Source organism: Clostridium sp. NSJ-49 (genome assembly GCF_014287725.1).
GTDB lineage: Bacteria > Bacillota > Clostridia > Clostridiales > Clostridiaceae > Clostridium > Clostridium disporicum_B.
This window is the reverse complement of the sequence record NZ_JACOOP010000006.1, coordinates 57,672-111,286: the sequence shown is the minus strand read 5'-3', so window position 1 is coordinate 111,286 and position 53,615 is coordinate 57,672. Positions and strand designations below refer to the sequence as shown.

The 53,615-nt window shown below is 32.5% G+C and carries 66 protein-coding genes, 3 tRNA genes, 2 rRNA genes and 2 other annotated features (1 of these 73 only partly in view); of the genes, 65 read left to right on the top strand and 6 right to left on the bottom strand.

Annotated elements, in window-relative coordinates:
• The 4 genes from H8S10_RS03655 to H8S10_RS03640 all read left to right on the top strand — a co-directional run.
• Positions 1-113: ribosomal RNA gene (locus H8S10_RS03655) — 23S ribosomal RNA — on the top strand; the annotation flags it as partial.
• Positions 114-203: 90 nt separating this feature from the next.
• A 5S ribosomal RNA gene (gene rrf, locus H8S10_RS03650) occupies positions 204-320 on the top strand.
• 5 nt (positions 321-325) lie between these two features.
• A tRNA-Phe gene (locus H8S10_RS03645) sits at positions 326-401 on the top strand.
• 5 nt (positions 402-406) lie between these two features.
• A tRNA-Cys gene (locus H8S10_RS03640) sits at positions 407-481 on the top strand.
• Positions 482-629: 148 nt separating this feature from the next.
• Here the strand turns inward: H8S10_RS03640 and H8S10_RS03635 are convergent.
• Complete coding sequence (locus tag H8S10_RS03635; protein WP_055266964.1) at positions 630-1,577, bottom strand: magnesium transporter CorA family protein; 948 nt, start codon at positions 1,575-1,577, stop codon at positions 630-632.
• Positions 1,578-1,804: 227 nt separating this feature from the next.
• Here H8S10_RS03635 and H8S10_RS03630 point away from each other — a divergent pair, with 227 nt between their 5' ends.
• The gene (locus tag H8S10_RS03630; RefSeq protein ID WP_055266966.1) at positions 1,805-2,308 is read left to right on the top strand and encodes a hypothetical protein; all 504 of its coding nucleotides are present in this window, start codon (positions 1,805-1,807) and stop codon (positions 2,306-2,308) included.
• Between the two features lie 13 nt (positions 2,309-2,321).
• On the opposite strand, the gene H8S10_RS03625 is transcribed toward H8S10_RS03630, so the two are convergent.
• Positions 2,322-3,476 (bottom strand): M20 family peptidase, encoded by a 1,155-nt coding sequence (locus tag H8S10_RS03625; protein ID WP_186837942.1) that lies wholly within the window; start codon positions 3,474-3,476, stop codon positions 2,322-2,324.
• A gap of 133 nt (positions 3,477-3,609) precedes the next feature.
• On the opposite strand from H8S10_RS03625, the gene H8S10_RS03620 reads away from it, so the two are divergent.
• The 7 genes from H8S10_RS03620 to H8S10_RS03590 all read left to right on the top strand — a co-directional run bounded on the left by H8S10_RS03620 (position 3,610) and on the right by H8S10_RS03590 (position 7,347).
• On the top strand, positions 3,610-3,801 hold the full coding sequence (locus H8S10_RS03620) for a sigma factor G inhibitor Gin (RefSeq protein WP_055266970.1): 192 nt from the start codon (positions 3,610-3,612) through the stop codon (positions 3,799-3,801).
• A 44-nt stretch (positions 3,802-3,845) separates the two neighbouring features.
• Positions 3,846-4,523, top strand: a complete 678-nt coding sequence (locus H8S10_RS03615; RefSeq protein WP_055266972.1) for a deoxynucleoside kinase — start codon at positions 3,846-3,848, stop codon at positions 4,521-4,523.
• Between the two features lie 141 nt (positions 4,524-4,664).
• Positions 4,665-4,994 carry a cyclic-di-AMP receptor gene (locus H8S10_RS03610; RefSeq protein ID WP_055266974.1) on the top strand — a complete coding sequence of 110 codons (330 nt, stop codon included), beginning with the start codon at positions 4,665-4,667 and terminating at the stop codon, positions 4,992-4,994.
• Between the two features lie 26 nt (positions 4,995-5,020).
• Positions 5,021-5,953, top strand: coding sequence for a DNA polymerase III subunit delta' (locus H8S10_RS03605; protein WP_055266976.1), 933 nt, complete (start codon positions 5,021-5,023; stop codon positions 5,951-5,953).
• 4 nt (positions 5,954-5,957) lie between these two features.
• The gene (locus tag H8S10_RS03600) at positions 5,958-6,863 is read left to right on the top strand and encodes a stage 0 sporulation family protein (protein WP_055266979.1); all 906 of its coding nucleotides are present in this window, start codon (positions 5,958-5,960) and stop codon (positions 6,861-6,863) included.
• Between the two features lie 10 nt (positions 6,864-6,873).
• Positions 6,874-7,080, top strand: a complete 207-nt coding sequence (locus H8S10_RS03595) for a hypothetical protein (RefSeq protein ID WP_055266981.1) — start codon at positions 6,874-6,876, stop codon at positions 7,078-7,080.
• A gap of 96 nt (positions 7,081-7,176) precedes the next feature.
• A complete protein-coding gene (locus H8S10_RS03590; protein WP_032116987.1) occupies positions 7,177-7,347 on the top strand; it encodes a 4Fe-4S binding protein in 171 nt (56 codons plus the stop codon).
• Between the two features lie 36 nt (positions 7,348-7,383).
• Here H8S10_RS03590 and H8S10_RS03585 read toward each other — a convergent pair whose 3' ends face one another.
• A complete protein-coding gene (locus tag H8S10_RS03585; protein ID WP_055266983.1) occupies positions 7,384-8,013 on the bottom strand; it encodes an MBL fold metallo-hydrolase in 630 nt (209 codons plus the stop codon).
• Positions 8,014-8,199: 186 nt separating this feature from the next.
• Between H8S10_RS03585 and H8S10_RS03580 the strand changes: the two genes are divergently transcribed.
• From H8S10_RS03580 to H8S10_RS03570, 3 genes are all read left to right on the top strand, one after another.
• Positions 8,200-8,655 (top strand): CtsR family transcriptional regulator, encoded by a 456-nt coding sequence (locus tag H8S10_RS03580; RefSeq protein ID WP_055266987.1) that lies wholly within the window; start codon positions 8,200-8,202, stop codon positions 8,653-8,655.
• 76 nt (positions 8,656-8,731) lie between these two features.
• The gene (locus tag H8S10_RS03575) at positions 8,732-11,170 is read left to right on the top strand and encodes an ATP-dependent Clp protease ATP-binding subunit (RefSeq protein ID WP_186837941.1); all 2,439 of its coding nucleotides are present in this window, start codon (positions 8,732-8,734) and stop codon (positions 11,168-11,170) included.
• Between the two features lie 136 nt (positions 11,171-11,306).
• Positions 11,307-12,773, top strand: a complete 1,467-nt coding sequence (locus H8S10_RS03570; RefSeq protein WP_186837940.1) for an NADP-dependent glyceraldehyde-3-phosphate dehydrogenase — start codon at positions 11,307-11,309, stop codon at positions 12,771-12,773.
• Between the two features lie 93 nt (positions 12,774-12,866).
• Here H8S10_RS03570 and H8S10_RS03565 read toward each other — a convergent pair whose 3' ends face one another.
• Both H8S10_RS03565 and H8S10_RS03560 read right to left on the bottom strand, forming a co-directional pair.
• The gene (locus H8S10_RS03565) at positions 12,867-13,094 is read right to left on the bottom strand and encodes a glutaredoxin family protein (RefSeq protein WP_055266995.1); all 228 of its coding nucleotides are present in this window, start codon (positions 13,092-13,094) and stop codon (positions 12,867-12,869) included.
• Between the two features lie 62 nt (positions 13,095-13,156).
• On the bottom strand, positions 13,157-13,318 hold the full coding sequence (locus H8S10_RS03560) for a hypothetical protein (protein WP_156334267.1): 162 nt from the start codon (positions 13,316-13,318) through the stop codon (positions 13,157-13,159).
• 125 nt (positions 13,319-13,443) lie between these two features.
• Here H8S10_RS03560 and H8S10_RS03555 point away from each other — a divergent pair, with 125 nt between their 5' ends.
• The 4 genes from H8S10_RS03555 (at position 13,444) to disA (ending at position 17,540) form a co-directional block, all read left to right on the top strand.
• The gene (locus H8S10_RS03555; protein WP_186837939.1) at positions 13,444-14,166 is read left to right on the top strand and encodes a GntR family transcriptional regulator; all 723 of its coding nucleotides are present in this window, start codon (positions 13,444-13,446) and stop codon (positions 14,164-14,166) included.
• The gene (gene nagB, locus H8S10_RS03550; protein ID WP_055267001.1) at positions 14,163-14,891 is read left to right on the top strand and encodes a glucosamine-6-phosphate deaminase; all 729 of its coding nucleotides are present in this window, start codon (positions 14,163-14,165) and stop codon (positions 14,889-14,891) included. The genes H8S10_RS03555 and nagB overlap by 4 nt, the downstream gene beginning before the upstream one ends.
• Before the next feature lie 147 nt (positions 14,892-15,038).
• Positions 15,039-16,424, top strand: a complete 1,386-nt coding sequence (gene radA, locus H8S10_RS03545) for a DNA repair protein RadA (protein ID WP_055267004.1) — start codon at positions 15,039-15,041, stop codon at positions 16,422-16,424.
• A gap of 51 nt (positions 16,425-16,475) precedes the next feature.
• On the top strand, positions 16,476-17,540 hold the full coding sequence (disA, locus tag H8S10_RS03540; protein ID WP_055267006.1) for a DNA integrity scanning diadenylate cyclase DisA: 1,065 nt from the start codon (positions 16,476-16,478) through the stop codon (positions 17,538-17,540).
• Between the two features lie 34 nt (positions 17,541-17,574).
• Here the strand turns inward: disA and H8S10_RS03535 are convergent, their stop codons facing one another.
• Complete coding sequence (locus tag H8S10_RS03535; protein ID WP_055267008.1) at positions 17,575-17,973, bottom strand: hypothetical protein; 399 nt, start codon at positions 17,971-17,973, stop codon at positions 17,575-17,577.
• Between the two features lie 282 nt (positions 17,974-18,255).
• Between H8S10_RS03535 and H8S10_RS03530 the strand changes: the two genes are divergently transcribed.
• From H8S10_RS03530 to secY, 46 genes are all read left to right on the top strand, one after another.
• Positions 18,256-19,347 carry a PIN/TRAM domain-containing protein gene (locus H8S10_RS03530; protein WP_186837938.1) on the top strand — a complete coding sequence of 364 codons (1,092 nt, stop codon included), beginning with the start codon at positions 18,256-18,258 and terminating at the stop codon, positions 19,345-19,347.
• A 9-nt stretch (positions 19,348-19,356) separates the two neighbouring features.
• Positions 19,357-20,025 carry a 2-C-methyl-D-erythritol 4-phosphate cytidylyltransferase gene (gene ispD, locus H8S10_RS03525; RefSeq protein ID WP_055267013.1) on the top strand — a complete coding sequence of 223 codons (669 nt, stop codon included), beginning with the start codon at positions 19,357-19,359 and terminating at the stop codon, positions 20,023-20,025.
• 63 nt (positions 20,026-20,088) lie between these two features.
• Positions 20,089-20,270 (top strand) — a binding site (T-box leader).
• 108 nt (positions 20,271-20,378) lie between these two features.
• Entirely contained in the window at positions 20,379-22,088 is a 1,710-nt protein-coding gene (locus tag H8S10_RS03520) for a proline--tRNA ligase (protein ID WP_186837937.1), read from the top strand.
• 74 nt (positions 22,089-22,162) lie between these two features.
• Positions 22,163-23,563: a cysteine--tRNA ligase gene (gene cysS / locus H8S10_RS03515; RefSeq protein WP_055267019.1), complete on the top strand. Its 1,401-nt coding sequence runs from the start codon at positions 22,163-22,165 to the stop codon at positions 23,561-23,563.
• Between the two features lie 149 nt (positions 23,564-23,712).
• The gene (locus tag H8S10_RS03510; protein WP_055267021.1) at positions 23,713-24,135 is read left to right on the top strand and encodes a ribonuclease III domain-containing protein; all 423 of its coding nucleotides are present in this window, start codon (positions 23,713-23,715) and stop codon (positions 24,133-24,135) included.
• Between the two features lie 13 nt (positions 24,136-24,148).
• Positions 24,149-25,024, top strand: coding sequence for a 23S rRNA (guanosine(2251)-2'-O)-methyltransferase RlmB (gene rlmB, locus H8S10_RS03505; RefSeq protein ID WP_186837936.1), 876 nt, complete (start codon positions 24,149-24,151; stop codon positions 25,022-25,024).
• Between the two features lie 22 nt (positions 25,025-25,046).
• Positions 25,047-25,556, top strand: a complete 510-nt coding sequence (locus tag H8S10_RS03500; RefSeq protein ID WP_186837935.1) for an NYN domain-containing protein — start codon at positions 25,047-25,049, stop codon at positions 25,554-25,556.
• 28 nt (positions 25,557-25,584) lie between these two features.
• A complete protein-coding gene (sigH, locus tag H8S10_RS03495; RefSeq protein WP_055267027.1) occupies positions 25,585-26,229 on the top strand; it encodes an RNA polymerase sporulation sigma factor SigH in 645 nt (214 codons plus the stop codon).
• Between the two features lie 79 nt (positions 26,230-26,308).
• Positions 26,309-26,384, top strand: a tRNA-Thr gene (locus H8S10_RS03490).
• A gap of 66 nt (positions 26,385-26,450) precedes the next feature.
• Complete coding sequence (gene tuf, locus H8S10_RS03485) at positions 26,451-27,644, top strand: elongation factor Tu (protein ID WP_186837932.1); 1,194 nt, start codon at positions 26,451-26,453, stop codon at positions 27,642-27,644.
• 161 nt (positions 27,645-27,805) lie between these two features.
• A complete protein-coding gene (gene rpmG / locus H8S10_RS03480) occupies positions 27,806-27,955 on the top strand; it encodes a 50S ribosomal protein L33 (RefSeq protein ID WP_055268369.1) in 150 nt (49 codons plus the stop codon).
• A 52-nt stretch (positions 27,956-28,007) separates the two neighbouring features.
• Entirely contained in the window at positions 28,008-28,238 is a 231-nt protein-coding gene (gene secE / locus H8S10_RS03475; protein ID WP_055268367.1) for a preprotein translocase subunit SecE, read from the top strand.
• Positions 28,239-28,274: 36 nt separating this feature from the next.
• On the top strand, positions 28,275-28,796 hold the full coding sequence (nusG, locus tag H8S10_RS03470; RefSeq protein WP_186837934.1) for a transcription termination/antitermination protein NusG: 522 nt from the start codon (positions 28,275-28,277) through the stop codon (positions 28,794-28,796).
• Between the two features lie 83 nt (positions 28,797-28,879).
• Positions 28,880-29,305 (top strand): 50S ribosomal protein L11, encoded by a 426-nt coding sequence (gene rplK, locus H8S10_RS03465; RefSeq protein ID WP_055268363.1) that lies wholly within the window; start codon positions 28,880-28,882, stop codon positions 29,303-29,305.
• Positions 29,306-29,360: 55 nt separating this feature from the next.
• Positions 29,361-30,050 carry a 50S ribosomal protein L1 gene (gene rplA / locus H8S10_RS03460; protein WP_055268360.1) on the top strand — a complete coding sequence of 230 codons (690 nt, stop codon included), beginning with the start codon at positions 29,361-29,363 and terminating at the stop codon, positions 30,048-30,050.
• A 45-nt stretch (positions 30,051-30,095) separates the two neighbouring features.
• Positions 30,096-30,227 (top strand) — a sequence feature (ribosomal protein L10 leader region).
• A gap of 37 nt (positions 30,228-30,264) precedes the next feature.
• On the top strand, positions 30,265-30,768 hold the full coding sequence (gene rplJ, locus H8S10_RS03455; protein WP_055268358.1) for a 50S ribosomal protein L10: 504 nt from the start codon (positions 30,265-30,267) through the stop codon (positions 30,766-30,768).
• Positions 30,769-30,812: 44 nt separating this feature from the next.
• Entirely contained in the window at positions 30,813-31,178 is a 366-nt protein-coding gene (gene rplL / locus H8S10_RS03450; protein WP_055268356.1) for a 50S ribosomal protein L7/L12, read from the top strand.
• A 262-nt stretch (positions 31,179-31,440) separates the two neighbouring features.
• Positions 31,441-35,154 (top strand): DNA-directed RNA polymerase subunit beta, encoded by a 3,714-nt coding sequence (gene rpoB / locus H8S10_RS03445; RefSeq protein WP_186837933.1) that lies wholly within the window; start codon positions 31,441-31,443, stop codon positions 35,152-35,154.
• A 21-nt stretch (positions 35,155-35,175) separates the two neighbouring features.
• Positions 35,176-38,709 carry a DNA-directed RNA polymerase subunit beta' gene (rpoC, locus tag H8S10_RS03440; protein WP_055268353.1) on the top strand — a complete coding sequence of 1,178 codons (3,534 nt, stop codon included), beginning with the start codon at positions 35,176-35,178 and terminating at the stop codon, positions 38,707-38,709.
• A 148-nt stretch (positions 38,710-38,857) separates the two neighbouring features.
• Positions 38,858-39,094, top strand: a complete 237-nt coding sequence (locus H8S10_RS03435) for a ribosomal L7Ae/L30e/S12e/Gadd45 family protein (RefSeq protein ID WP_055268350.1) — start codon at positions 38,858-38,860, stop codon at positions 39,092-39,094.
• Positions 39,095-39,145: 51 nt separating this feature from the next.
• Positions 39,146-39,523, top strand: a complete 378-nt coding sequence (rpsL, locus tag H8S10_RS03430) for a 30S ribosomal protein S12 (RefSeq protein WP_032117018.1) — start codon at positions 39,146-39,148, stop codon at positions 39,521-39,523.
• A 163-nt stretch (positions 39,524-39,686) separates the two neighbouring features.
• On the top strand, positions 39,687-40,157 hold the full coding sequence (gene rpsG / locus H8S10_RS03425) for a 30S ribosomal protein S7 (protein ID WP_032117019.1): 471 nt from the start codon (positions 39,687-39,689) through the stop codon (positions 40,155-40,157).
• 74 nt (positions 40,158-40,231) lie between these two features.
• Positions 40,232-42,298: an elongation factor G gene (gene fusA, locus H8S10_RS03420; protein WP_055268348.1), complete on the top strand. Its 2,067-nt coding sequence runs from the start codon at positions 40,232-40,234 to the stop codon at positions 42,296-42,298.
• A gap of 169 nt (positions 42,299-42,467) precedes the next feature.
• The gene (gene tuf, locus H8S10_RS03415) at positions 42,468-43,661 is read left to right on the top strand and encodes an elongation factor Tu (RefSeq protein ID WP_186837932.1); all 1,194 of its coding nucleotides are present in this window, start codon (positions 42,468-42,470) and stop codon (positions 43,659-43,661) included.
• A gap of 561 nt (positions 43,662-44,222) precedes the next feature.
• The gene (gene rpsJ, locus H8S10_RS03410; RefSeq protein WP_032117023.1) at positions 44,223-44,531 is read left to right on the top strand and encodes a 30S ribosomal protein S10; all 309 of its coding nucleotides are present in this window, start codon (positions 44,223-44,225) and stop codon (positions 44,529-44,531) included.
• A gap of 74 nt (positions 44,532-44,605) precedes the next feature.
• On the top strand, positions 44,606-45,235 hold the full coding sequence (gene rplC / locus H8S10_RS03405) for a 50S ribosomal protein L3 (protein ID WP_055267033.1): 630 nt from the start codon (positions 44,606-44,608) through the stop codon (positions 45,233-45,235).
• 23 nt (positions 45,236-45,258) lie between these two features.
• Entirely contained in the window at positions 45,259-45,879 is a 621-nt protein-coding gene (gene rplD, locus H8S10_RS03400) for a 50S ribosomal protein L4 (RefSeq protein WP_055267034.1), read from the top strand.
• Complete coding sequence (gene rplW / locus H8S10_RS03395; protein ID WP_032117026.1) at positions 45,879-46,175, top strand: 50S ribosomal protein L23; 297 nt, start codon at positions 45,879-45,881, stop codon at positions 46,173-46,175. The genes rplD and rplW overlap by 1 nt, the downstream gene beginning before the upstream one ends.
• Before the next feature lie 61 nt (positions 46,176-46,236).
• Positions 46,237-47,070, top strand: coding sequence for a 50S ribosomal protein L2 (gene rplB, locus H8S10_RS03390; RefSeq protein WP_055267036.1), 834 nt, complete (start codon positions 46,237-46,239; stop codon positions 47,068-47,070).
• Between the two features lie 66 nt (positions 47,071-47,136).
• The gene (rpsS, locus tag H8S10_RS03385; protein WP_032117028.1) at positions 47,137-47,421 is read left to right on the top strand and encodes a 30S ribosomal protein S19; all 285 of its coding nucleotides are present in this window, start codon (positions 47,137-47,139) and stop codon (positions 47,419-47,421) included.
• A 21-nt stretch (positions 47,422-47,442) separates the two neighbouring features.
• On the top strand, positions 47,443-47,778 hold the full coding sequence (gene rplV / locus H8S10_RS03380; protein ID WP_055267038.1) for a 50S ribosomal protein L22: 336 nt from the start codon (positions 47,443-47,445) through the stop codon (positions 47,776-47,778).
• 21 nt (positions 47,779-47,799) lie between these two features.
• Positions 47,800-48,468: a 30S ribosomal protein S3 gene (gene rpsC / locus H8S10_RS03375; RefSeq protein WP_055267040.1), complete on the top strand. Its 669-nt coding sequence runs from the start codon at positions 47,800-47,802 to the stop codon at positions 48,466-48,468.
• 17 nt (positions 48,469-48,485) lie between these two features.
• Positions 48,486-48,920: a 50S ribosomal protein L16 gene (gene rplP / locus H8S10_RS03370; protein ID WP_040419026.1), complete on the top strand. Its 435-nt coding sequence runs from the start codon at positions 48,486-48,488 to the stop codon at positions 48,918-48,920.
• Complete coding sequence (gene rpmC / locus H8S10_RS03365; RefSeq protein ID WP_032117032.1) at positions 48,920-49,132, top strand: 50S ribosomal protein L29; 213 nt, start codon at positions 48,920-48,922, stop codon at positions 49,130-49,132. Before rplP ends, rpmC begins: the two co-directional genes overlap by 1 nt.
• 22 nt (positions 49,133-49,154) lie before the next feature.
• The gene (gene rpsQ, locus H8S10_RS03360) at positions 49,155-49,409 is read left to right on the top strand and encodes a 30S ribosomal protein S17 (protein WP_055267042.1); all 255 of its coding nucleotides are present in this window, start codon (positions 49,155-49,157) and stop codon (positions 49,407-49,409) included.
• Between the two features lie 31 nt (positions 49,410-49,440).
• Positions 49,441-49,809, top strand: coding sequence for a 50S ribosomal protein L14 (gene rplN, locus H8S10_RS03355; RefSeq protein WP_021876949.1), 369 nt, complete (start codon positions 49,441-49,443; stop codon positions 49,807-49,809).
• A 16-nt stretch (positions 49,810-49,825) separates the two neighbouring features.
• Positions 49,826-50,140, top strand: a complete 315-nt coding sequence (gene rplX, locus H8S10_RS03350; protein ID WP_055267043.1) for a 50S ribosomal protein L24 — start codon at positions 49,826-49,828, stop codon at positions 50,138-50,140.
• A gap of 22 nt (positions 50,141-50,162) precedes the next feature.
• Positions 50,163-50,708 (top strand): 50S ribosomal protein L5, encoded by a 546-nt coding sequence (gene rplE, locus H8S10_RS03345; protein ID WP_055267044.1) that lies wholly within the window; start codon positions 50,163-50,165, stop codon positions 50,706-50,708.
• Between the two features lie 12 nt (positions 50,709-50,720).
• Positions 50,721-50,906: a type Z 30S ribosomal protein S14 gene (locus tag H8S10_RS03340; RefSeq protein WP_032117036.1), complete on the top strand. Its 186-nt coding sequence runs from the start codon at positions 50,721-50,723 to the stop codon at positions 50,904-50,906.
• 29 nt (positions 50,907-50,935) lie between these two features.
• Positions 50,936-51,334: a 30S ribosomal protein S8 gene (gene rpsH / locus H8S10_RS03335; protein ID WP_055267047.1), complete on the top strand. Its 399-nt coding sequence runs from the start codon at positions 50,936-50,938 to the stop codon at positions 51,332-51,334.
• Positions 51,335-51,404: 70 nt separating this feature from the next.
• Positions 51,405-51,947, top strand: coding sequence for a 50S ribosomal protein L6 (gene rplF / locus H8S10_RS03330; protein ID WP_055267048.1), 543 nt, complete (start codon positions 51,405-51,407; stop codon positions 51,945-51,947).
• Positions 51,948-51,965: 18 nt separating this feature from the next.
• Positions 51,966-52,328 carry a 50S ribosomal protein L18 gene (gene rplR, locus H8S10_RS03325; RefSeq protein WP_186837931.1) on the top strand — a complete coding sequence of 121 codons (363 nt, stop codon included), beginning with the start codon at positions 51,966-51,968 and terminating at the stop codon, positions 52,326-52,328.
• 20 nt (positions 52,329-52,348) lie between these two features.
• Positions 52,349-52,846 (top strand): 30S ribosomal protein S5, encoded by a 498-nt coding sequence (gene rpsE, locus H8S10_RS03320; RefSeq protein WP_032117040.1) that lies wholly within the window; start codon positions 52,349-52,351, stop codon positions 52,844-52,846.
• A 12-nt stretch (positions 52,847-52,858) separates the two neighbouring features.
• On the top strand, positions 52,859-53,038 hold the full coding sequence (gene rpmD / locus H8S10_RS03315; RefSeq protein WP_005212077.1) for a 50S ribosomal protein L30: 180 nt from the start codon (positions 52,859-52,861) through the stop codon (positions 53,036-53,038).
• 22 nt (positions 53,039-53,060) lie between these two features.
• Positions 53,061-53,501, top strand: coding sequence for a 50S ribosomal protein L15 (rplO, locus tag H8S10_RS03310; RefSeq protein WP_055267050.1), 441 nt, complete (start codon positions 53,061-53,063; stop codon positions 53,499-53,501).
• Position 53,502: 1 nt separating this feature from the next.
• Positions 53,503-53,615, top strand: partial view of a preprotein translocase subunit SecY gene (gene secY, locus H8S10_RS03305; RefSeq protein ID WP_186837930.1) — the 5' portion only. The gene runs 1,165 nt beyond the window's last position; 113 of the gene's 1,278 nt are visible here — the first part of the coding sequence; its start codon is at positions 53,503-53,505; its stop codon lies off the right edge, out of view.

Below are 53,615 nucleotides of genomic sequence, written 5' to 3'. Positions count from 1 at the left end.
CCCATAGCATAAGCTAGTAAGACCCCTTGAAGAACACAAGGTTGATAGGTCAGAGGTGTAAGTGCGGTAACGTATTTAGCTGACTGATACTAATAGGTCGAGGGCTTGACCAATAAAAATATAAAATTCATGTGCAATTTTCAGAGAACAAAATTCTTTGAAATAAGATTCTAACTAAATCGAAGATTTAGAGAATCATAGTATCAGGTGATGATGGCGTAGAGGAAACACTCCTTCCCATTCCGAACAGGAAAGTTAAGCTCTACAGCGCCAATGGTACTGCACGGGAGACTGTGTGGGAGAGTAGGACGTTGCCTGGTAATGTGGCTCGATAGCTCAGTCGGTAGAGCAGAGGACTGAAAATCCTCGTGTCCCTGGTTCGATTCCTGGTCGAGCCACCAGGTACGGCGCCATAGCCAAGTGGTAAGGCAGAGGTCTGCAAAACCTTTATTCATCAGTTCAAATCTGATTGGCGCCTCCAAAAAACCTACAAGCAATGCTTGTAGGTTTTTATTTTTTCATTTAAAGTAAATTTATATTAATTAAAAATATACACAAAAAAACAATATATCCACAGGTGAAATTATTTTGCCTGTGGATATATTTTATATTAGTGGATAACTATAAAATTAACTAAACATATCTTTCTTATATAAAAGTATTGCAACAAATCCTGTTAATAAGAGTGTAAATATCATTATTATATTAAATGCATTAGGATCATCAGGGCTAAATGGAAGTAAAACATTCATTCCAAATATACCACCAATAATAGTTGGAATAGCCATTAATATTGTAACTGATGCTAACACCTTCATAACAATATTAAGATTGTTTGAAATTACTGAAGCAAAGAAGTCCATTGTACTAGCAAGTATATTACTATATATATCAGTCATTTCAATAGCTTGTTTATTCTCAATAATAACATCTTCTAATACATCTTGATCTTCAGGATATTTTTGCATTATTTCTAGTTTAAGCATTTTTTCCAAAGTAATTTCATTTGCCTTAAGAGATGTAGAAAAATAAACAAGGGATTTTTCTAATGAATGAAGTTGTATAAGCTCTCTGTTTTTCATAGACTTATGCAATCTTTTTTCAATCATTAAACTTTTTTTATCAATCTGTCTTAAATATATTAAATAATATGTAGAAACTCTACTTAATATTTGAAGAATAAATCTAGATTTTTTGAATGAGAAGAAAGATTTAACTTTATTGTTTATAAAATCAGTTAATATTCTACTATTTTTTAAGCAGACAGTTACTATTTGTTTTTCAGAATGAATAATTGCTAATGGATATGTATCATATGTAAGAGAATTATCTTCCATTTCCGTAAAAGGAATATCTACTATTACTAGGAGATAATCATCTTCAAAATCAATACGAGAAGTTTCTTCATCATCTAAAGGTGCTCTCAAAAAATTTAAAGGAACTCCTGTCTTTTTTGAAACTAATATAATCTCTTCTTCTGTAGGTGCTACCATGTTAATCCAACAACCAGGTTCAATATTATTTAAAGCTTTTAAATGAGGATTTGTTTCGCTTAAGCTTTTGTATATTTTAATCATAGATACCTCCAATTAAGTGAGTAATATTATTATATTTATCAGTATATCACAATAAAATTAGTAATAGATTTAAAACCTTAGATTAATGAAGATTTATTAAAGATTTATTAATTATTTTCATATAATCTATGAATAAGGCGAAATTTCCGAATGGAATTATACTATAATAATTAGTATAATCATAGCATTGTCAAAATTATTATATTTTATGGGGGATATATATTGTCATGCATAGAGAAGTTGTACACGGAAGGAAAATTCCTGCTATAATGATTTCATTATTAGCTATAACTATTGCTTTATATGCCGTTGAAATTGCTGAAATAGTGATAGGAAAAACTTTTCAAGTTTATAGAGTAATAGAGGTTCTGCTATTAATAATGATAGTATTTGTATTATTTAAGGAATTTAGACGCTGTAGTTTATCTTATAAATACTCAATAATTGCAGATAAGTTAATAATAAATAAATTAAATTGTAAAGGTGATAACATTTTAGAAAGCATAAGAATGCAGGATATTGTTTTCATAGGGAAAAAGGTTGAGATACCTAAAAAGCTATCAAAAATTAAATCTCATGGAAACTATTTGAGCAGCATAACTACTTCTAGAAAATGTTACTGTGTGTACAAGAGAAATGGACAACTTTTAAAGTTTTCATTTGAGCCAAGTGAAAGATTATTAAAAAGAGTATATGATAAAGTTAATATATTACAAGGTGAAGCTAATTAAATAGCTTCACCTTTTATTTTTTTTTTAAAAATTCATCTTTGATTTCATTAAGTAAAGTATTATTTGTTATTAAGTCTACAGCAGTAGCTGCTAATGATAAGGATGCTTTCATAGATTGCTCAAAGGCAAATGGTGATATTGTAGTTTCTGCAAATTCTTTGGTACCATATCTAATACTATTATCTTCAATTACCTTTATATAAGGATGTATACAAGGAACAGTTTTACTAACTATACCAATGCTTAATCCAGAGCGTACATCCCTTGGCGGACCTATATCAATTATTCCGTTTTCTTTAAGGTTATGGCTGAATAATCTATTTAAAGTTCTATTAGTGATTAACTCTTCATTAGGACATTCATATAGTGAAAAAGAGTATTGAACTCGAATAAGCTTTGAAACATAAATAGCTATTTCTCTTAATTTATTTTCTGCTATTCTAGCCATATCCATCTCTTTTGCTCTTATATAAAATTGGGCTTCACTTTCTATTGGAAGTAATAATGGAGTAAAACCACCTTGAGATAATATAGAGTTAACTTCAACATCTTTAGGAAATCCTTTTAATATAGAATTTAAAATATTGAAGGTCAATAATATGCCATCTAATGAAGTATAGGTATCATTATTTAAAAAGCTTAAACCACTATTACCTAAGAATTTAATCTTTAGAGGGACTATAGCAGCAGAAGTACCACTTTCATTAGTTGTTACATCGGGATGAGCTGCTAATACAATATCTATATCATCAAAAACACCTTGCTTTACCATAATAGATTTTGTACCACCACGATACTCTCCAGGACAACCAATTACTACAGCAGTTCCACCTATTTTATCAATTACTTTTGAAAGTGCTAGAGAAGCACCTAAAGAAGTTGTGGTTAATAAGTTATGACCAGTTAAATGACCTTCTCCAGGAACAGCATCATATTCGCATAAAAAGCAAATTTTGGGGTATGTATTTCCTTTAGAGGCATAAAAAGATGTCTCTAAATCGAGAAAATTCCTTTTTACATCAAAGCCATGAGATTCTAATAGATTGCATATAGAGTCACAAGCAAAAAATTCTTTATAACTATCTTCGGGATTAGCATATAAGTCTCTATTTAGTGTACGTAATTCATCATAACATGTAGATAAATAGGAAATCATTTCTTGATTCATTTAGTGATTCCTCCAGTTTAAAGTTTTAATATTATTTTTTCCATAAAGTATTTATTTTATAGCTTTTTATATTAAAGTATAAAAATATTAATTCTTGTCCAAAATTTTAAATATGAGACAAGGAGGGGTTATAATGATTAATAATAAGGAAATAATCTTAAAAAAGAAAAGACATTGTAAAATTTGTGGGAAGGCTCGTTATGATGGTATAATGATTATAAAAAGTTTCATATGTGAAGATTGCGTAAATAGTATTACTAATGAGGAATTTGATGATAAGCAATATGAGGATATGAAAAATAGAATAAAAGATATATTATTTTAAAAGTTAAGGAAAATACCTTACATACTTGAAAGGCGGGCTTATTTATGAGTAAAGGTAAATTAATTATTATAGAGTCAGGTTCAGATGCTAGTGGAAAAGCAACTCAATCTAAAAAATTATATGAAAGACTTATTAATGAAGGATATAATTGTATGAAAATAACTTTCCCAGATTACGATAGCGAGTCTTCAGCATTAGTAAAGATGTATTTAAGAGGTGAGTTTGGAAGCAATCCTAATGATGTTAGTCCATACGTTGCATCAACTTTTTATGCTGCTGATAGATACGCATCATTTAAAACTAAATGGGAAAAGTTCTATAATGAAGGTGGGATAATTATATCCGATAGATATACTACATCAAATATGGTACATCAAGCAGCAAAAATGGATGAAGAAGAAAAAGAGAAATTCTTGAATTGGTTAAGTGACTTAGAGTTTAACTTATATGCAATACCGAAGCCAGACCAAGTTATTTTCTTAGATGTAGATCCTATGGTAAGTCAAGAATTAATGAAAAATAGATTAAATAAGATAACTGGTGAGGAAGAAAAGGATATTCATGAAAGCAATGAGGAATATTTAATAAAATCATATAATAACTCACTTAAAATTGCTGAAAAATATAATTGGAATAAAGTTAAATGCACTGAAGGTAAGTTATTAAGAACTATTGATGATATTCATGAAGAGATATATAAAAAGGTTATAGAAGTAATTTAAAAGGATATAAAACATTTATTAATTGAACTATTGTAAAATTATAGATATATTTTATGTAAAACTAACATAAAAAATATTAAAACATTTAAATAGTATGATAAAATAATATAAAAGGGAAATTTATTGAGTGGAGGTAATTTTATGAAGTTAGTAATCGCAATAGTACAAGATGATGATGCTTTAGATCTAATTGAAGAACTTAATGATAAAGGTTTTAGAGTTACAAAGTTAGCAACTACAGGCGGATTTTTAAAGTCTGGGAACACAACATTAATGATTGGAGTAGAAAAGGATAAGGTTAATGATGTAGTTAAAGTTGTTGAAGATGTTTGTAAAATGAGAAAAGAAATAATACCAACACCAACTACTATGTCTAACGGAACTGGTATGTATATGCCATATCCTATGGAAGTTGAAGTAGGAGGAGCTACGATCTTTGTATTAGATGTAGATCAATTTATTAAAGTATAGAATATAGATGAAAAAGAGGCGTGAGTATGAGAAAGTTTATTGGGTATAGAGACTTAGTTATGAATTTCAACAAGCGATGTTCAAATGGAACTCTTTCTCATGCCCACCTTATTTGTGGTGAGGATGGAATTGGAAAGAGCGTTCTAGCGCTAAATTTAGCTAAATTAATACTTAAAGGTGATTTAGATAGGGAATATGTAGATATTATAAATTATAAGACTGAAAAGGCTTCCTTCGGAGTAGATGATGTAAGAGCTATTATAGAAGAAGTTCAAAAGAAACCTTTTGAGGGAGATAAGAAAGTAGTTATTATTCATGAAGGTAATAAGCTTACTGTTCAAGCTCAAAATGCATTATTAAAAACAATAGAGGAACCACCTTTAGGAGTGTACATAATAATACTATGTGAGAGTTTAGAGTTAGTTTTAGATACTATTAAATCTAGATGTGAAATATTTAAATTGACACCATTATCAAAAGAAGAGTTATATGAGTATGCTGAAATAAAAGGTTATGATAAAAATGAACCTGAAACAAAGGCAGCAATAGCATTTAGTTCTGGAATTCCAGGAAGAATAGATAGATATATTAATGATGATAAGCTTAAAGAATTAAGATGTAAAATTGTAGAATTATTAATTAAAATAACAAAGAATGATCCTGAAGCTCTATTAGAAGAAGAAGAAGTTTTAAATTCTTATAAGGGAGATAAAGAAGAAGTTCTAAGTATAATGGGTGATTTTATAAGAGACATAATGATTCATAAGGAAATCGAAAATGAAAGCTTAATTATAAATAGTGATAAAATTGATCAGATTAAAGAGCTTACTAGGGAAATGTCTTTTAGGAAGTTAAATAACTTAATGAGTAGTATTGAAGAAGCTAGAAGAAACATTAAAAATAATGTTAATTGGGCAGTAACTATAAGAGTTATGCTTATTAGCTTTTTGGAGGTTTAAAAATATGATAAAAGTTGTAGGAGTGAGATTTAAAAAGGCTGGAAAGATATATTATTTTGATCCAACTGATTTAAAAATAGAAAAAGGTAATTATGTAGTAGTAGAAACTGCTAGAGGAATAGAATTTGGTGAATGTGTAATTGGAATAAAAGAAGTAAGAGAGGAGGATATAGTAGCACCTCTTAAAAGTGTTATAAGAATAGCATCACAAGAAGATATAGATAAGCATTTTGATAACAAAGCTAAAGAAGAAGCCGCATTTAATATATGCTTTAACAAAATTCAAGAACATAAATTAACAATGAAGCTTATTGATGTTGAATATACATTTGATAATAATAAAGTAATATTTTACTTTACAGCAGATGGTAGAGTAGACTTTAGAGAATTAGTAAAAGATTTAGCTACTATATTCAAAACACGTATTGAGTTAAGACAAATCGGAGTTAGAGACGAAGCTAAGATGTTAGGTGGATTAGGTCCATGTGGAAGACCTATGTGTTGTTCTTCGTTTTTAGGAGATTTTGCATCTGTTTCTATAAAAATGGCAAAAGAACAAAACTTATCACTTAATCCAACTAAGATATCAGGTATATGTGGACGTCTTATGTGCTGCTTAAATTATGAGCAAAGTACGTATGAAGATATTAGAAAGAGAATGCCTCAGGTTGGATCAATAGTTAAAACTGAGGAAGGTACAGGAGAAGTTATAAGTAATAATACTGTTAAGGAAACAGTAAGAGTAAAATACAAAAAAGCTGGCGAAGAAATAGTAAATGACTTTAATATAGACAATATCGAATTAATTGAAGGAAACTATGAAGACTCAATAGATGATTCAGATATTCGATTAGAGATAGATTCAGAAGAGGATAAAAAGTTTATTAAGGCGTTAATTAAAGATAACTAAGGAGGATATTATGAAAATTTCAATAAAGATTAATAATTTAAATAAATCTACTGATGTAACTACTATTAGGAATATACTTACAAATGAAGAAGGTATAGTTGCATGTGAGATAAGCAAGGCTAAAAAAGAAGTTCAAATAGTATATGATAATTTAACTATATCATCAGAGGATATTATAAATCTTATTGAAATGGCAGGGTACATGATAGAATCTTAGAAGTGAACTTTATATCACATAATAAAAACACTTTGAAAAAAATATTGACTATGATACAATATATATGAAATTTAATAAGTGAGGGGGTTTTTTTTAATGGCATACGTAATAGAAGATTCATGCGTAAACTGTGGAGCTTGTGCTGCTGAATGTCCAGTTAACGCTATCAGCCAAGGAGATACTCAATTTGTTATAGATGCAGATACTTGTATCGATTGCGGAAACTGTGCAAATGTTTGTCCAGTTGGAGCACCAGTAGCTGAATAGTTACTATAAAGAGTCACCTAAGTAGGTGGCTCTTTTTTAATGCTTTAAAAGTACTGTTAATGGAGTATTGTTAGGTAAATCATTAATATTAATTTCAGAGGAGTTTACATTATAAATATTTTTAGATTTAGATATAAAATCTAAAGGACCATCAAAATAAAAGTCATACTTATTACATTTATAGCACATAGGGATAATATATTTAGGAGTAAGTAGTTCAGATAGCTTATAACTTTCATTACCATTTAAACAAAGATTCCAACCAATAGGCAAGAATAAAATATCTACATTTTTTAGTATATTTATAATTTCTTCATTAAGAAAATGTCCTAAATATCCAAGATGGCATATTCTTAATTTATCTACTTCATAAAGATATATATAGTTTTTACCACGTTTTAATCCTGATACATTATCACTGTAGGATAAATATCCTTTAATTTTAATGCTATTTTCACAATATACTTCATCTCTAGTGATTATTTTAGCACCATACTTACTCAAATCAAAATTACTTATTTTATGAAAATCTTTGCTAAAGGTTATTATATCAAAAGTAGTATCAAAATCTAAAAGTTCTAATGGAGTAAATGGATCTATGAGAATTTTTTTGGATAAAGATGTTTTTATTAAAAATGAACTATTTCCTAACCATTTAATCTGCATTTATTATCACATCCTAGAATCTTGTTAAATATCTATATTTTAAGAGTATTGACTAAATAAAATCTAAATATTACAGAATTTAAATGAATTTTTTATATAAGGGAAAACTTTAAACATAGACACTAAAAAAATATTTGTATATAATTAAAGTCAAAGAAAGTCAAAGATGTTTAGGAAGGTGTTTTTATGGCAAGAATATCAGATGGTATAGCCGAATTTTTAAATAATATGATTGAGGAAAAAACCAGTAAGGAAATAATAATCCAGAGAAATGATTTAGCAGATAAATTTAATTGTGCTCCATCACAGATTAACTATGTATTGACTACTAGATTTAGTCACGAAAAAGGATATATTATCGAAAGCAGAAGAGGTGGTGGAGGCTATATAGTAATCAAGAAAATATCAAATGATAATAATGAAAAGATTGCTATGATGCTTAATGAAGCTATTGGTAAAAGTATAACTTACCAAGGTGCATTATCTTTAATTAATTATTTATTAGAGTTGAATCTAGTAACTGAAAGAGAATGTGATCTTATTAAAATGTCTGTAAATGATAGAATTTTAACATCTGTAGAAGATAAAAATAAGGTTAGAGCAGATATTTTAAGGGGTATGATAGCAGTTATTTTATCATAATAATTAATATAAATTTAAAATTAATGGTTAATTAATTTTATATAAACTATAACCTAGGGTATGGAGGTGTAAGAAAATGATATTTGGGAGGTTTACAGAAAGGGCACAAATAGTTTTAATAGAAGCACAGCAAGAATCTCAAAAGTTTAAGCATGGATATATAGGAACTGAACATGTACTTTTAGGGATATTAAAAGAAAATGGATACGCTAGTCAATTATTAACTACTAAAGGATTGACTATAGATAAAGTTAGAGGGCTTACAGAAGAGTATTTAGGATTTGGAGATGAAGAGATATTATCAGGAGATATACTATTAACGCCTAGAACAAAGAGATTATTTGATGATAGTTTAGAAGTGGCAAGAAAATACGGACAAAATTTTATTACACCAGAACATATTCTATTATCATTGATTAACGATGGAGAAGGTGTAGCTTATGCTATTCTTACAAGTTGTAAGGCTGATATCAATTCAATGAAAGATGATTTAGAAAAATACATTATGGGAAGCGAATTAAAAGAAGTAAAAAAGACAGCTTCAAAAGAAAAGAAAAACAATAAAACTCCTATGTTAGATCAATTTAGTAGAGATTTAACTCAATTAGCAAAAGATCAAAAATTAGATCCTGTAGTAGGAAGAGATGCTGAAACACAAAGAGTGTTAGAGATTCTATGTAGGAGAGTTAAAAATAATCCATGTTTAATTGGTGAACCAGGAGTTGGAAAAACAGCTGTAATAGAAGGATTAGCTCAAAGAATTGTACTAGGAGATATTCCAGAAAGTCTAAAAGATAAAAGAATTTTAACGTTAGATATTACTGCTATGGTTGCTGGTGCAAAATATAGAGGTGAATTTGAAGATAGATTAAAGAAAATTATGGCCGAGTTACGACAAGAAGAGGACATTATTGTATTTATAGATGAGATACACACTATAGTAGGAGCTGGAGGAGCAGAAGGAGCTATAGATGCGTCTAATATTTTAAAGCCTGCATTAGCAAGAGGAGAAATAAAATGTATTGGTGCAACTACAATAGATGAATATAGAAAGCATATAGAAAAAGATGCAGCTTTAGAAAGAAGATTTCAACCAGTAAATATTGAGGAACCATCACCAGAGGATACATTAAAGATATTATTTGGACTTAGGGATAAATATGAGTCACATCATAAAGTTAAAATAACTGATGAAGCTTTAAAAATGGCAGTTAGCTTAGGTGAAAGATATATAAATGATAGATATATGCCAGATAAGGCTATAGATTTGATTGATGAAGCTGCAGCAAAGGTAAGAATATCTAAACTAACGTTACCACCTGAAATAAAAGAAAAAGAGGTGGCTATAGAAAAGGCTATAAATGAAAAAGAAGATGCTATAAAAAATCAAGATTTTGAAAAGGCAGCTAATTTAAGAGATAAAGAAAAACGATTGAGAGATGAGTTCTATGAGATTCAGAATAGATGGAATACAAAGAATTGTTCAGAAGTTTATCTTGTAGATGAAGAAGATATTGCTAAGGTTGTATCAACCTGGACTAAGGTTCCTATATCAAGACTTACAGAAAAAGAATCAGATAGACTTTTGCATTTAGAGGATATATTAAAAAGTAAAGTTATTGGTCAAGATGAAGCTATAAGTGCTATATCTAGAGCTGTAAAAAGAGCTAGAATAGGGCTTAAAGATCCTAATAGACCTATAGGAACATTTATATTCTGTGGGCCAACAGGTGTTGGAAAAACTGAGTTATCAAAAGCATTAGCTGAAGCTATGTTTGGTAATATGAATAATCTTATAAGATTAGATATGTCTGAATACATGGAAAAGCATTCAGTTTCACGACTTATAGGATCTCCTCCAGGATATATAGGGTATGACGAAGGCGGGCAATTATCAGAAGCTGTTAGAAGAAAACCATATTCTGTAGTGTTATTAGATGAAATAGAAAAGGCTCATCCAGATATATTTAATATTTTACTTCAAATTATGGAAGATGGAAGATTAACAGATAGTAAAGGTAAGATGATTAGCTTCAAGAATACTATAATTATAATGACATCTAATGTAGGAGCTGAAAATATTAAAAAGCAAAAACAGGTCGGTTTTGCTTCAAATAAAGATACTGGTAAAGCAGAATATGAAAAGATGAAAGAAGTAATAGAAGGTGCATTGAAAAAAGCCTTTAGACCAGAATTTTTAAATAGATTAGATGAAATAATAATATTTAATCAATTAAATGAAGATAGTATATTAAAAATTGTAGATATAATGATAAACGAGACAATGGGAAGGTTAAAAGAAAAGAACATATTTATTGATTATGATAAAGATTTAAGTAAATTTATTGCTGAAAAAAATAAGGAAAAAGATTTTGGTGCACGACCTTTAAGAAGAATAATTACTCGAGAAATTGAAGATAAATTGAGTGATGAAATAATTAAAGGTGATATAGTTGATGGAGATAAACTTCTTATTCAATGTAATGAGCAAGGTATAGAGTTTGCACATAAATAAATACTAATCTATATAGTATTTTTATGAGTAGTTATAACTAAATATAATTATGGATAAGTTTATCTTATGTTAAATAATAAAAGTGAAATAGGTGGGAGAAAATAAATAATAAATTAATAGGGAGGAGAATAATCATATGTTTAGTAATTTAATCGGACAAGAGAGAAAGTTTAGAAATTTAATTAATGGGAAATGGTGTGATAGCAAAAGTGGCAGCTTTATAGAGATTAAATCGCCAACAGACGGCAAAGTAGTTGGAAAGATACCAGCAATGACAAAGGAAGAGGTAAATGATGTAGTTATGATAGCACAAAAAGCACATAACAAGTGGAAAGATGTACCTATAAATGAAAAATCAAAAATTCTTTATAAAGTTGCAGACATATTACAAGAGAGAATAGATGAGTTATCTGATATTCTTATAAGAGAGATTGCTAAAGATAGAAAAAGCGCTGAGTCCGAAATTAACAGAACTGCTGATTACATAAGATTTACTGCTGATACAGCTAAAAATATGTTTGGAGAAACTATAGTAAGTGATAGCTTTCCTGGATTTGATAAAAATAAAATATCTGTTGTTACTAGAGAGTCAATGGGAGTAGTTCTTGCAATTTCTCCGTTTAATTATCCTATAAATTTATCAGCTTCTAAAATAGCACCAGCATTAATAGCTGGGAATACCGTAGTATTAAAACCTGCTACACAAGGTAGTCTTTGTGGATTATATTTAGCAAAAGTTTTTGATGAAGCTGGAGTTCCAGCTGGTGTTCTAAATACTGTAACAGGAAGAGGAAGTGAAATAGGAGATTATATAGTAACTCATCCAGAGATAGATTTTATTAACTTTACAGGAAGTACTGAAGTTGGAATGAGAATAGCAAGTATAACAAGTATGGTTCCATTGTTAATGGAATTAGGTGGGAAAGATGCAGCAATTGTATTAGATGATGCAGACCTTGATTTAGCAGCAGCTAATATAGTAGCTGGAGCATATTCTTATTCAGGACAACGTTGTACTGCTGTTAAGAGAATATTAGTAGTTGATAAAGTTGCAGATGAATTGGCAGATAAGATTAAAAGAAAGGTATTAGAGCTTAAGGTAGGAAATCCGACAGATGAAGGAGTAACTATAACTCCATTAATTGATGATAAAGCAGCTGATTTTGTGTGGGAACTTATAGAGGATGCTAGAGAAAAAGGAGCACATTTGTTAGCTGGTGGAAAGAGAGAAAATAATATTATATATCCAACTTTATTCGATTATGTTACTGAGGACATGAGATTAGCATGGGAAGAGCCATTTGGACCAGTTTTGCCGATTATTAGAGTAAAAGATAAAGAGGAAGCCATATTAATAGCCAATAAATCTGAATATGGGTTGCAGGCATCAGTATTTACTAAAAATATAGATGAAGCTTTTTATATAGCAGATAAGTTAGAAGTAGGAACTGTTCAAATTAATAATAAACCAGAAAGAGGCCCAGATCATTTTCCGTTTTCAGGTGTAAAAGCATCAGGAATAGGTACTCAAGGAATTAGATATTCTATAGAAGCAATGTCAAGAAGAAAGGGAGTTATAATTAATTTAAATAATCGTAATTAATGAAAGTTAAAATAAATAAATAAATAAAGCCAGCTTATGCTGGCTTTAAAACTTATAGTTTTTATGTTTTAAACTTGTAATTGTCAATTGAAATTAAGCATTAAGTGCAGTATCAATTGCAGGCTTATCAAAACCTATTATGATAGTTCCATTTACATCTAAAACAGGAACTCCCATTTGTTTAGATTTTTTTATCATTTCTTCTCTAGCAACCATATCCTCTTGAACATTTAATTCTTCAAACTCGATTCCTTTTGATTTTAAATAGCTCTTAGCTTTATCACACCAAGGACAAGTATTAGTTGAATAAACTTTAACCATAAAGTACCTCCTAAAATAGTAATCTTAATACTAATATATCATATAATATATATTATAAATAGTTATTTAATCATATTACTATTATCTAAGTTAGAATTTATAACCATATTTTCTAAAGAGGAATCTGTAAAATTATCAAGATAATCATTACTCATATCTTTTGGTCTATAATCAGTTAGTATATTTTTACCGTTTATATTATCATAATAAGATTTTGAAAACATAATAACATCTCCTAAACTTTTTATAATTAGTATTAGTAAGTTTAATAAAAATATACAAAGATTTTTTATAACTGGTATAGACATCTATAATTCTGAACGTTATAATATGATTAGGAGGCGATACTATGATTGATAAGAATAGTCCTATACCGGTATACTTCCAATTAAAAAATGACTTAGTTAAAAAAATTGCACAAGGTCTTTGGAAAACTGGTGAATGTATAGCCAGCGAAAGAGAATTATGTGAAATCTATGGCGTAAGCAGAATGACTATAAGACAAGCTATAGGGGAATTAGTTCAAGAAGGAGTTTTAACTAGATTAAAAGGTAAAGGTACTTTTGTATGTGAGCAAACTGTAAAACAACAAGATATGATGAGTTTTACAGAGATGATAAAGCAAACTGGTAGAGAGTTGAGAACAGAAGTTATTAACTTCGATATTATAGATACACCAGATGATATGCAAGATACTTTTATGCTAGATAAGGTTTATAAAATTGAACGAAGAAGAATAGTTGATAATGAATGTATAGCAGTAGAGACTGTATTTATACCTGTAGATTATTGTGGCCATATTAATAATGAGATGTTAAAAGGATCATTATATAAAATTTTAGAGCATTTTGGATATTCAATAAGTAATTCTACTTCATCTATAGTAGCTGTTGATATAACAGATGAAATAAAAGAAAAGTTTGATACTAAAGAGAATTTTCCAGTGCTTAAGATAATAGGAAAAACTTTTGCTAATAAAAATAAAGTATTATTTATTGAAGAGGCATTATATAGATCAGATAAGTTTACATTACAAGTGAATATTTCACGTAGAGAGGGAGAGATTATATGAAATTAATAGTTACTAAAAATTATGAAGAATTAAGTAAAGTTGCAGCAGACGAATTTGCTAAAGTTATAATAGAGAAACCAGAAGCAGTTTTAGGACTAGCTACTGGAGGATCACCAGTGGGAATGTATAAAGAGTTAATAGCTAAGTGTAAAAATAATGAATTAGATTTTTCTAAATGTACTTCAATAAACTTAGACGAATATATTGGATTAAATCCAGAGCATGAGCAAAGCTACAGAAATTTCATGAATACTAATTTATTCAATCACATAAATATTGATAAAGCTAAGACTTTTGTACCAAATGGATTAGCAGAAAATTTAGAAGAAGAATGTAAGAATTATGATAAGAAAATTGAGGAACTTGGCGGAATAGATGTTCAATTATTAGGTATTGGAAACAATGGACATATTGCATTTAACGAACCAGGAGAAGAATTATCAGCAGGAACTCATATAATTTCATTAACAGAAAGCACTATAGAAGCAAATGCTAGATTCTTTGATTCAATTGATGAAGTTCCAAGAAAAGCATTAACTATGGGACTAGGCGGAATTATGAAAGCTAAAAAAATAATCTTAATAGCGTCAGGTGAAGGAAAAGCAGAAGCTATTAAAGGATTATTCTCAGGAAAGATTACAACTGATAATCCAGCTACAATGCTACAAATGCATAGAGATGTAGTTGTTATAATTGATGAAGCGGCAGCAAAATTAATAAAATAATTATCATTTATAAAAAATCATCGTTAATATTTTTAACGATGATTTTTTGTATTTTGTATATTTTTTTATTTTAATTATGATATATTAGAAAGAGTGAAATAAGTTAAGAATACTAATATATAAGTACAACAGAAGTGGTGAATCGGTATGGCGAAAATAAAAACAGTTTATATCTGTAGGGATTGTGGGTATGAAACACCAAAATGGTTAGGAAAATGTCCAGATTGCAATAATTGGAATACTTTTGAGGAAGAGGTAGTTCAGGCTAAAAGTACGAGTAAAACAGTAACAGCAACAAGAACTCCTAAAAAGGTAGCCAAGAAACTTACAGAGGTAACTTCTAGCAAAAGTGATAGAATAGTTACAGGAATTAATGAATTTGATAGAGTTATGGGTGGTGGAATAGTAAAAGATTCTATTACCATAATTACGGCTAGACCTGGTGCGGGAAAGTCAACGTTACTTTTACAAGTGGCAGATTGTATAGCTAAGAAAGGGCATAAAGTTATATATGCATCAGGAGAAGAAAGTGATAGCCAAATAAAAAATAGAGCAGATAGAATATTAGAGAAAATTAATGATAATATATGGGTTCTTCAAGAAACTAATTTAGATAATGTTGTTGATTCTATAGAAGAGATAGATCCAGACTTAATTATTATAGATAGTATACAGACCTTTACTATGGAAGGCTATCTACCTGCAAGAGCAGGTTCTCCGACTCAGACTATGGAGTGTGCTAATGAATTATTAAGGGTTGCTAAAAATGATAAAAGACAGAGAGCGGTTATAATTGTTGGACAAATGACAAAAGCAGATGAACTTGCTGGTCTTAGAGCTTTAGAACATTTAGTAGATACTGTATTAATAATAGAAGCTGATAGTGATGAAGAACTAAGAGGACTAGTAAGTTCCAAAAATAGATTTGGAAGTACGGGAGAAACAGGATTTTTCCAAATGACTGAAAAAGGTATGATGTCTATAGATAATCCATCAGAATTTTTTATGACTAAAAGAGATGAAGGAGAATTAGTATCAGGAAGTACGTTAACGGTTATAAAGGAAGGATCAAGAGCTATAATAACAGAAATAGAAAGCTTAGTATCTAAGACTTTTACTCCTTATCCAACTAGAATAGGGGAGACTTTAGGTAAAGATAAGTTAAATACTTTAATTTCTATTCTTGAGCAAAGAGGTGGAATAAATCTTTACGATAAAAATGTAATAATTAAGACCACAGGAGGTATGAGAATTAGAGAGCAGGGTATTAATTTAGCCGTAATAATGAGTATTGTATCTTCGGTTAAGCAAAAAGGGATAGAGGGAAATATTGCTTTTATCGCAGATGTAGGATTAACTGGAGAACTTAAAAAAGTACCTTCTTTAGAAGGTAGAGTGAAAGAGCTTGCAAGAATGGGATTTAAGAGGGTGTATGTAGCAAAAGATTCTTTTGCTAAGGGTACTGTATTTAAAGGTATAGAAGTTATAGCATTAAAAACTTTAAATGATGTAATATTCCATGTCTATAGATAATAAATAATAGAGATTCGCAATAATAATAGAATTAATAATTAGGTGATTATAATGAGAATAAAGGAAGATAATGAAATAAAAAATATACTTAAATTAGTCAGTCCAGGAACAAGTTTAAGAGAGGGATTAGATAACATACTAAGAGCTAAAACTGGTGGATTAATAATAATTGGTGACGGTGAAAATGTAATGAAGCTAGTAGATGGTGGATTTAATATTAATTCAGAATATACACCAGCATATGTATACGAACTAGCAAAGATGGATGGAGCTATTGTTATAAGTGGAGATTTAAAAAAGATAGTTTCTGCGAACGCTCAACTTATACCAGATTCAACAATAGCTACTTTCGAAACAGGAACTAGACATAGAACAGCTCAAAGAATAGCAAGACAAACTGGAACCCTTGTCATAGCAATCTCACAAAGAAGAAACATAATTACAATATATAAAGGTGACCTAAAATACATACTTAAGGATAGTAGTGTTATTTTAGCAAATGCTAACCAAGCAATACAGACTTTAGAAAAGTATGTTAATGTATTAGAGAAAGTTATTAATAACTTAAATATTCTTGAATTTCAAGATTTAACTACAGTATTTGATGTAACTACAGCTATACAAAGAACTGAAATGGTAATGAGAATAGTTGAGGAAATTAAAAAGCATATAGTTGAATTAGGTAATGAAGGTAGACTAATTTCTATGCAGCTTAATGAATTAATAAAAAATATTGAAAGAGATGGAATACTTTTAATTAAAGATTATTGTAATGATGAAGCTGACGCTGATGAAATTTATAAGGAAATTCAAAAGCTAAATTCTGAAGAGCTATTAGACTTAGATAATCTGTCTAAATTATTGGGATATGCTGGAGTGTCGTTAGTGGATACTTTAATATCTCCAAAGGGATATAGAATTCTTTCTAAGATTCCTAGAATACCAACGAGTATTATTGAAAATCTTATTAAGCATTTTGATAGCCTTAAAAATGTTATTAAAGCATCAAAAGAAGATCTTGATATGGTTGAGGGGATAGGAGAAGCTAGAGCTACTGCAATAAGAAATGGATTGAAAAGAATTAAAGAACAAATATATTTAAAAAAAGAATTATAAAAAAATATGGCAGTAAATTTACTGCCATATTTTTTTATCTAAAATTAAATTTTCCTAAAGTATTAATTTTATTATCTTCTTTTATAAGTACATCATATAAACTTATATTTAGTGCATTACACAAGGAAGTAAGATAAAACATATTATTACCCATTTCACGCTCAATTACATCACGACAAGTTTCACAAAGTTCGCCATCTAAATGATTATTTAAAGAATTATAAAAATCTTCAAGGCTATCTTGGTCTTGAGGAGAAGATTGTTTATCTGCATTTATTTTAATACAACCACAATTTGTAACAGCCTTAGCAACAGCTCTATTTACTCTAGCACTAGATTCAGAATATTTTGTTAAAATATCTAAAATGCTTTTATGTCTTAGTAATGAATCATCCACATCATTTTGGAAATTATCGAATATAACGTCCTTCATCTCGCCTCAACTCCTTAGAATAATAATGCTTGTAAATTAATTATAGTTTTTTTCTGTTAATTCTGTCAATATATCCATCAGCTGAAGGATTAATATTATAATAATAAATGTAAATGTTTTTTAATAGGGGGTAAAGAAAAATATATTTGATATGTAATTAGATAATTATTCCTAAAATTGATAAATACTATGTTATAATTAATATTGGTTATATATGTATCTATAAGATAAATATAAGGGTATAATAGAAAGTGTAACATTTATGACAAAGGAGGTTAAAAGGTGTTAAAGAAGTTATTTAGAATAATAATTACTACTATAGGATTTATACTAGGGTATGTAGTAGGAGATGGATTATTAAACGTATTTAGTGATTTAGAGGTGAAATTATTACAAAGTCCAATAAGTAAGATAGTATTTTTATTTTTTGTTATTTTAGTGTTCGGTATTATATTATATTTTATATCACCTATTATCTACAAAGGACTTAATAAAATAATAGACACAGTAGAAAAAAGTGTACAAAAGGTGAGTGCAAGTGAATTGGTATACGGAACTGTTGGAACTATAGTAGCCTTACTTATAGCTTCGCTAATTGGGATTCCGGTGGTAGGTATACATCCAGTAGCTGGACCAATATTACTTGTTTTGATTGAACTAGTAGCGGTAATAATTGGTGTAAAAATATTTGTTGAGAAAAAAGATGATATAAATAGTATGATTGGAAACATGAAGAAAAGTTCTTCAAAAGAGAAAAAACATAAAAATAATGCTAAGAATATATCTAATGTATTAGATACATCTGTAATTATTGATGGTAGAATCTTTGATATATGTAAGACTGGATTTATTTCAGGAACTTTAATTATACCAAGCTTTGTATTAGATGAATTAAGACATATTTCAGATTCCTCAGATTCATTAAAGAGAAATAGAGGTAGAAGAGGTTTAGATATACTAAATAAAATTCAAAAGGAACTTGAAATTGAAACAGAAATATGGGAAGGGGATTTCCCAGAAATAGCTGAAGTAGACTCAAAGCTATTAAAATTAGCTCAAACATTAAATGGAAAAGTAATTACTAATGATTATAATTTAAATAAAGTTGCTGAAGTCCAAGGTGTTCCTGTGTTAAATATTAATGAATTAGCTAATGCAGTTAAACCAGTAGTTCTTCCAGGAGAAGAAATGAAGGTTGTTGTGAATAAAGAGGGAAAAGAATCATCACAAGGAGTAGCTTACTTAGATGATGGAACTATGATAGTAGTTGAAGGTGGAAAGAAATTTATTGGAGAGCAATTAGATGTAATAGTAACTTCTGTATTACAAACAGCAGCAGGAAGAATGATTTTTGCAAAACAAAAGGAGAATTAAAATTAACTTATGACTAGTGTTATTATATTAGCAGGTGGAAAAGGAAAAAGAATGGGAAGTAAAGTTAGTAAGCAGTTTATCGAAATAAAAGGTAAACCAATTTTATACTATACTTTAAAAAAGTTTATAGATAATAAAAATATAGATCAAATAGTGCTAGTTTTACCTAAAGATGAAATAGAATATTGTAAAAAAGAAGTTTTAGAGAAATATTCATTGAAGGTTGATAAAATAGTTGAAGGTGGAGCTGAAAGACAGGATTCTGTGTATAATGCTCTTAAAAGTATGAATGATACAGATATAGTTCTTATTCATGATGGAGCAAGACCGATAATTTCTGATAATTTAATAGATGAGGGAATTAGATGTGCTAAGAAATATGGAGCAGCAGCACCAGGAGTTATGCCGAAAGATACGATAAAAGTAAAGAATAAAGAAAACTTTTCTATAGATACTCCTGATAGAAGTACTTTAGTAGCTATTCAAACACCACAAGTATTTAACTACGATAATATATTAAAGTGCCATGAAAAAGTTAAGGAAAATGGAGATGTAGTTACAGATGATACTATGGTATCCGAAAAATACGGATATAAGGTGTATTTATATGACGGAGAGTATACGAATATAAAAATAACTACTCCAGATGATATAATTTTAGCTGAAAGGCTTGTATAAGCTAATAATAGCTAATATTGACATAAGTTTTTTGGAACTATATAATAAATTATAAATATTAAATTTAAAGCAGTGAAGAAGAATAGTAGAAATCGCCTTTTTCAGAGAGAGAATCCGTGGCTGTAAGATTCTCAACTAGATTTTGAACCAGCTTCGGAGTTATAGGTAAAAACTATCGGTCTAATACCGTTATCATTATTAAGAGCACAAATTTAGGTGGTACCGCGATACAAGTCGCCCTAATTATATAATTAGGGACGGCTTTTTTTAATTGTAGAACAATATGCTAATTTTATAGTTATTTTAAATTATGAATAGCGATGATAAATATAAACAAATTGGAGGAACTAATTATGAAAATGTCAAATATGTTAGTATCAACATTAAGAGAAGTGCCAGCAGAAGCAGAAATTGATAGCCATAAGCTAATGCTTAGAGCTGGAATGATTAGAAAAATGGCTGCTGGTGTATATAACTATATGCCAATTGGTTTAAAGGTATTAAAGAATGTAGAAGATATAGTAAGAGAAGAAATGAATGCTGCAGGAGCTCAAGAATTTTTAGCATCAGCTCTTTTACCTGCTGAATTATGGCAAGAATCAGGAAGATGGGGAGTTTATGGAGCTGAATTATTCAGATTAAAAGATAGAGGAAATAGAGAGTTTTGTTTAGGACCTACTCACGAAGAAGTATTTACTGATATAGCTAGAAATGAAATAAAATCTTATAAGCAATTACCAGTTAATCTTTATCAAATTCAAACTAAATATAGAGATGAGAGAAGACCAAGATTCGGAGTTATGAGATCAAGAGAATTCATAATGAAAGATGCTTATAGCTTTGATAAAGACCAAGCAGGATTAGATGCTTCATATGATAAGATGCACGATGCTTACGTAAAAATATTCAATAGATGTGGAATAGATGCTAAGTGCGTTGCTGCTGATTCAGGAGCTATCGGTGGATCAAATTCAGCAGAATTTATGGTTAAATCAGAAGTTGGTGAAGATGATGTAGTATTCTGTACTTGTTGTGATTATGCAGCTAATATAGAAAAGGCTCCATCAACACCAGAGGTTGCAGAAGCTGAAGAATTAAAAGAAATGATTAAGACTGAAACTCCAAACATTAGAACAATAGAAGAGTTAGTTAAATTCTTTAATACTACTGAAAAGAAATTTGCTAAAACTTTAATCTTTAATGCTGATGGCAAGATAGTTGCAGTTATGGTTAGAGGAGATAGAGAAGTTAATGAAGTTAAAGTATCAAATGCTTTAGGTGGAATTGTAGATTTAAATATGGCTACAGCAGAAGAAGTTTTTGCAGCTACTAATGCTGGAGTAGGATTTGCAGGACCAGTAGGTATAAAGGTAGATACTTTATTAGTTGACGAGGAAGTTTCAAAGATGTTTAACTTTGTAGTTGGAGCAAATGAAACAGGATATCACTTAGAAAATGTTAACTATGGAAGAGACTTTGAAGGAACAGTTGGTGATTTCAGAAATATAACTATAGGAGAAAAGTGTCCAGAGTGTGGAGGAGAAGTTACTATTGCAAGAGGGACAGAAGTAGGTCATATCTTCAAGTTAGGAACTAAGTACTCTGAAGCAATGAATGCAACATTTATAGATGAAAATGGTAAAAATGTACCATTTGTAATGGGATGCTATGGAATAGGTGTTACTAGAACAATGGCTTCTATAATAGAACAACATCATGATGAAAATGGTATTATATGGCCACTTTCAGTTGCACCATATCATGTATCAGTAATTCCTGTAAATATTAAAGATGAAGTTCAAATGGAAATAGCAAATAAGTTATATAATGAATTAAGAGCTATGGGTGTAGATGCTATATTAGACGATAGAAATGAAAGACCTGGAGTTAAGTTTAAAGATTCAGAACTTATAGGAATTCCAATGAGAGTTACTGTTGGTAAAAAGATATCTGATGGAGAAGTTGAATTCAAATTAAGAGATGGGGAAATGGAAGTAATAAAAATTGATTCTGTTTTAGATGTTGTTAAATCTCAATTTGATAAACAAGGAGTAAGATTATAAGATAATAAAGCTTGATTCACTTAGTGGTGAATAAGTAAGTTTATAAAAAATTCAATTAAGGAGGTTTGAAGAGAATGAAAGTTTTTAATAGCTTAACTAGAAAAAAAGAAGAGTTTGTACCGTTAGAGCCAGGAAAGGTTAAGATGTATGTTTGTGGTCCTACAGTATATAACTTCTTTCATATAGGGAATGGTAGAACATTTATCGTTTTTGATACTATAAGAAGATATTTTGAGTATAGAGGATACGAAGTTAATTATGTTCAAAATTTCACTGATATAGATGATAAAATGATAAATAGAGCAAATGAAGAAGGAACTACAGTAAAAGAAATCGGAGATAAGTATATCTGTGAATATTATAAAGATGCAGATGGACTAAATATTAAGAGAGCTACTGTAAATCCAAGAGCTACTGAATATATAACAGATATTGTTGAATTTGTTAAGGGATTAGTTGATAAAGGATATGCTTATGCTGTTGATGGAGATGTATATTTTAGAACTAAGAAATTTGAAGCTTACGGACAATTAATAGGTCAAAACTTAGATGATTTACAAGCTGGTGCAAGAATAAATGTAGATGAGAGAAAAGAAGATCCAATGGATTTTGCTATTTGGAAGGCACGAAAACCAGGTGAGCCTGCATGGGAAAGTCCATGGGGACTTGGAAGACCAGGATGGCATATTGAATGTTCTTGTATGGCAAAGAAATTATTAGGCGATACTATAGATATACATGCAGGTGGTATGGATTTAACGTTCCCACACCATGAAAATGAAATAGCACAAAGCGAAGCCTTAACAGGAAAGAAATTTGCAAACTATTGGTTACATGCAGCATTCTTAAATGTTAATAATCAAAAAATGTCTAAATCATTAAATAACTTCTTAACAGCAAGAGATGCTTTAAAAGAATATGATGCAGATGTTATAAGATTTTTAATGCTTTCAGGTCACTACAGAATTCAATTAAACTTTAGCACTGAATTATTAGATTCAGCTAAAGCTTCAGTTGAAAGATTATATAATGCTATAGGAAACTTAGAAAGCTTAATTGATGAAGTTAAGTTAGAATCTATGACTGATGAAGAAAAGAAATATCTTGATAGCTTAGATTCTTATAGACAAAGATATATCGAAAAAATGGATGATGACTTTAACACAGCCGATGCAATTTCAGTTCTATTTGATTTAGCACGAGATGTAAATACAAATGTAACTATTAATTCGTCAAAAGAACTTTGTGAAAAAGCTTTAGAATTAATAAGAGAATTAGGTATGCCTTTAGGAATATTACAAAAAACAACTAAAGTAAGCTTAGAAGAAGAAGTTGAAGCTTTAATTCAAGCAAGACAGGATGCAAGAAAAAATAGAGATTTTGCATTAGCTGATAAGATAAGAGATGATCTTAAAGCTAGAGGAATAATTTTAGAAGATACTCCTCAAGGAGTTAGATGGAAAAAGGCTGACTAAGATTTAATTAATAATGGTAGAGTAATTAGAGTTAAGAGTTAATAATGAAGAGTTAAGAGTAAAAGAAAAGTAAGTTTTAGCCTTAACTTTTAACTCTTAACTTTTAAATTTTAATAGAAAATTACCATTGTTATAGATAGAGGTGAAAAATGTTACAAGATTATAGAGAAAAAGAATTTACACCTAAAGATGCTAGATTATTAAATCCACTTCAACTAGCTTTAATAGGAGATGCTGTTTATGAACTTTTTATTAGAAATTATATATTAGCTAATAACGTAGAATTAACAGCACATAAAATTCATGTAAAAGCTATTGGATATGTTAAAGCAAAAAGTCAATCTACTATTATGCACTTATTAGAAGAAGAATTGACTGAAGAAGAGAGTTATATCTTTAAAAGAGGAAGAAACACAAAATCTGCAACAGTTCCGAAAAATGCAGATGTAAGAGATTATAGAATGGCAACTGGTTTTGAAGCACTTATTGGCTATTTACATTTAATAGGTAATTATGAAAGATTAAATTACATAATGAATAAAGCCGTGACTACAGAACTTAATAAGAAATAAAGGAGAGTCTATTATGGCTAAAAGAGAAAACCCAAGAAGAAGAGAAAGAGAATTTAATAAATTTCAAGAGAAGCAAGCTAGAGCAGAAAGAAGAAGAGATTATTCAGATAACTACTCAAAGAGAAATAATGAAGCAATGCATGAAGAAATAAGAGAAGATTTAGTTTTAGGAAGAAATGCAGTTATAGAAGCTTTAAAAAGTGATACAACAATAGAATACTTATGTGTAAGTAAAGGTGACTTGGAAGGGTCAATAAAAGTAGTACTTAGTTTAGCAAAAGATAAAAATGTTGTAATAAAAGAAGTAGATAGAAGAAAATTAAATGAAATGTGTGGAGGAGCAAATCACCAAGGTGTTATAGCTAAGGTTACTCCATTTAAATATTCTGAAGTGACAGATATTATTAATCGTGCTAAGAGAAAAGGTGAAGATCCTTTCATAGTAATATTAGATGAAATAGAAGATCCTCATAATTTAGGATCAATAATAAGAACAGCAGAATTATGTGGGGTACATGGAATAATTATTCCAAAAAGAAGAAATGTTGGAGTAACTCCTACAGTGTATAAGTGTTCAGCAGGTGCTATTGAGCATATGAGAATAGCTAAAGTTACCAATATAAATGCGACGATTGACCAATTAAAGGAAGAAGGCATATGGATATATGGAGCAGATATAGATGGTAAAGATTTTAGCTATAATACAAACTTTTCTGGGCCATGTGCATTAGTTATAGGTAGTGAAGGTAGAGGAATTTCTAAACTTACACTAAAGAAATGTGATGTATTAGTTAAAATCCCTATGATTGGAAAAATTAACTCTTTAAATGCTTCAGTAGCAGGTGGTATAATGATGTACGAAGTATTAAAAGGAAGATTAACAAAATAATTGTTATATAAAGGTGTTCAATGTGAAAATTATATTTGTTGATGGTTACAATGTAATAAATAGTTGGAGTAATTTAAAGAGAGAAAAAGAAATTAGTTTAGATAGTGCAAGACAAAAACTAGTTGATATATTGCATAATTATGGAGCTATTAATAGATGTAAGATTGTTATAGTTTATGATGGACATAGAGTAACTGGTAATATTGAAAACAAATACGAACACAATAAAAACTTATTAGTTGTATTTACTAAGGATGGAGAAACTGCTGATGCATATATTGAAAGAGAGGTACATAATTTAGGGAGAAGATTTGAAGTTTATGTTGTAACTTCTGACTCCTTAGAGCAACAAACAATCTTTCAAAGAGGAGCTGTAAGAATATCAAGTATAGAGTTTTATAATTTAGTACGAGTTGATATTGAGAATGTAAAAAAAAATAGTAAAAAAGTTCATGTATCAGCTAAAAATACTTTAGAAGATAATTTAGATGATGATGTTTTGAAAAAACTAGAAGCTATTAGGAGAAGTTAATAAATGGTATTGGGGGTGGAGGAAGTTTATGAATGAAGAAAGGGATTTTAATTCTGTAGAATATTTCTATAAATGTGAATCAGAAGAACAAATAGTTGAAGAAGCTAAAAAAGGAAACAAAAGAGCTCAAGAGTTTATTATTTCTAAGTATGAGAATTTTGTTAAGGTTAAAGCTAAATCCTATTTTTTAATAGGTGCAGATAAAGAGGATATATATCAAGAGGGTATGATAGGCTTATATAAAGCAATAAGAGATTTTAATGGAGAAAAATCTACTTCATTTAGAGCTTTTGCAGAGTTATGTATTACGCGTCAAATAATAACTGCAATAAAAACAGCTACAAGACAAAAGCATATTCCTCTAAATACATATATATCTTTGAACAAACCTGTATCAGAAGAAGAATCAGATAGGACTTTATTAGACATAATATCTAGTATAAGAACAACTGATCCTGAAGAGCTTATTATAAGTCAAGAGCAAAAAGAATTCATTGAAGAGGAAATTAATAAGGTATTATCAGACTTAGAAATTCAAGTATTACAATCTTATTTAGAGGGTAAGTCATATCAGGAGATAGCTTGTGATTTAGATAGGCATTCAAAGTCTATAGATAACGCTCTACAGCGTGTCAAGAAGAAGCTTGAAAAATGCCTTGTAAATAATAAATAATGTACTAATCTATATTGACAAAAAAAACAAATGCTAGTAAACTTTATAATTGGTATATTAAAGTGTAATACACTTTAATGCTCACGTAGCTCAGTCGGCAGAGCGTCGCCTTGGTAAGGCGGAGGTCGTCGGTTCAATCCCGATCGTGAGCTCCAATTATATACATTTAGAAATGCAAACGCTAGGCAAGGTGTATCTAAAGAAGTAAGGAGGAATTTCAAATGGCAAAGCAAAAATTCGAAAGAAGCAAACCACACGTTAACATTGGAACAATCGGTCACGTAGACCACGGTAAGACTACATTAACAGCAGCTATTACAACAGTATTAGCAAACAGAGGATTCGCTGAAGCATTCAACTATGCAGATATCGATAAGGCTCCAGAAGAAAAAGAAAGAGGAATCACAATCAATACAGCTCACGTTGAATACGAAACAGAACATAGACACTACGCTCACGTAGACTGTCCAGGACACGCTGACTATGTTAAGAACATGATCACTGGTGCTGCACAAATGGACGGAGCAATCTTAGTTTGTTCAGCTGCAGACGGTCCAATGCCTCAAACAAGAGAGCACATACTACTAGCTTCAAGAGTTGGTGTTGACTACATCGTTGTATTCTTAAACAAAGCAGATATGGTTGACGACGAAGAATTATTAGAATTAGTTGAAATGGAAGTTAGAGAATTACTTTCTGAATACAACTTCCCAGGAGATGACATTCCAGTAATCAAGGGTTCAGCTTTAAGAGCATTAGAAAACCCAACAGATCCAGAAGCAACAGCTTGCATTATGGAATTAATGGATGCTGTAGACAGCTACATCCCAACACCAGAAAGAGCTACTGATAAGCCGTTCTTAATGCCAGTAGAAGACGTATTTACAATCACTGGTAGAGGAACAGTTGCAACAGGAAGAGTTGAAAGAGGAGTTCTTCACGTATCAGACGAAGTTGAAATCGTAGGATTAATGGAAGAAAAGAGAAAAGTAGTAGTAACAGGAATAGAAATGTTCAGAAAGTTACTAGATGAAGCTCAAGCTGGAGACAACATCGGAGCATTATTAAGAGGTGTTCAAAGAACTGACATCGAAAGAGGTCAAGTATTAGCAAAAGTTGGATCAGTAAATCCACACAGCAAGTTCGTAGGTCAAGTATACGTACTTAAGAAAGAAGAAGGTGGAAGACATACTCCATTCTTCGATGGATACAGACCACAATTCTACTTCAGAACAACAGACGTTACAGGATCAATCAAATTACCAGATGGTATGGAAATGGTTATGCCTGGAGACCACATCGATATGAACGTTGAATTAATAACTCAAGTTGCTATGGACGAAGGTTTAAGATTCGCTATCAGAGAAGGTGGAAGAACTGTAGGTTCAGGAGTTGTTACATCTATAATAGAATAATACAGAAGAAAAAAGGGCTGGGTTACTTTACCTAGTCCTTTACAAAGCTGATATTATTGACATAATAATAGTTTTATGATAATGTGTTAAAGTAATTAACGAAATACTGAAACACAATAGCATAGAGACTTATGATTATTTAAATACTGGAGGTGCAGACTGTGAGAGTTAAAATAACATTAGCATGCACAGAGTGTAAGCAAAGAAACTATAACACAATGAAAAACAAGAAAAACAACCCAGACAGAATGGAAATGCACAAATATTGCAGATTCTGTAAGAAGCATACAACTCATAAAGAAACAAAATAATTAGCTTATATAGTAATGACACATACTCGCGATAGTTTAAGGATGTGAAACGATGGCTATTAAAGAAGGTGTAAAAACTAAAAGTAAATCTGAAAAAAATAGTATTGCTAAATTTTTCAGAGAAATTAAGGCAGAGGTTAAGAGAATAACTTGGCCGTCTAAAGATGACACAAAGAAAGCGTTAATTGCAGTTGGCGTAGTTGTACTAATATATATAGTATTAGTAGGTGGGTTAGATTATATTTTTTCAAGCCTCTTTAAATTAATTTTTAATCTGAAATAAAGGAGGTTTAGGTGAAATTTTTCATCTAAAAAATATATGAGCGAAAGAGCAAGATGGTATGTAGTACATACATACTCAGGTTATGAAAACAAAGTGAAGGCTAATATTGAGAAGACTGTTGAAAACAGAAATCTTGAATCTTTAATTCATGACATCCAAGTTCCAATGGAAGAAGTTATTGAAGAAAAAGATGGAAAACAAAAAGTTTCACTTAAAAAGAAATTTCCAGGGTATGTACTAATTAAAATGCTAATGACTGATGAGTCATGGTATGTGGTTAGAAACACAAGAGGTGTAACAGGATTCGTTGGACCTGGTTCTAAACCAGTACCGCTTACTGATGAAGAGATTGAAAACATGGGAGTTGTAGAAGTTCCAGTTGATATTGATTTAGAAGTAGGTGAAAGTGTAGTTGTTATTTCTGGACCGCTTAGAGAATTCGTAGCGATCATCCAAGAAATAAACATCGAAAAGCGTAAGATAAAAGCTTTAATCGATATGTTCGGAAGAGAAACTCTTGCTGAACTAGATTTCAATCAAGTTGAGAAATTAGTTTAATATTACTATATAAACTAATGTTTTTAATTAAGTGGGAGGATTATTATAAAATCCGTATTACCACAGTATAGGAGGAATAGTAAATGGCTAAGAAAGTAACAGGAATGATTAAATTACAACTTCCTGCAGGTAAGGCAACACCAGCACCACCAGTAGGTCCAGCTTTAGGGCAACACGGTGTTAATATTATGGGATTCTGTAAGGAGTTCAATGCAAAAACTGCTAACCAAGCTGGATTAATAATACCAGTTGTTATAACAGTTTACCAAGATAGATCTTTTAGTTTTATCTTAAAGACTCCTCCAGCAGCAGTTCTAATTAAGAAAGAATTAGGATTAGAAAGCGGATCTGGAGTACCAAACAGAACAAAAGTTGGTAAGCTAACTAAAGATCAAGTTAGAAAAATTGCTGAATTAAAAATGCCAGACTTAAATGCAGCTTCAATCGAATCAGCTATGAGCATGATCGAAGGAACAGCAAGAAGTATGGGCGTTACTATTGAAGAGTAATTCTTTAAAAATAAGTGGGAGGTAAAAACCGTTAGTACCACGTAGGAGGCTTATTATGGGAAAGAAATATGTTGAAAGTACAAAATTAATAGATAAAAGTGTTTTATACACTCCATCAGAAGCTTTAGATTTAGCTGTTAAAACTGCTAAAGCTAAGTTCGATGAAACTGTTGAGTTACACGTAAGATTAGGGGTTGACCCAAGACACGCTGACCAACAAGTTAGAGGAGCTGTTGTTCTTCCAAACGGAACTGGTAGATCAGTTAAAGTTTTAGTATTCGCTAAGGGTGCTAAGGCTCAAGAAGCTCAAGAAGCTGGAGCAGATTTTGTTGGAGCTGAAGAATTAGTTCAAAAGATCCAAGGTGAAAACTGGTTCGACTACGATGTAGTAGTTGCTACTCCAGATATGATGGGTGTTGTTGGTAGATTAGGTAGAGTATTAGGACCTAAGGGATTAATGCCAAACCCAAAATCAGGAACAGTTACATTTGATGTAGCTAAGGCTATCGCTGAAATCAAAGCTGGTAAGGTTGAATATAGAGTTGACAAAACTGCTATCGTTCACTGCCCAATCGGAAAGGTTTCATTCGGAGTTGAAAAGTTACAAGAAAACTTCCACGCTTTAATGGAAGCTTTAATAAAAGCTAAACCAGCAGCTGCTAAGGGACAATACGTTAAATCTGTATCTGTTTCAAGCACTATGGGACCTGGAGCAAAAATTAATCCAACTAAAGTTTTAGATTAATTATTGACATAACGTTAAGTTTATAATATAATAAATTTCGTTGTGAAAAAAAGAATACTGTTTCCGTAGACAGTAGGTGCCGAAAGGTTTAAATAATTGCCTACCTAGGAATCAAAATAAGGTAAGTAATTATTTTGGTCTTCCTATGTCTATGGGAAGACCTTTATTAATATATTTTGCAGTTAAGAAACTGTGAGGAGGTGGACACACAGTGATGAACAAGAATAGAACATTAAAAGAAGCTAAAGTAGCTGAAATTAAAGAAAAGTTAGAAAAAGCTCAAGGTGTTGCATTAGCTAACTACCAAGGTTTAACAGTTGAAGAAGATACAATGTTAAGAAAGAGCTTAAGAGAAGCTGGTGTTGAATATAAAGTTTACAAAAACACTTTAGTAACATTAGCAGCTAGAGAATTAGGTTTAGAAGACTTAGTTCAACATTTAGAAGGACCAGTTTCAATAGCATTCGGATACGAAGATGCTACTGCTCCTGCTAGAGTATTATTTAACTTTGGTAAAGAGCACAAGAAATTAGAGCTTAAAGCAGGTGTTGTAGAAGGTATTGTTTACGACAAGGCTGGAGTTGAAAAACTTGCTACAATCCCATCAAGAGAAGTTCTTATCGCAAAACTTCTTGGAAGCTTCAAGGCTCCATTATCAAACCTTGCATACTTATTAAATGCAATCAAGGAAAAGAAAGAATCAGAATCAGCTGAATAATTGCTGGTTATTAATTTAAAAAAAGAATTTGGAGGGAATTTAAAATGACAAGAGAAGATATCATTCAAGCTATAAAAGAAATGACAGTTTTAGAATTAAACGAATTAGTTACTGCATGTGAAGAAGAATTTGGTGTTAGCGCTGCTGCTCCTGTAGCTGTTGCTGGTGCTGTTGCTGGTGGAGCTGCTGCTGAAGAAAAGACAGAGTTCGACGTAGTATTAACTAACGCTGGAGCTAACAAAATAAAGGTTATCAAAGTTGTTAGAGAATTAACTGGATTAGGATTAAAGGAAGCTAAGGAAATAGTTGACGGAGCTCCTAAGACTCTTAAAGAAGCTGTAGCTAAAGAAGCTGCTGAAGAAATGAAAGCTAAATTAGCTGAAGTTGGAGCAGAAGTAGAAGTTAAGTAATTTCTATTTAAATATAAAAAGGTGCTTTATAGCACCTTTTTTATTTGTCAATATATTAATATACAAAAGTATTGACAAAAAATATTGTATATGGTACTATTACAAAATGTACTGTTCAATATGGAAAACTATATATTCTTGCGGAAAATGAGTATAATTTTTTAGAAAAAAGGTTATACTAAGACGTGATGCCTCCGAAAGCACAATTCCCTAGGGAAAGTGTGTTTTTGGTTATTTTACTTTATACAAGGGGTGAAAATTCATGGTACATCCTGTCCAAGTTGGAAAAAGAACTAGAATGAGTTTTGCAAAAGTTAAAGATGTAACTGAGATGCCAAACTTAATAGAAGTACAATTGGATTCTTACGAATGGTTTTTAAGAGAAGGATTATTAGAAGTTTTTGATGACATTAATCCTATTACAAACTTTACTGGGAATCTTGTACTTGAATTCGTAGACTACAAACTTGATATGGACAATATTAAGTATTCGGTGGAAGAGTGTAAGGAGAGAGACGCTACTTATGCTGCTCCATTAAAAGTGTCTGTAAGACTAACAAATAATGAAACTGGAGAAATAAAAGAACAAGAAGTGTTTATGGGAGATTTCCCATTAATGACTGAACAAGGTACTTTTGTTATTAATGGTGCTGAAAGAGTTATCGTAAGCCAATTAGTAAGATCTCCAGGAGTTTACTACAACTATTCAGTTGATAAGAGTGGTAAGAAATTATTCTCTTCAACTGTAATACCAAACAGAGGAGCATGGTTAGAATACGAAACTGATTCTAACGATATTATCTATGTAAGAATAGATAAGACAAGAAAGCTTCCAATAACTATTTTAGCTAGAGCTATGGGCTTCGGAAGCGATCAAGAGCTTTTAGAGTACTTCGGTGAAGAAGAAAGATTTAAAGCTACAATAGAAAAAGATAATACTAAAACTAGAGAAGAAGCATTATTAGAAATATATAAGAGATTAAGACCAGGTGAACCACCAACTGTTGATTCAGCTGTATCTTTAATAGACTCTTTATTCTTTGATGCAAAGAGATACGATCTTTCTAGAGTTGGTAGATACAAATTTAATAAGAAATTAGCTATAAACTTAAGACTTATAAATCAAATAGCAGCGACTGATATAATAAACCCTTCAACTGGTGAAGTTATGGTTGAACAAGGTCAAAAAATCAGTAGAACTATGGCTGAAGCAATCCAAAATGTTGGAATTAATTCAGTTGATATCTTAGTTGAAGATAGAGTTTTAAGAGTTATAGGTAACCACTTTGTTGATATTCATAAATTTGTAAACTTTGATATAAGTGATTTAAACATTAGAGAGGCTGTTCATTACCCAACTTTAATGGAAATATTACAAAATTATGATGATGAAGGATCAATAAAAGAAGAGATTAAAAAGAACATAAATAGATTAATACCTAAACACATCGTTAGAGATGATATATTTGCAACTATAAGTTATGAAATTGGTTTAGCTTACGGTGTAGGATATACAGATGATATCGACCACTTAGGTAATAGAAGATTAAGATCTGTTGGTGAGTTATTACAAAACCAATTCAGAATTGGTTTATCAAGAATGGAAAGAGTAGTTAAGGAAAGAATGACTATTCAAGACCAAGAAGCTATAACTCCACAAATGTTAATTAACATTAGACCAGTATCAGCAGCTATAAAAGAATTCTTTGGTAGCTCACAATTATCTCAATTCATGGATCAAACTAATCCATTATCAGAATTAACTCATAAGAGAAGATTATCTGCATTAGGACCAGGAGGTCTTTCAAGAGAAAGAGCTGGTTTCGAAGTAAGAGACGTTCACTATTCACATTATGGTAGAATGTGTCCAATTGAAACTCCAGAAGGTCCAAATATAGGTCTTATCAACTCTTTAGCTACATATGCAAGAGTTAATGAATATGGATTTATTGAAACTCCATATAGAGTTATAGATAAAGATACAGGTATAGTTACAAATGAAATTAGATATTTCACAGCTGATGAAGAAGATTTATACTTAGTTGCGCAAGCAAATGAGCCAATTGGAGAAGACGGAAAGTTTATTGACAGTAGAGTTACTGTAAGACATAAGCATGACATTTTAGTTGTTAATGCTAAAGAAGTAGACTTAGTTGACGTATCTCCAAGACAAATCGTTTCTGTTGCTACAGCGATGATTCCTTTCCTTGAAAATGATGACGCATCAAGAGCACTGATGGGTTCAAACATGCAACGTCAAGCAGTTCCACTATTAAAGCCACAAGCACCAATAGTAGGTACAGGAATAGAGTACAGAGCAGCTGCAGATTCAGGAGTATTACCTAAAGCTAAAAACGCTGGTAAGGTAGTTTACGTTTCAGCTGATGAAATAAGAATAAGAAGAGATGTAGATGGTGGAATTGATACTTACAAGTTACTTAAGTTCAAGAGAAGTAACCAAGGTACTTGTATAAATCAAAGACCTTTAGTTGATAATGGTGAAATAGTATTTAAGAACCAAGTATTAGCTGATGGACCATCAACTGATTTAGGTGAAATTGCATTAGGTAAGAACATCAGAATGGGATTCATAACTTGGGAAGGTTATAACTACGAAGATGCGATGCTAATTTCTGAAGAATTAGTTAGAGAAGATGTATTTACATCTATCCACATCGAAGAATATGAATGTGAAGCAAGAGATACAAAGTTAGGACCAGAAGAAATAACAAGAGATATTCCTAACGTTGGAGAAGATGCTTTAAGAGATATAGATGAAAGAGGTATAATCAGAATCGGTGCTGAAGTTAGGTCTGGTGACATCCTTGTTGGTAAAGTAACTCCAAAGGGAGAAACAGAATTAACTGCTGAAGAAAGATTATTAAGAGCGATCTTTGGTGAAAAAGCTAGAGAAGTTAGAGATACTTCTTTAAGAGTTCCACACGGAGAAGCAGGTATAATCGTTGATGTAAAAGTATTTACAAGAGAAAACGGTGATGATCTAAATCCAGGTGTTAATGAACTTGTAAGATGTTATATAGCTCAAAAGAGAAAGATATCTGTTGGGGATAAGATGGCAGGACGTCACGGTAACAAAGGGGTTATCTCAAGAGTTTTACCAGAAGAAGATATGCCATTCTTACCAGATGGTAGACCACTACAAATTTGTTTAAATCCACTAGGGGTTCCATCACGTATGAATATCGGGCAGGTATTAGAAGTTCACTTAGGATGGGCTGCAAGTCAATTAGGATGGCATATAGCTACTCCAGTGTTTGATGGTGCAACTGAAAGTGATATTGAAGCATGTTTAGAAAAGGCTGGATATAATGCAAACGGAAAGACTGTATTATACGACGGAAGAACTGGGGAAGCATTTGATAACCCTGTTACAGTTGGTATAATGTATATCTTAAAACTTGCTCACTTAGTTGATGATAAGATCCATGCTAGATCAACAGGTCCATACTCATTAGTAACTCAACAACCACTTGGAGGTAAAGCTCAATTTGGTGGTCAAAGATTCGGTGAGATGGAAGTTTGGGCGTTAGAAGCATATGGTGCTGCTCATACACTACAAGAAATACTAACAGTTAAGTCAGATGACGTTGTTGGTAGAGTTAAAACTTACGAAGCAATCGTAAAGGGTGAAAACATACCAGAACCAGGAGTTCCAGAATCATTCAAGGTTCTAATTAAAGAGCTACAAGCTTTATGTTTAGATGTTAAAGTATTAAATGATGCAAATGAAGAAGTTAAATTAAAAGAATTTGCAGATGAAGATATGGATGATTTAGAGGTAAATATTGAAGGAACAGAAGAAATAGTTAACGATATTCCTGTAGGAGACGATAGCTACACTTCAAGTGAAGACGAGATCGAAGAAGATATAGAATTCGATGCTGATGAATTCACTTTAGATGGGTTCCATGAAGAAGAATTAGAACTAGATGATTTTGTCAATGATGAACACTAAAATTGAAGGGAGGATATACCCTTGTTTGAATTAAACAATTTTGATGCTATACAAATTGGTTTAGCTTCACCTGACCAAATAAGAGAGTGGTCTAGAGGAGAAGTTAAGAAACCTGAAACAATTAACTATAGAACATTAAAACCAGAAAGAGATGGTCTATTCTGTGAAAGAATATTTGGACCAATGAAAGACTGGGAATGTCATTGTGGTAAGTACAAAAGAGTTAGATACAAAGGTATCGTTTGTGATAGATGTGGAGTTGAAGTAACTAAGGCTAAAGTAAGAAGAGAGAGAATGGGGCACATTGAACTGGCTGCCCCAGTATCTCACATTTGGTACTTCAAAGGTATTCCATCAAGGATGGGATTACTTTTAGATATGTCACCAAGAGCTTTAGAAAAAGTTCTTTACTTTGCTTCATATGTAGTAATAGATCCAAAGGAAACTCCATTACTTAAGAAGCAATTATTAAGTGAAAAAGAGTACAGAGAAGCAGTAGATAAGTTCGGTGAAGAAAGCTTTGTAGCTGGAATGGGAGCTGAAGCTGTTCAAGATCTTTTAGGAGAAATCGACTTAGATTCAACTGGAAGAGATCTTAAAGAAGAACTTAAAACTAGCACAGGTCAAAAGAGAGTAAGAATAATAAGAAGACTTGAAGTTGTTGAATCATTCAGAAAATCTGGAAATGATCCAAGATGGATGGTTATCAATGTTATTCCAGTAATACCTCCAGATTTAAGACCAATGGTTCAATTAGATGGTGGTAGATTTGCTACTTCTGACTTAAATGATCTTTACAGAAGAGTTATAAACAGAAATAACAGATTAAAGAAGCTTTTAGATTTAGGAGCTCCAGATATAATCGTTAGAAATGAAAAGAGAATGCTACAAGAAGCTGTAGATGCTCTTATAGATAATGGTAGAAGAGGAAGACCAGTTACTGGTCCAGGAAACAGACCTCTAAAATCATTATCAGATATGTTAAAAGGTAAGCAAGGTAGATTTAGACAAAACTTACTTGGTAAGAGAGTTGACTACTCAGGAAGATCAGTTATCGTTGTTGGACCTGAGCTTAAGATGTACCAATGTGGTTTACCAAAAGAAATGGCTTTAGAATTATTTAAGCCTTTCGTTATGAAAAAATTAGTAGAAGATGGAATAGCACACAATATTAAGAGTGCTAAGAGAATGGTTGAGAGAGTAAACAATCAAGTATGGGATATACTTGAAGAAGTTATTACTGACCATCCAGTTTTACTAAACAGAGCACCTACTCTACATAGATTAGGTATTCAAGCATTCCAACCAGTATTAGTTGAAGGAAGAGCTATTAAACTTCATCCATTAGTATGTACAGCATATAACGCTGACTTCGATGGTGACCAAATGGCTGTTCACGTACCATTATCAGTAGAAGCTCAAGCAGAAGCTAGATTCTTAATGCTTGCAGCAGGTAATATAATGAAACCTTCAGATGGTAAGCCAGTTTGTGTTCCTACACAGGATATGGTTCTAGGTTCATATTACTTAACTATGGATAAAGAAGGTGCGAAGGGTGAAGGAAGCTACTTTGCAGATGTAGATGAAGCTATAATGGCTTACAACGTTGGTGAAATAGCTGTTCATGCTGCAATTAACGTTAGAATGTTTAGAGAAGTTAATGGAGAAATGAAACATGGTATTATAAAAACTACTGTAGGTAAGATTATATTCAATGAATCTATACCTCAAGATTTAGGATATGTTGATAGAGAAAATCCTGAAACTATGTTTGACTTAGAAGTTGATTTCTTAATTACTAAAAAGACATTAGGAAAGCTTATTGATAAGTGTTATACAAAACACGGCCCAACAAATACATCGATAATGCTTGATAAGATAAAAGCTTTAGGATATCACTATTCATCAATTGGAGCTGTAACAGTAGCTGCATCTGATATGATAGTACCTGATGCTAAATATGAACTTCTTAAAGATGCAGAACAAACTGTTGAAAAGATAGAAAAGATGTATAAGAGAGGGTTCATATCAGAAGATGAAAGATATGAAAGAGTAATCGAAAAGTGGAGTAAAACTACTGAAGATGTTGCGAATGCACTTATGGATAGTTTGGATAAATTCAATCCAATATTCATGATGGCTGACTCTGGAGCCAGAGGATCTAAGGCTCAGATAAAACAATTAGCTGGTATGAGAGGACTTATGGCCGCTCCATCAGGTAAAATTATCGAGTTACCTATCAAAGCATCATTCAGAGAAGGTCTTTCAGTATTAGAATACTTCATATCTACACACGGTGCTAGAAAGGGTAATGCCGATACAGCACTTAAGACTGCCGACTCAGGATACCTAACAAGAAGACTTGTTGACGTATCACAAGACGTTATCGTAAGAGAAGAAGATTGTGGTACTGATAGAGGTATAATAGTAAGCGAAATCAAAGAAGGTAACGAAGTTATTGAAGGATTAGCTGAAAGACTATATGGAAGATATACTGCTGAAGATATCATTAACCCTGAATCAGGAGAAGTAATGGTAGCTAAGGATCAATATATTGACGGACATATGGCTGATAAAGTTGTTGCAGCAGGTGTTAAAAAAGTTAAGATTAGATCTGTATTTACATGTTCTTGTAAGATTGGTGTTTGTGCTAAGTGTTACGGTATGAACATGGCTACAGCTCAAAAAATAAATATTGGTGAAGCTGTTGGTATAATAGCTGCACAATCTATCGGAGAACCAGGTACTCAGCTTACAATGAGAACATTCCATACTGGTGGTGTTGCCGGTGCGGATATCACTCAAGGTCTTCCTAGAGTTGAAGAATTATTTGAAGCTAGAAAACCAAAGGGATTAGCTATAGTAAGTGAAATCTCAGGTTCTGTAAGAGTAGAAGAAACTAAGAAGAAGAGAACTGTTTACGTAATGGGTTCTGATGGTGAAGAACGTAGCTACGACATACCATTTGGATCAAGATTAAAAGTTTCAGATGGAGATGTTATAGAAGCTGGAGATGAAATAACAGAAGGTTCAGTTAACCCTCATGATATTATGAATATCAAAGGTGTTGAAGGAGCTAGAAGATACTTACTTTCTGAAGTTCAAAAAGTTTATAGACTTCAAGGGGTTGATATCAACGATAAGCACTTAGAAGTTGTTGTTAGACAAATGACAAGAAAAGTTAAGGTTTCAGATTCAGGAGATACTGATTTATTACCAGGTACTATGATAGATATGTTCGACTTCGAAGCTGAAAATGAAAGAGTTAGAGAGTTTGGAGGAGAAGAAGCACAAGGTGAAATTGCTTTATTAGGTATTACTAAAGCAGCTTTAGCTACTGATAGTTTCCTATCAGCTGCATCATTCCAAGAAACTACTAGAGTTCTTACAGAAGCAGCAATCAAAGGTAAGGTAGATCCTTTAGTTGGATTAAAAGAAAATGTAATTATAGGTAAGTTAATTCCAGCTGGTACAGGTATGATGAGATACAGATCTGTAGACCTTGATGTAGAGAGTGAAGACGAAGAAATTGAAACAATTGATGTAATTGAATAATACAATGTAAATTTATTGACATGTGTATGCTTAAATGATAAAATACCAATTGTGTGATTTTTAAAAAGCTACACTACAAGATAAATGTCTGCATGATTCATAGAGACATGCAAATGTCTCTATGAACTTTATAATGAGGGGGGATTTCATGTTAGACAAAATTGTAGGAAAGAAAGTCATAGGCGTAAAGCAATGCCAAAAACTCATTAGAAACGGCAAAGTTTTATATGTAGCTAAAGATGCAATTAGTAAGCTTGTATTACCGTTAATAGAGCTTGCTAAAGAGAATAACGTAGAGATAGTAGAAATATCTACTATGAAAGAACTAGGGAAAATGAGTGGGATTGATGTTAAATCAGCTGCTACATTAGTACTTAATGATTAATATGCGTTTATCTTATTTAATATAGATAAATAAATTTCAGGAGGTGACAAAATGCCAACTATAAGCCAATTAGTAAGAAAAGGTAGAAAAACTGTTGTTAACAAATCTACAGCACCAGCACTTAACGAGTGTCCACAAAGAAGAGGAGTTTGTACTGTTGTAAAAACTACTACTCCAAAGAAGCCTAACTCAGCTTTAAGAAAAATTGCCAGAGTAAGACTTACAAACGGATTCGAAGTTACTGCTTACATCGGTGGTGTAGGACACAACTTACAAGAGCACAGCGTTGTTCTTATAAGAGGTGGAAGAGTTAAGGACCTTCCTGGTGTTAGATACCATATCGTTAGAGGAGCACTTGACTGTGCTGGAGTAGCTAACAGAATGCAAGGAAGATCTAAATACGGTGCTAAGAGACCTAAGAAAAAGTAGTTTCTTAAACTAAAATAGTGCTTATCTTCGGCATTGATTATACACTATAGATAGCAATACATATGGTTTATATAAATGTAAGAAGCGAAGCACTTTGCGGTAGGGTAAGACTTTACCGAGTACCGATGAACTTAAATTTAAAATTGTTAAGGAGGGAAGAAAAGTGCCAAGAAAAGGATTTATCGCTAAGAGAGATGTATTACCAGATCCAATGTACAACTCAAAGGTTGTTACTAAGTTAATAAACAACGTTATGGAAGATGGTAAAAAGGGAGTAGCTCAAAAGATATGCTACGAAGCGTTTGAAATAATGGCGCAAAAAACAGGCAAAGATGCTTTAGAAGTATTTGAAGAAGCTATGAACAATGTAATGCCTTTATTAGAAGTTAAAGCTAGAAGAATAGGTGGTGCTAACTACCAAGTTCCAATAGAAGTTAGACCTGAAAGAAGACAAACTTTAGGTTTAAGATGGATTTTAGCTGCAGCTAGAAAAAGAGGCGAAAAAGTTATGGCTGAAAGATTAGCTGGGGAATTATTAGACGCAGCTAACAATACTGGTGCTGCTGTTAAGAAGAGAGAAGATACTCACAAGATGGCAGAAGCAAACAAAGCATTCGCTCACTACAGATACTAATACAAAAACTGTTTTGGCTTGTGCCAAAACAGTTTTGTCGAATATAAAATTACTCATTGAGAGGAGGACATACAATGGCTAGAAAATATCCATTAGATAAATTCCGTAACTTTGGAATAATGGCTCATATAGATGCTGGTAAAACAACTACTACTGAGCGTATATTATTCTATACTGGAAAAACTCACAAAATCGGTGAAACGCACGAAGGTGCTTCACAAATGGACTGGATGGTTCAAGAGCAAGAAAGAGGTATAACAATTACTTCTGCTGCTACAACTTGTTTCTGGGAAGGTCATGAATTAAACATAATCGATACTCCAGGACACGTAGATTTTACAGTTGAGGTTGAGAGATCATTAAGAGTTCTTGACGGAGCTGTTACAGTTCTTGACGCTAAGAGTGGTGTTGAACCACAAACTGAAACTGTTTGGAGACAGGCAGATAAGTATGGCGTTCCAAGAATGATATATGTTAATAAAATGGATGCTACAGGTGCTGACTTCTTCAGATGTATAAACACTGTAAGAGATAGATTAAAAGCAAATGCAGTTCCAATACAAATACCAGTAGGTGCTGAAGCTGACTTCAGAGGAATGGTTGACTTAATAGCTAACCATGCTATCATAACTTACGATGATTTAGGTAAAGATGTAAGAATTGAAGAAATTCCTGCAGATTTAGCTGATCAAGCTGAAGAATACAGAATGGCTATGATAGAAGCAATAGCTGAAACTGATGAAGAATTAATGGAAAAATACCTAGAAGGTGAAGACATAACTGAAGAAGAGTTACATGCTGCTTTAAGAAAAGCTACTATAGCTAACGAAATAGTTCCATGTATCTGTGGTTCTTCATACAAGAACAAGGGTGTTCAAGAAATGATTAATGGGGTTGTTGCTTACTTACCATCACCATTAGACATTCCTGCTATCCAAGGTCAAACTTTAGAAGGTGAAGAAGATTCAAGAGAAGCTTCAGATGAAGCTCCAATGGCTGCATTAGCATTCAAAATTGCTACTGACCCATTCGTTGGAAAACTTGCATTCACAAGAATTTATTCTGGTGTAATGAACAGTGGTTCATACGTTCTTAACTCAACAAAAGGTAAGAAAGAAAGAATCGGAAGACTTGTTAAGATGCATGCTAATACAAGAGAAGAAGTTGAATCTTTAGAAGCAGGTGAATTAGGAGCAATCATCGGATTAAAGAACACTACAACTGGTGATACTTTATGTGATGAAAATGCACCAATCATACTTGAATCTATGGAATTCCCAGAACCAGTTATATCTGTAGCTATCGAGCCAAAGACAAAAGCTGGTCAAGAAAAGATGGGATTAGCTTTAGCTAAGTTAGCTGAAGAAGATCCAACATTCAAGACTTGGACTGATCAAGAAACAGGTCAAACAATCATCGCTGGTATGGGTGAGTTACACTTAGACATCATCGTTGATAGACTTCAAAGAGAATTCAAGGTTGAATGTAATGTAGGTGCTCCTCAAGTTGCTTACAAAGAAACTATCAGATCTGCTGTTAAAGCTGAAGCTAAGTACGCTAAGCAATCAGGTGGTAAGGGTCAATACGGTCACGCTGTAATTGAAATGGAACCAACTGAAGGAGAATACGTATTTGAAAATGCTATCGTTGGAGGAGCTGTTCCAAGAGAATATATTCCTGCAATCGATGCTGGTATTCAAGAAGCTGCTAAGAACGGTATAATAGCTGGATACGAAGTTATAAACTTCAAAGTTAAGTTAGTACACGGTTCTTACCATGAAGTTGACTCATCAGAAATGGCATTCAAAATCGCTGGTTCTATGGCGTTCAAGAACGCTATGCAAAAAGCAAGTCCAGTATTACTTGAACCAATGATGAAGGTTGAAGTAACTGTTCCTGAAGAGTACATGGGAGATGTTATTGGTGACATCAACTCAAGAAGAGGTAGAATGGAAGGAATGGAAGCTGTTAATGGAGCTCAAATTATAAGAGCATACGTTCCACTAGCAGAAATGTTCGGATATGCAACTACTTTAAGATCTAGATCTCAAGGTAGAGGTACTTACTCAATGGTATTCGATCACTATGAAGAAGTTCCAAAGAGCATTCAAGAAGAAGTAGCTGGAAAAAGAGCTAAATAATATGTAATAATTTTTTGTGATGTTGTTCATAATTAAGTTATGGACTTCATCATAAATATTAATATAAATTTTAAAAATAACTAATTTAAATAATTATAAAATTTAAAGCATAACAGTTTATTTATTCTGTTAAGTTGAAAAATTTTATTTCCATAAGGAGGAATTTCAAATGGCAAAGCAAAAATTCGAAAGAAGCAAACCACACGTTAACATTGGAACAATCGGTCACGTAGACCACGGTAAGACTACATTAACAGCGGCTATTACAACAGTATTAGCAAACAGAGGATTCGCTGAAGCATTCAACTATGCAGATATCGATAAGGCTCCAGAAGAAAAAGAAAGAGGAATCACAATCAATACAGCTCACGTTGAATACGAAACAGAACATAGACACTACGCTCACGTAGACTGTCCAGGACACGCTGACTATGTTAAGAACATGATCACTGGTGCTGCACAAATGGACGGAGCAATCTTAGTTTGTTCAGCTGCAGACGGTCCAATGCCTCAAACAAGAGAGCACATACTACTAGCTTCAAGAGTTGGTGTTGACTACATCGTTGTATTCTTAAACAAAGCAGATATGGTTGACGACGAAGAATTATTAGAATTAGTTGAAATGGAAGTTAGAGAATTACTTTCTGAATACAACTTCCCAGGAGATGACATTCCAGTAATCAAGGGTTCAGCTTTAAGAGCATTAGAAAACCCAACAGATCCAGAAGCAACAGCTTGCATCATGGAATTAATGGATGCTGTAGACAGCTACATCCCAACACCAGAAAGAGCTACTGATAAGCCATTCTTAATGCCAGTAGAAGACGTATTTACAATCACTGGTAGAGGAACAGTTGCAACAGGAAGAGTTGAAAGAGGAGTTCTTCACGTATCAGACGAAGTTGAAATCGTAGGATTAATGGAAGAAAAGAGAAAAGTAGTAGTAACAGGAATAGAAATGTTCAGAAAGTTACTAGATGAAGCTCAAGCTGGAGACAACATCGGAGCATTATTAAGAGGTGTTCAAAGAACTGACATCGAAAGAGGTCAAGTATTAGCAAAAGTTGGATCAGTAAATCCACACAGCAAGTTCGTAGGTCAAGTATACGTACTTAAGAAAGAAGAAGGTGGAAGACATACTCCATTCTTCGATGGATACAGACCACAATTCTACTTCAGAACAACAGACGTTACAGGATCAATCAAATTACCAGATGGTATGGAAATGGTTATGCCTGGAGACCACATCGATATGAACGTTGAATTAATAACTCAAGTTGCTATGGACGAAGGTTTAAGATTCGCTATCAGAGAAGGTGGAAGAACTGTAGGTTCAGGAGTTGTTACATCTATAATCGAATAATTTCAATTATAAATGTATAACTTTTAAAATTAAAAGATTAATTTCTTACAAATATATAAGCGCTAAAAAAGTCATGACAATTGAAAAGAATAAGGGGACGCCCTTATTCTTTTTTTTATTTAAAAAAAATTTTTTATGGATGATAATGTTTAACATGTGAAGTTTAGGGGAAGATTAAAAAAGATAATCTAAAAAAGGCTAAAATTACATCTAAATAACTATTGATTAAAATTAAAAATCATTATAGAATATTAATTGCAAATTGAGAAAAAACACAGAAATTATTTACTTTAAAATCCAATAATGACGATGAAAAAACAATAAAAAAAGTCTTGATAAAGATATGTAAACATAGTATAATAAAGAAGTTGTGTAATATGACGCGATGAATCAAGAGGTTGTCGGACTTCCGGGTTATTCTTGAGGAGCAAGTTAGGATCTAGAATCCAACGACAGTGATTAGTTTTACGTTTCATATATATGAAACACCAGGAACAGTTTACAGAACTATCGCTGTTGTGCGTTAGAAGTAAAGCGTACATGAAAAGGAGGGAAACCAGAATGTCAAAACAAAAAATAAGAATCAGATTAAAGGCTTTTGATCACACAATATTAGATCAATCAGCTGAAAAAATCGTTGAAACAGCAAAGACTACAGGTGCAAAGGTTGTAGGTCCAGTACCACTACCAACTGAGAAAGATGTAATAACAATCTTAAGAGCTGTTCACAAGTACAAAGATTCAAGAGAACAATTCGAAATCAGAACACACAAGAGATTAATCGACATCGTTAATCCATCACCAAAGACTGTTGATGCTTTAATGAGATTAAACTTACCAGCTGGTGTGGATATCGAAATAAAGCTATAATTAATATTTAAACGAAAAGTTGAACGGTTATGATTGCTAAGCAATCCGCTAATACGTTTAGGAGGTGTAAATACATGAAAAAAGCTATAATCGGTAAGAAAATAGGTATGACTCAAATATTCGACGAGAATGGAAAAGTTGTTCCTGTAACTGTAGTAGAAGCTGGCCCATGTGTTGTTGTTCAAAAGAAGACTATCGAAAAGGATGGTTATGAAGCAATACAAGTAGGTTTCGGTGAAATAAGAGAAAAGTTAGTGAATAAACCAGTTAAAGGTCATTTCGCTAAAGCAGGAGTTTCTTTAAGAAGAACTTTAAAAGAATTTAGATTAGATAACGCTAACGAATACGAAGTTGGTCAAGAAATAAAGGCTGACATATTCACTGCTGGTGAAAAAGTTGACGTTTCTGGAGTTTCTAAAGGTAAGGGATTCCAAGGTGTTATCAAGAGATGGAATGCTAACAGAGGACCAATGTCACACGGTTCTAAGTTCCACAGAGCAGTAGGTTCAATGGGAGCTTCATCAGATCCATCAAAAACATTCAAGAACAAGCAAATGCCAGGACATATGGGTGCTGTTAACACTACAGTAATGAACTTAGAAGTAGTTAGAGTTATCCCAGAAAAGAACTTAATACTAGTTAAGGGTGGTATCCCTGGTGCAAATAAGAGCACAGTAGTAATAAGAAACGCAGTTAAAGCTTAATTCTGTAGAAAGGAGGAAATAGGATGCCTACAGTAGGATTATTTAACAAAGAAGCAAAGCAAGTTGGAGATATCCAATTAAATGATAAAGTATTCGCAGTAGAAGTGAATGAAGCTGCAATGCATCAAGTAGTTGTTGCATTATTAGCTAACAAGAGACAAGGAACTCAATCAGCTAAAACTAGAGCTGAGGTTAGAGGAGGCGGAATCAAGCCTTGGAGACAAAAGGGAACTGGTAGAGCAAGACAAGGTTCAATCAGAGCACCACAATGGATCAAAGGTGGAGTTGTATTCGCACCAAAGCCAAGAGATTACAGAATGTCAATACCAAAGAGCATGAAAAGAGTTGCTATGGTATCAGCATTAACTAGCAAGGTTCAAAACAACGAAATGGTAGTTTTAGAAAGCTTAGATTTCGAAGCACCAAAGACAAAGCAAGTTGTTGAAATGTTAAAAGCTTTCGAAGCTAAGAAGACATTAATCATCACTGCTGAATCTAACGAAAATGTTTATAAATCTGCTAGAAATATTGAGGGGGTAGCAGTATTACCTGTTAACAACATCAATGTTTATGATTTATTAAAGTATCCAACAGTAATGGTAACTAAGGATGCCGTAACAAAGATTGAGGAGGTGTACGCATAATGAAGTTAACAAGCCACGATATAATAAGAAAGCCTGTTATAACTGAAAAATCTATGACTGCTATGGCAGAAAAGAAGTACACTTTCATAGTTCACATGAATGCTAACAAAGTTCAAATAAAAAGAGCTTGTGAAGAAATTTTCGGCGTTAAAGTTGAAAAAGTTCAAACAATCAGAACTATGGGAAAAACTAAGAGAATGGGCGTACATGTTGGTAAGAGAGCTGACCAAAAGAAAGCTATCGTTACTTTAGCTCAAGACAGCAAAGCTATTGAATTCTTTGAAGGAATGCAATAATTTTAAAAAAGCGTAGTATTGGCGACAAAGCCAGAGAAGCTTAAAGAAGGAGGGAATTAGCATGGCAGTTAAAAAGTTTAGACCTACTACACCATCAAGAAGAGAAATGACTATGGCTACTTTTGAAGAAATAACTACAAATAGCCCAGAGAAATCACTTCTTGTTTCTTTAAAGAAAACTGGTGGTAGAAATGCTCAAGGTAAAATAACTGTAAGACACCACGGTGGTGGAGCTAAGAGAAAATACAGAATAATAGATTTCAAGAGAAACAAGGATGGTATTCCAGCAAGAGTTGCTACTATAGAATACGATCCAAACAGAACAGCTTACATTGCGTTAGTTGTATATGCTGATGGAGAAAAGAGATACATACTTGCTCCAGTAGGATTAAAGGTTGGAGATACAGTAGTATCTGGACCAGAAGCAGATATCAAACCAGGTAACTGTTTACAATTAAAGCACATGCCAGTTGGTACAGTAATTCACAACATCGAATTACAGGCTGGTAAAGGTGGTCAAATGGTAAGATCAGCTGGTACTTCAGCTCAATTAATGGCTAAGGAAGGCGATTACGCTACATTAAGATTACCATCAGGTGAAATGAGATATGTAAGAATCGAATGTAGAGCTACAATCGGAACAGTTTCTAACACTACTAACGATATCATCAACATTGGTAAAGCAGGTAGAAAGAGACACATGGGATGGAGACCTACAGTTAGAGGTTCTGTAATGAACCCTTGCGATCACCCTCATGGTGGTGGTGAAGGTAGATCACCAATCGGTAGACCAAGTCCAGTTACTCCTTGGGGTAAACCAGCTCTTGGATACAAGACTAGAAAGAATAAGAAGTATTCTGATAGATTTATAATTAAGAGAAGAAATAGCAAATAATTGAAGAGAATTTTAATTCTCTTCGAGGTTTGCTAAGCCTAGAGATTATGAAGGGAGGCAAAAATAGTGAGTAGATCAATTAAAAAAGGGCCTTTCGTACACGAAGGACTTTTAAAGAAAATAGAAGAAATGAACGCTAATGGTGAGAAAAAAGTTGTTAAGACTTGGTCAAGAAGTTCAACAATTTTCCCACAAATGATCGGTCATACAATCGCTGTTCACGATGGAAGAAAGCACGTTCCAGTTTATGTTTCAGAGGATATGGTTGGACATAAGTTAGGAGAATTCGTTCTTACTAGAACTTATAAAGGACACGATTACGACGAGAAAGCATCAAGAAAGAGAAAGTAATCTCAGAAAGGAGGAACATAAATGGAAGCTAGAGCTATAGCTAAATACGTTAGAATATCTCCAATGAAAGTAGGAGTTGTTCTTGATTTAATAAGAGGAAAGAGTGTTAACGAAGCTTTCGCTATATTACAATATACTCCAAAGGATGCTGCAGTTGTTATAAACAAAGTTTTAAAATCAGCTGTTGCAAACGCAGAGAACAATCATGACTTAAACGTTGAAAACTTATATGTTGCAGAAACATTCGTAGGTGCTGGTCCAACATTAAAGAGATTCAGACCAATGGATCACGGTAAAGCATTCAGAATCAACAAGAGAACAAGTCATATTACAGTAGTAGTTAAAGAAAGAGCTTAATAAAGAAGGAGGGAAACAATAGTGGGTCAAAAAGTACATCCTCACGGACTTAGAGTAGGAGTTATCAAGGGTTGGGATGCAAAATGGTACGCTGACAAGAAGACTTTTGCAGACAACTTAATCGAAGATAACAAAATAAGAGAATTCGTAAAGAAGGAACTTTTCTCAGCTGGTATCTCTAAGATAGAAATCGAAAGAGCTGCTAAGAGAGTTAAGTTAAATATATATACTGCTAAACCAGGTGTTGTTATCGGTAAAGGTGGAGCAGGAATCGAAGCTTTAAAAGCTAAGGTTGCAAAATTAGTAAATGGAAAGAACATCTTAATCAACATCGTTGAAGTTAAGAATGCAGAAGCTAATGCTCAATTAGTAGCTGAAAATATAGCTGCTCAATTAGAAAAGAGAGTATCTTTCAGAAGAGCTATGAAGCAAAGCATCCAAAGAGCTATGAAATTAGGAGCTAAGGGTGTTAAAACTGCTTGTTCAGGAAGATTAGGCGGAGCTGAAATCGCTAGAACTGAACAATATCATGAAGGAACAATTCCACTACAAACATTAAGAGCTGATATCGATTATGGATTTGCTGAAGCAGATACAACATACGGAAAAATCGGAGTTAAAGTTTGGGTTTATAATGGAGAAGTTCTTCCAACTAAAAAAGTTGAAAAGAAGGAAGAAGTTAACGCATAAGAAAGGAGGAATAAGTCATGTTAATGCCTAAAAGAGTAAAGCATCGTAAGGTACAACGTGGTAGAATGAAAGGTAAGGCAACTAGAGGTAATTTCCTTGCATACGGAGATTTCGGTATACAAGCGCAAACTTGTGGTTGGATTACAAGCAATCAAATTGAATCTGCCAGAATTGCTATAAATAGATACATTAGAAGAGGTGGAAAACTTTGGATAAAAGTATTCCCAGATAAGCCAGTTACTGAAAAACCAGCTGAAACAAGAATGGGTTCTGGTAAAGGTTCACCAGAATACTGGGTAGCTGTAGTTAAACCTGGTAGAGTATTATTTGAATTATCAGGAGTTAACGAAGAAGTTGCAAGAGAAGCAATGAGACTTGCATCACACAAACTTCCTGTAAAGTGTAAGTTCGTTACAAGAAGAGATTTTGAGGAAATGGGTGGTGAAGAATAATGAAGGCTAGAGAGTTAAAAGAATTAAGAGCAAATAATCCTCAAGATTTAAAGGTTAAATTAAACGACCTTAAAGCTGAATTATTCAATTTAAGATTCCAATTAGCTACAGGTCAATTAGAAAATCCTATGAGAATAAAAGAAGTGAAAAAATCTATAGCCCAAATCAAAACCATCATAAGAGAAGAAGAGATCAGGGCATTTGAACAGTAAATCTGGAAGGAGGTAGCCCCTAATGGAAAGAGGATTAAGAAAAAAGAGAATCGGTAGAGTTGTTTCTGATAAAATGGAAAAAACTATCGTTGTTGCTGTTGAAACTAAAGTAAGACATCCACTTTACGGGAAAACAGTAAACAGAACTACTAAATTTAAAGCTCATGATGAAAATAATGAAGCAAAAATTAATGATAGAGTATTAATAATGGAAACTAGACCATTATCTAAAGATAAGAGATGGAGACTTGTTGAAATAGTTGAAAGAGCTAAATAAGCTTTAAAGACTGAAAGGAGGGTAAAATTCAATGATACAACAACAAACCTTACTAAAGGTAGCAGATAACTCAGGTGCAAAAGAAATCATGTGTATCAGAGTTTTAGGCGGATCAAAAAGAAAGTTCGGTAACATTGGAGATATAATAGTTGCTAGCGTTAAAAGTGCAACACCAGGCGGAGTTGTTAAAAAAGGTGACGTTGTAAAAGCTGTTATAGTTAGATCAGTAAGAGGATTAAGAAGAGCTGACGGTTCATACATCAAATTTGATGAAAACGCAGCAGTTATAATAAAAGACGACAAGCAACCAAGAGGAACTCGTATATTCGGGCCTGTTGCTAGGGAGCTAAGAGATAAAGAATTCAATAAAATATTATCATTAGCACCAGAAGTTCTATAATAAGGAGGTGGCTAATTTGAAGTTACACGTTAGAAAGAACGACACAGTAGTAGTTATTTCTGGTAAAGATGCTGGAAAGACTGGTGAAGTTTTAAAAGTATATCCAAAGACAGGAAAGGTTCTTGTTCAAGGAGTTAACATAGTAAAGAAACACCAAAAGCCAACAAGAGCAAACGCTCAAGGTGGTATAATAGAAAAAGAGGGAGCTATATTCAGCTCAAAAGTTATGTTATACTGCACAAAATGCAAAAATGCTACAAGAATTAGCAACAAAATCTTAGAAGATGGTACTAAGGTTAGAACTTGTAAGAAGTGCGGAGAAACATTCTAGAATTTGAAAGGAGGTACTTATAATGACACCAAGACTTCAAGAAAAGTACAAAAATGAAGTAGTTCAAGCGATGATTGAAAAGTTCGGATATAAAAATATTATGGAAGTTCCAAAGCTTGAAAAAATAGTTATAAACATGGGAGTTGGAGAGGCTAAAGATAACCAAAAGGTTTTAGAATCAGCTGTTGCAGATTTAACTTTAATCACTGGTCAAAAGCCAATCTTAACTAGAGCGAAGAAATCAGTTGCAAACTTTAAGATAAGAGAAAACATGGCATTAGGATGCAAAGTAACATTAAGAGGAACTAAAATGTTTGAATTTGCTGACAAACTAGTGTCAATAGCCCTTCCAAGAGTTAGAGACTTCAGAGGAGTTTCAGATAAGGCTTTCGATGGAAGAGGAAACTATTCATTAGGAATTAAAGAGCAATTAATATTCCCAGAAATAGAATACGATAAAATCGATAAAGTTAGAGGAATGGATATAATCTTCGTTACTAGTGCAAAAACTGACGAAGAAGCAAGAGAATTATTAAGATTCCTTGGAATGCCATTCGCTCAAAAATAAGGAGGGAAAACTGTGGCACGTAAAGCTATTATTGAAAAGTGGAGCAAAACACCTAAATACACTACAAGAGCTTATACAAGATGCAGAATATGTGGAAGACCACATGCAGTACTAAGAAAATTTGGTATTTGTCGTATATGCTTTAGAGAACTTGCTTACAAGGGTGAAATCCCAGGATGTAGAAAAGCAAGTTGGTAGACTTGAACCAGTGAAAGGAGGCAAATTAAATGGTTATGACAGATCCTATCGCAGATTTACTAACTCGTATTAGAAATGCAAATTCTGTGAGACACGAAGTTGTAGAAGTACCTTCTTCAAATGTAAAGAAGGCTGTTGCAAATATATTATTACAAGAGGGATACATCAAAAATATTGAAGAATATAATGATGGTGTAGTTCCAATGATGAGAATAGCTCTTAAATATGGCTCAAACAAAGAAAGAGTTATAACTGGTATAAAGAGAATATCTAAACCAGGTTTAAGAGTTTACTGTAAGAAAGACGAAGTTCCAAGAGTTCTTAACGGACTAGGAGTTGCTGTTATATCAACTTCAAAAGGAATAGTAGTTGATAGAGAAGCTAGAAAAATGGGATTAGGCGGAGAAGTTCTTTGCTACGTTTGGTAGTTTCTAAACTAAAAAGAGAAATTAACTAGATTAACATATATATCTAACAAGTAAAATAGGAGGTGCGATTATGTCAAGAGTAGGTAGATTACCAATAGCTATCCCTACTGGTGTAACTGTAACTGTTGCTGAAGGTAACGTAGTTACTGTTAAAGGACCAAAAGGTGAATTAGTTAAAACTATGGCTAAAGACATTAATATTGCAGTTGAAGACAACCAAGTTGTTGTAACTAGACCTAGCGATGTAAAAGAGCACAGAGCTCTTCATGGATTAACTAGAGCATTAATCAACAACATGATTATAGGAGTTGAAAAGGGATTCCAAAAAACTCTAGAATTAGTTGGTGTTGGTTACAGAGCTCAATTACAAGGTAAAAACTTAGTAATGAACTTAGGATTCTCACATCCAGTTGAAATAAAAGCAGTTGAAGGGATAACTTTCGAAACTCCATCAGCTACTAAAGTTGTTATATCAGGTATAGATAAGCAAGTAGTTGGAGCTGTTGCAGCTGATATAAGAAAATGGAGAAAACCAGAACCATATAAGGGTAAAGGTATTAAGTTTGAAGGCGAAGTTATCAGACGTAAAGAAGGTAAGACTGGTAAGAAATAATAGAAAGGAGTGGACCGTATGTTTAAAAAGGTAGACAAAAATTCAAGTAGAGTAAAGCGTCACCTTAGAGTACGTAAGAAAGTTTCTGGTACTCCTGAAAGACCAAGACTTTCAGTATATAGAAGTGAAAAGAATATATACGCTCAAATAATAGATGATGTAAATGCTGTTACTTTAGTATCTGCTTCAACTTTAGATAAGGATTTAAACTTAAAAGTTGGTGGAAACAAAGAAGCTGCAAAGCTTGTTGGTGAATTAATCGCTAAGAGAGCTGTAGATAAGGGTATAACTGAAGTTGTATTTGACAGAGGTGGATACGTATATCACGGAAGAGTTCAAGTATTAGCAGATAGCGCTAGAGAAGCAGGCTTAAAATTCTAATAAAACAAGGAGGGAAATCAATGAGAATCGATCCTAGCACACTAGACCTTAAGGAAAAGGTTGTTTTTATAAACAGAGTTACTAAGGTTGTTAAGGGTGGTAGAAACTTCAGATTCAGCGCTTTAGTTGTTGTTGGTGACGAAAACGGACACGTAGGCGTAGGAATGGGTAAGTCAATCGAAATCCCAGAAGCAATTAAAAAAGGTATCGAAGACGCTAAGAAAAACATGGTTAGCGTTGCTATAGTTGGAACAACAGTTCCTCACGAAATATATGGTAAATTTGGAACTGGTAAAGTTCTAATAATGCCAGCTAAAGAAGGTACAGGAGTTATCGCTGGAGGTCCAGCAAGAGCTGTCCTTGAATTAGCAGGATTAAAGGACGTTAGAGCTAAGTCTTTAGGTTCAAACAATCCAAGAAACATGGTAAATGCTACAATCAATGGTTTAGCAAGCTTAAGAACAGCTGAAGATATAGCTAAGTTAAGAGGCAAAACTGTTGAGGAAATTTTAGGTTAGGAGGTATAAGCAATGGCAAAGATAAAGGTTACTTTAGTTAAGAGCTTAATCGGAAGAAAGAAAGACCATATCGCTACTGCAAATGCCCTTGGTCTAAGAAAAATCAACAAGACTGTAGAGCATGAGGATACTCCTCAAATCAGAGGTATGATCAACAAAGTTGACTACTTATTAAAAGTAGAAGAAGTATAAGAACGAGGAGGTGCACTAAGATATGAAACTTCATGAATTAAAACCAGCAGCTGGAAGCAGAAAAGCTCCTAAAAGAGTTGGTAGAGGTACTGGTTCAGGTTTAGGAAGAAACGCTGGTAAAGGTGAAAAAGGACAAAACGCTAGATCAGGTGGTGGAGTAAGACCTGGTTTTGAAGGTGGTCAAATGCCTTTATACAGAAGACTTCCTAAGAGAGGATTCACAAATATCTTCGCTAAAAAGTACGTTTCTATCAACGTTGATAGATTAAACATATTTGAAAATGGTACAGAAGTAACTCCTGAATTATTATTAGAAACTAGAGTAATATCTAAGGTTCTAGACGGAGTTAAGATATTAGGTAACGGAACTATAGAAAAAAGCCTAACTGTTAAGGGATGCAAATTCTCTAAACAAGCGGCAGAGAAAATCGAAGCAGCCGGAGGAAAAGTTGAGGTGATTTAATATGCTATCAACCCTACGTAATGCCTGGAAGGTTCCCGAATTAAGAAAGAAATTTTTATGGACGATATTTTTAGTAGCAATTTTCAGGATAGGGATACATATTCCTGTTCCTGG

Coding starts and splice junctions, on each gene's coding strand:
- rpsQ (WP_055267042.1), top strand. CDS start 49,155: ATGGAAAGAGGATTAAGAAAAAAGAGAATCGGTAGAGTTGTTTCTGAT.
- rlmB (WP_186837936.1), top strand. CDS start 24,149: ATGGCTAAAAGAGAAAACCCAAGAAGAAGAGAAAGAGAATTTAATAAA.
- rpoB (WP_186837933.1), top strand. CDS start 31,441: ATGGTACATCCTGTCCAAGTTGGAAAAAGAACTAGAATGAGTTTTGCA.
- H8S10_RS03555 (WP_186837939.1), top strand. CDS start 13,444: ATGATTGATAAGAATAGTCCTATACCGGTATACTTCCAATTAAAAAAT.
- secE (WP_055268367.1), top strand. CDS start 28,008: ATGGCTATTAAAGAAGGTGTAAAAACTAAAAGTAAATCTGAAAAAAAT.
- H8S10_RS03565 (WP_055266995.1), bottom strand. CDS start 13,094: ATGGTTAAAGTTTATTCAACTAATACTTGTCCTTGGTGTGATAAAGCT.
- H8S10_RS03560 (WP_156334267.1), bottom strand. CDS start 13,318: ATGTTTTCAAAATCTTATTATGATAATATAAACGGTAAAAATATACTA.
- H8S10_RS03595 (WP_055266981.1), top strand. CDS start 6,874: ATGAAAATTTCAATAAAGATTAATAATTTAAATAAATCTACTGATGTA.
- rpsL (WP_032117018.1), top strand. CDS start 39,146: ATGCCAACTATAAGCCAATTAGTAAGAAAAGGTAGAAAAACTGTTGTT.
- H8S10_RS03630 (WP_055266966.1), top strand. CDS start 1,805: ATGCATAGAGAAGTTGTACACGGAAGGAAAATTCCTGCTATAATGATT.
- ispD (WP_055267013.1), top strand. CDS start 19,357: ATGACTAGTGTTATTATATTAGCAGGTGGAAAAGGAAAAAGAATGGGA.
- H8S10_RS03590 (WP_032116987.1), top strand. CDS start 7,177: ATGGCATACGTAATAGAAGATTCATGCGTAAACTGTGGAGCTTGTGCT.
- H8S10_RS03610 (WP_055266974.1), top strand. CDS start 4,665: ATGAAGTTAGTAATCGCAATAGTACAAGATGATGATGCTTTAGATCTA.
- H8S10_RS03635 (WP_055266964.1), bottom strand. CDS start 1,577: ATGATTAAAATATACAAAAGCTTAAGCGAAACAAATCCTCATTTAAAA.
- tuf (WP_186837932.1), top strand. CDS start 26,451: ATGGCAAAGCAAAAATTCGAAAGAAGCAAACCACACGTTAACATTGGA.
- rplV (WP_055267038.1), top strand. CDS start 47,443: ATGGAAGCTAGAGCTATAGCTAAATACGTTAGAATATCTCCAATGAAA.
- H8S10_RS03575 (WP_186837941.1), top strand. CDS start 8,732: ATGATATTTGGGAGGTTTACAGAAAGGGCACAAATAGTTTTAATAGAA.
- H8S10_RS03615 (WP_055266972.1), top strand. CDS start 3,846: ATGAGTAAAGGTAAATTAATTATTATAGAGTCAGGTTCAGATGCTAGT.
- H8S10_RS03625 (WP_186837942.1), bottom strand. CDS start 3,476: ATGAATCAAGAAATGATTTCCTATTTATCTACATGTTATGATGAATTA.
- H8S10_RS03585 (WP_055266983.1), bottom strand. CDS start 8,013: ATGCAGATTAAATGGTTAGGAAATAGTTCATTTTTAATAAAAACATCT.
- H8S10_RS03520 (WP_186837937.1), top strand. CDS start 20,379: ATGAAAATGTCAAATATGTTAGTATCAACATTAAGAGAAGTGCCAGCA.
- rpmD (WP_005212077.1), top strand. CDS start 52,859: ATGGCAAAGATAAAGGTTACTTTAGTTAAGAGCTTAATCGGAAGAAAG.
- rplE (WP_055267044.1), top strand. CDS start 50,163: ATGACACCAAGACTTCAAGAAAAGTACAAAAATGAAGTAGTTCAAGCG.
- rplW (WP_032117026.1), top strand. CDS start 45,879: ATGAAGTTAACAAGCCACGATATAATAAGAAAGCCTGTTATAACTGAA.
- rplF (WP_055267048.1), top strand. CDS start 51,405: ATGTCAAGAGTAGGTAGATTACCAATAGCTATCCCTACTGGTGTAACT.
- rplD (WP_055267034.1), top strand. CDS start 45,259: ATGCCTACAGTAGGATTATTTAACAAAGAAGCAAAGCAAGTTGGAGAT.
- rpsH (WP_055267047.1), top strand. CDS start 50,936: ATGGTTATGACAGATCCTATCGCAGATTTACTAACTCGTATTAGAAAT.
- rpmC (WP_032117032.1), top strand. CDS start 48,920: ATGAAGGCTAGAGAGTTAAAAGAATTAAGAGCAAATAATCCTCAAGAT.
- H8S10_RS03535 (WP_055267008.1), bottom strand. CDS start 17,973: ATGAAGGACGTTATATTCGATAATTTCCAAAATGATGTGGATGATTCA.
- rplP (WP_040419026.1), top strand. CDS start 48,486: ATGTTAATGCCTAAAAGAGTAAAGCATCGTAAGGTACAACGTGGTAGA.
- H8S10_RS03570 (WP_186837940.1), top strand. CDS start 11,307: ATGTTTAGTAATTTAATCGGACAAGAGAGAAAGTTTAGAAATTTAATT.
- rplL (WP_055268356.1), top strand. CDS start 30,813: ATGACAAGAGAAGATATCATTCAAGCTATAAAAGAAATGACAGTTTTA.
- nusG (WP_186837934.1), top strand. CDS start 28,275: ATGAGCGAAAGAGCAAGATGGTATGTAGTACATACATACTCAGGTTAT.
- rplO (WP_055267050.1), top strand. CDS start 53,061: ATGAAACTTCATGAATTAAAACCAGCAGCTGGAAGCAGAAAAGCTCCT.
- cysS (WP_055267019.1), top strand. CDS start 22,163: ATGAAAGTTTTTAATAGCTTAACTAGAAAAAAAGAAGAGTTTGTACCG.
- rpsJ (WP_032117023.1), top strand. CDS start 44,223: ATGTCAAAACAAAAAATAAGAATCAGATTAAAGGCTTTTGATCACACA.
- rplR (WP_186837931.1), top strand. CDS start 51,966: ATGTTTAAAAAGGTAGACAAAAATTCAAGTAGAGTAAAGCGTCACCTT.
- H8S10_RS03605 (WP_055266976.1), top strand. CDS start 5,021: ATGAGAAAGTTTATTGGGTATAGAGACTTAGTTATGAATTTCAACAAG.
- sigH (WP_055267027.1), top strand. CDS start 25,585: ATGAATGAAGAAAGGGATTTTAATTCTGTAGAATATTTCTATAAATGT.
- rplK (WP_055268363.1), top strand. CDS start 28,880: ATGGCTAAGAAAGTAACAGGAATGATTAAATTACAACTTCCTGCAGGT.
- rpsE (WP_032117040.1), top strand. CDS start 52,349: ATGAGAATCGATCCTAGCACACTAGACCTTAAGGAAAAGGTTGTTTTT.
- H8S10_RS03620 (WP_055266970.1), top strand. CDS start 3,610: ATGATTAATAATAAGGAAATAATCTTAAAAAAGAAAAGACATTGTAAA.
- fusA (WP_055268348.1), top strand. CDS start 40,232: ATGGCTAGAAAATATCCATTAGATAAATTCCGTAACTTTGGAATAATG.
- H8S10_RS03600 (WP_055266979.1), top strand. CDS start 5,958: ATGATAAAAGTTGTAGGAGTGAGATTTAAAAAGGCTGGAAAGATATAT.
- rplA (WP_055268360.1), top strand. CDS start 29,361: ATGGGAAAGAAATATGTTGAAAGTACAAAATTAATAGATAAAAGTGTT.
- H8S10_RS03435 (WP_055268350.1), top strand. CDS start 38,858: ATGTTAGACAAAATTGTAGGAAAGAAAGTCATAGGCGTAAAGCAATGC.
- radA (WP_055267004.1), top strand. CDS start 15,039: ATGGCGAAAATAAAAACAGTTTATATCTGTAGGGATTGTGGGTATGAA.
- rplB (WP_055267036.1), top strand. CDS start 46,237: ATGGCAGTTAAAAAGTTTAGACCTACTACACCATCAAGAAGAGAAATG.
- rplC (WP_055267033.1), top strand. CDS start 44,606: ATGAAAAAAGCTATAATCGGTAAGAAAATAGGTATGACTCAAATATTC.
- rplJ (WP_055268358.1), top strand. CDS start 30,265: ATGAACAAGAATAGAACATTAAAAGAAGCTAAAGTAGCTGAAATTAAA.
- disA (WP_055267006.1), top strand. CDS start 16,476: ATGAGAATAAAGGAAGATAATGAAATAAAAAATATACTTAAATTAGTC.
- H8S10_RS03510 (WP_055267021.1), top strand. CDS start 23,713: ATGTTACAAGATTATAGAGAAAAAGAATTTACACCTAAAGATGCTAGA.
- rplN (WP_021876949.1), top strand. CDS start 49,441: ATGATACAACAACAAACCTTACTAAAGGTAGCAGATAACTCAGGTGCA.
- nagB (WP_055267001.1), top strand. CDS start 14,163: ATGAAATTAATAGTTACTAAAAATTATGAAGAATTAAGTAAAGTTGCA.
- tuf (WP_186837932.1), top strand. CDS start 42,468: ATGGCAAAGCAAAAATTCGAAAGAAGCAAACCACACGTTAACATTGGA.
- H8S10_RS03580 (WP_055266987.1), top strand. CDS start 8,200: ATGGCAAGAATATCAGATGGTATAGCCGAATTTTTAAATAATATGATT.